Annotated in this window: 54 protein-coding genes (1 of these 54 cut by a window edge); 11 read left to right on the top strand and 43 right to left on the bottom strand. The window is 50.4% G+C overall.

The features are described from left to right. The 16 genes from B9Z32_RS10050 to B9Z32_RS09975 form a co-directional block, all read right to left on the bottom strand. Positions 1–373: the beginning of a Tex family protein gene (locus B9Z32_RS10050; RefSeq protein WP_108421292.1), read on the bottom strand. It extends 2,039 nt beyond the left edge of the window; 373 of the gene's 2,412 nt are visible here — the first part of the coding sequence; it begins with the start codon at positions 371–373; its stop codon lies beyond the left edge, outside the window. 68 nt (positions 374–441) lie between these two features. Continuing rightward, positions 442–1,344 carry an SDR family oxidoreductase gene (locus B9Z32_RS10045; protein ID WP_108421291.1) on the bottom strand — a complete coding sequence of 301 codons (903 nt, stop codon included), beginning with the start codon at positions 1,342–1,344 and terminating at the stop codon, positions 442–444. Next, positions 1,341–2,276, bottom strand: a complete 936-nt coding sequence (locus B9Z32_RS10040; protein WP_108421290.1) for a glutathione S-transferase family protein — start codon at positions 2,274–2,276, stop codon at positions 1,341–1,343. Before B9Z32_RS10040 ends, B9Z32_RS10045 begins: the two co-directional genes overlap by 4 nt. Positions 2,277–2,303: 27 nt before the next feature. Beyond that, positions 2,304–3,320 (bottom strand): NADP-dependent oxidoreductase, encoded by a 1,017-nt coding sequence (locus tag B9Z32_RS10035; RefSeq protein WP_108421289.1) that lies wholly within the window; start codon positions 3,318–3,320, stop codon positions 2,304–2,306. Between the two features lie 23 nt (positions 3,321–3,343). Continuing rightward, positions 3,344–3,772, bottom strand: coding sequence for a PaaI family thioesterase (locus B9Z32_RS10030; RefSeq protein ID WP_108421288.1), 429 nt, complete (start codon positions 3,770–3,772; stop codon positions 3,344–3,346). 8 nt (positions 3,773–3,780) lie between these two features. Next, positions 3,781–4,572 carry an SDR family oxidoreductase gene (locus B9Z32_RS10025; RefSeq protein ID WP_108421287.1) on the bottom strand — a complete coding sequence of 264 codons (792 nt, stop codon included), beginning with the start codon at positions 4,570–4,572 and terminating at the stop codon, positions 3,781–3,783. Positions 4,573–4,593: 21 nt separating this feature from the next. Next, complete coding sequence (locus tag B9Z32_RS10020; RefSeq protein ID WP_233248240.1) at positions 4,594–4,923, bottom strand: Dabb family protein; 330 nt, start codon at positions 4,921–4,923, stop codon at positions 4,594–4,596. Then, positions 4,923–6,773 (bottom strand): acyl-CoA dehydrogenase, encoded by a 1,851-nt coding sequence (locus B9Z32_RS10015; protein WP_108421286.1) that lies wholly within the window; start codon positions 6,771–6,773, stop codon positions 4,923–4,925. The genes B9Z32_RS10020 and B9Z32_RS10015 overlap by 1 nt, the downstream gene beginning before the upstream one ends. Before the next feature lie 79 nt (positions 6,774–6,852). Next, positions 6,853–8,028 carry an acetyl-CoA C-acyltransferase gene (locus B9Z32_RS10010; RefSeq protein ID WP_108421285.1) on the bottom strand — a complete coding sequence of 392 codons (1,176 nt, stop codon included), beginning with the start codon at positions 8,026–8,028 and terminating at the stop codon, positions 6,853–6,855. A 15-nt stretch (positions 8,029–8,043) separates the two neighbouring features. Beyond that, positions 8,044–10,155: a 3-hydroxyacyl-CoA dehydrogenase NAD-binding domain-containing protein gene (locus B9Z32_RS10005; protein ID WP_108421284.1), complete on the bottom strand. Its 2,112-nt coding sequence runs from the start codon at positions 10,153–10,155 to the stop codon at positions 8,044–8,046. A gap of 146 nt (positions 10,156–10,301) precedes the next feature. After that, positions 10,302–10,997, bottom strand: a complete 696-nt coding sequence (locus B9Z32_RS10000; protein ID WP_108421283.1) for an ABC transporter ATP-binding protein — start codon at positions 10,995–10,997, stop codon at positions 10,302–10,304. Position 10,998: 1 nt separating this feature from the next. Then, a complete protein-coding gene (locus B9Z32_RS09995; protein ID WP_108421282.1) occupies positions 10,999–11,769 on the bottom strand; it encodes an ABC transporter ATP-binding protein in 771 nt (256 codons plus the stop codon). Then, positions 11,769–13,055, bottom strand: a complete 1,287-nt coding sequence (locus B9Z32_RS09990) for a branched-chain amino acid ABC transporter permease (RefSeq protein WP_199219981.1) — start codon at positions 13,053–13,055, stop codon at positions 11,769–11,771. Before B9Z32_RS09990 ends, B9Z32_RS09995 begins: the two co-directional genes overlap by 1 nt. A 4-nt stretch (positions 13,056–13,059) precedes the next feature. Next, on the bottom strand, positions 13,060–14,094 hold the full coding sequence (locus B9Z32_RS09985) for a branched-chain amino acid ABC transporter permease (RefSeq protein ID WP_108421280.1): 1,035 nt from the start codon (positions 14,092–14,094) through the stop codon (positions 13,060–13,062). An 89-nt stretch (positions 14,095–14,183) separates the two neighbouring features. Then, positions 14,184–15,419 (bottom strand): branched-chain amino acid ABC transporter substrate-binding protein, encoded by a 1,236-nt coding sequence (locus B9Z32_RS09980; protein ID WP_108421279.1) that lies wholly within the window; start codon positions 15,417–15,419, stop codon positions 14,184–14,186. Between the two features lie 149 nt (positions 15,420–15,568). After that, positions 15,569–17,197, bottom strand: coding sequence for a 3-(methylthio)propionyl-CoA ligase (locus B9Z32_RS09975; RefSeq protein ID WP_108421278.1), 1,629 nt, complete (start codon positions 17,195–17,197; stop codon positions 15,569–15,571). Positions 17,198–17,309: 112 nt separating this feature from the next. Between B9Z32_RS09975 and B9Z32_RS09970 the strand changes: the two genes are divergently transcribed. The 5 genes from B9Z32_RS09970 to B9Z32_RS09950 are packed head-to-tail and all read left to right on the top strand — an operon-like array spanning position 17,310 to position 20,917. After that, a complete protein-coding gene (locus tag B9Z32_RS09970) occupies positions 17,310–18,788 on the top strand; it encodes a YdiU family protein (RefSeq protein ID WP_233248238.1) in 1,479 nt (492 codons plus the stop codon). Positions 18,789–18,842: 54 nt separating this feature from the next. Further along, on the top strand, positions 18,843–19,256 hold the full coding sequence (msrB, locus tag B9Z32_RS09965; protein ID WP_108421276.1) for a peptide-methionine (R)-S-oxide reductase MsrB: 414 nt from the start codon (positions 18,843–18,845) through the stop codon (positions 19,254–19,256). Position 19,257: 1 nt separating this feature from the next. Then, entirely contained in the window at positions 19,258–19,815 is a 558-nt protein-coding gene (locus B9Z32_RS09960) for a septation protein A (protein WP_108421275.1), read from the top strand. A 9-nt stretch (positions 19,816–19,824) separates the two neighbouring features. Next, positions 19,825–20,118: a BolA family protein gene (locus B9Z32_RS09955; RefSeq protein WP_369909914.1), complete on the top strand. Its 294-nt coding sequence runs from the start codon at positions 19,825–19,827 to the stop codon at positions 20,116–20,118. 25 nt (positions 20,119–20,143) lie between these two features. After that, positions 20,144–20,917, top strand: coding sequence for a peptidylprolyl isomerase (locus B9Z32_RS09950; RefSeq protein ID WP_108421274.1), 774 nt, complete (start codon positions 20,144–20,146; stop codon positions 20,915–20,917). Positions 20,918–20,931: 14 nt separating this feature from the next. Here the strand turns inward: B9Z32_RS09950 and purL are convergent, their stop codons facing one another. After that, positions 20,932–24,924 (bottom strand): phosphoribosylformylglycinamidine synthase, encoded by a 3,993-nt coding sequence (gene purL, locus B9Z32_RS09945; protein WP_108421273.1) that lies wholly within the window; start codon positions 24,922–24,924, stop codon positions 20,932–20,934. Between the two features lie 131 nt (positions 24,925–25,055). Between purL and map the strand changes: the two genes are divergently transcribed. Both map and B9Z32_RS09935 read left to right on the top strand, forming a co-directional pair. Then, a complete protein-coding gene (map, locus tag B9Z32_RS09940) occupies positions 25,056–25,859 on the top strand; it encodes a type I methionyl aminopeptidase (protein WP_108421272.1) in 804 nt (267 codons plus the stop codon). Positions 25,860–25,863: 4 nt separating this feature from the next. Continuing rightward, positions 25,864–28,497, top strand: a complete 2,634-nt coding sequence (locus B9Z32_RS09935; RefSeq protein WP_108421271.1) for a [protein-PII] uridylyltransferase — start codon at positions 25,864–25,866, stop codon at positions 28,495–28,497. A 46-nt stretch (positions 28,498–28,543) separates the two neighbouring features. Here the strand turns inward: B9Z32_RS09935 and B9Z32_RS09930 are convergent, their stop codons facing one another. Next, the gene (locus B9Z32_RS09930) at positions 28,544–30,820 is read right to left on the bottom strand and encodes a YgiQ family radical SAM protein (protein ID WP_108421270.1); all 2,277 of its coding nucleotides are present in this window, start codon (positions 30,818–30,820) and stop codon (positions 28,544–28,546) included. An 85-nt stretch (positions 30,821–30,905) separates the two neighbouring features. On the opposite strand from B9Z32_RS09930, the gene B9Z32_RS09925 reads away from it, so the two are divergent. Both B9Z32_RS09925 and B9Z32_RS09920 read left to right on the top strand, forming a co-directional pair. After that, entirely contained in the window at positions 30,906–31,550 is a 645-nt protein-coding gene (locus B9Z32_RS09925) for a chromate transporter (RefSeq protein WP_108421269.1), read from the top strand. Next, positions 31,547–32,143, top strand: a complete 597-nt coding sequence (locus tag B9Z32_RS09920; protein WP_108421268.1) for a chromate transporter — start codon at positions 31,547–31,549, stop codon at positions 32,141–32,143. The genes B9Z32_RS09925 and B9Z32_RS09920 overlap by 4 nt, the downstream gene beginning before the upstream one ends. A gap of 46 nt (positions 32,144–32,189) precedes the next feature. On the opposite strand, the gene rlmB is transcribed toward B9Z32_RS09920, so the two are convergent. Next, positions 32,190–32,933 (bottom strand): 23S rRNA (guanosine(2251)-2'-O)-methyltransferase RlmB, encoded by a 744-nt coding sequence (gene rlmB / locus B9Z32_RS09915; protein ID WP_108421267.1) that lies wholly within the window; start codon positions 32,931–32,933, stop codon positions 32,190–32,192. A gap of 7 nt (positions 32,934–32,940) precedes the next feature. Beyond that, on the bottom strand, positions 32,941–33,618 hold the full coding sequence (locus B9Z32_RS09910; protein ID WP_108421266.1) for an ABC transporter ATP-binding protein: 678 nt from the start codon (positions 33,616–33,618) through the stop codon (positions 32,941–32,943). On the opposite strand from B9Z32_RS09910, the gene B9Z32_RS09905 reads away from it, so the two are divergent. Then, positions 33,617–34,315: an arylesterase gene (locus B9Z32_RS09905; RefSeq protein WP_108421265.1), complete on the top strand. Its 699-nt coding sequence runs from the start codon at positions 33,617–33,619 to the stop codon at positions 34,313–34,315. The genes B9Z32_RS09910 and B9Z32_RS09905 overlap by 2 nt on opposite strands. 27 nt (positions 34,316–34,342) lie before the next feature. Here B9Z32_RS09905 and B9Z32_RS09900 read toward each other — a convergent pair whose 3' ends face one another. From B9Z32_RS09900 to B9Z32_RS09800, 21 genes are all read right to left on the bottom strand, one after another. Continuing rightward, complete coding sequence (locus B9Z32_RS09900; RefSeq protein ID WP_108421264.1) at positions 34,343–34,525, bottom strand: hypothetical protein; 183 nt, start codon at positions 34,523–34,525, stop codon at positions 34,343–34,345. A 63-nt stretch (positions 34,526–34,588) separates the two neighbouring features. After that, a complete protein-coding gene (locus B9Z32_RS09895) occupies positions 34,589–35,815 on the bottom strand; it encodes a PLP-dependent transferase (protein ID WP_108421263.1) in 1,227 nt (408 codons plus the stop codon). A gap of 15 nt (positions 35,816–35,830) precedes the next feature. Next, positions 35,831–36,355: a phosphoribosyltransferase gene (locus tag B9Z32_RS09890; RefSeq protein WP_108421262.1), complete on the bottom strand. Its 525-nt coding sequence runs from the start codon at positions 36,353–36,355 to the stop codon at positions 35,831–35,833. A 58-nt stretch (positions 36,356–36,413) separates the two neighbouring features. Continuing rightward, complete coding sequence (locus B9Z32_RS09885) at positions 36,414–37,793, bottom strand: adenylosuccinate synthase (protein WP_108421261.1); 1,380 nt, start codon at positions 37,791–37,793, stop codon at positions 36,414–36,416. Further along, entirely contained in the window at positions 37,790–38,965 is a 1,176-nt protein-coding gene (locus B9Z32_RS09880) for an ATP phosphoribosyltransferase regulatory subunit (RefSeq protein ID WP_108421260.1), read from the bottom strand. Before B9Z32_RS09880 ends, B9Z32_RS09885 begins: the two co-directional genes overlap by 4 nt. Positions 38,966–39,015: 50 nt before the next feature. After that, positions 39,016–39,207: a DUF2065 domain-containing protein gene (locus B9Z32_RS09875; RefSeq protein WP_108421259.1), complete on the bottom strand. Its 192-nt coding sequence runs from the start codon at positions 39,205–39,207 to the stop codon at positions 39,016–39,018. Beyond that, positions 39,208–40,134 (bottom strand): protease modulator HflC, encoded by a 927-nt coding sequence (gene hflC / locus B9Z32_RS09870; protein ID WP_108421258.1) that lies wholly within the window; start codon positions 40,132–40,134, stop codon positions 39,208–39,210. 12 nt (positions 40,135–40,146) lie between these two features. Beyond that, the gene (hflK, locus tag B9Z32_RS09865; RefSeq protein WP_108421257.1) at positions 40,147–41,562 is read right to left on the bottom strand and encodes an FtsH protease activity modulator HflK; all 1,416 of its coding nucleotides are present in this window, start codon (positions 41,560–41,562) and stop codon (positions 40,147–40,149) included. Between the two features lie 54 nt (positions 41,563–41,616). Then, a complete protein-coding gene (hflX, locus tag B9Z32_RS09860; RefSeq protein ID WP_108421256.1) occupies positions 41,617–42,786 on the bottom strand; it encodes a GTPase HflX in 1,170 nt (389 codons plus the stop codon). A gap of 29 nt (positions 42,787–42,815) precedes the next feature. Then, positions 42,816–43,067: an RNA chaperone Hfq gene (gene hfq / locus B9Z32_RS09855; RefSeq protein ID WP_108421255.1), complete on the bottom strand. Its 252-nt coding sequence runs from the start codon at positions 43,065–43,067 to the stop codon at positions 42,816–42,818. Between the two features lie 93 nt (positions 43,068–43,160). Continuing rightward, complete coding sequence (der, locus tag B9Z32_RS09850; protein WP_108421254.1) at positions 43,161–44,501, bottom strand: ribosome biogenesis GTPase Der; 1,341 nt, start codon at positions 44,499–44,501, stop codon at positions 43,161–43,163. Between the two features lie 20 nt (positions 44,502–44,521). Further along, the gene (locus tag B9Z32_RS09845) at positions 44,522–45,682 is read right to left on the bottom strand and encodes a PQQ-binding-like beta-propeller repeat protein (RefSeq protein ID WP_108421253.1); all 1,161 of its coding nucleotides are present in this window, start codon (positions 45,680–45,682) and stop codon (positions 44,522–44,524) included. Next, a complete protein-coding gene (locus B9Z32_RS09840) occupies positions 45,679–46,344 on the bottom strand; it encodes a tetratricopeptide repeat protein (protein WP_108421252.1) in 666 nt (221 codons plus the stop codon). Before B9Z32_RS09840 ends, B9Z32_RS09845 begins: the two co-directional genes overlap by 4 nt. A gap of 13 nt (positions 46,345–46,357) precedes the next feature. Continuing rightward, positions 46,358–47,686, bottom strand: coding sequence for a histidine--tRNA ligase (hisS, locus tag B9Z32_RS09835; RefSeq protein ID WP_108421251.1), 1,329 nt, complete (start codon positions 47,684–47,686; stop codon positions 46,358–46,360). A gap of 5 nt (positions 47,687–47,691) precedes the next feature. Further along, positions 47,692–48,972 (bottom strand): flavodoxin-dependent (E)-4-hydroxy-3-methylbut-2-enyl-diphosphate synthase, encoded by a 1,281-nt coding sequence (ispG, locus tag B9Z32_RS09830; protein WP_108421250.1) that lies wholly within the window; start codon positions 48,970–48,972, stop codon positions 47,692–47,694. 14 nt (positions 48,973–48,986) lie between these two features. Next, positions 48,987–49,604 carry a RodZ family helix-turn-helix domain-containing protein gene (locus B9Z32_RS09825; RefSeq protein ID WP_158268204.1) on the bottom strand — a complete coding sequence of 206 codons (618 nt, stop codon included), beginning with the start codon at positions 49,602–49,604 and terminating at the stop codon, positions 48,987–48,989. A gap of 298 nt (positions 49,605–49,902) precedes the next feature. After that, a complete protein-coding gene (gene rlmN / locus B9Z32_RS09820) occupies positions 49,903–51,048 on the bottom strand; it encodes a 23S rRNA (adenine(2503)-C(2))-methyltransferase RlmN (protein ID WP_108421248.1) in 1,146 nt (381 codons plus the stop codon). A gap of 57 nt (positions 51,049–51,105) precedes the next feature. Further along, positions 51,106–51,531, bottom strand: coding sequence for a nucleoside-diphosphate kinase (gene ndk / locus B9Z32_RS09815; protein WP_108421247.1), 426 nt, complete (start codon positions 51,529–51,531; stop codon positions 51,106–51,108). 116 nt (positions 51,532–51,647) lie between these two features. Next, entirely contained in the window at positions 51,648–52,805 is a 1,158-nt protein-coding gene (locus B9Z32_RS09810) for a pseudouridine synthase (protein ID WP_233248236.1), read from the bottom strand. Next, the gene (gene scpB, locus B9Z32_RS09805; RefSeq protein WP_108421245.1) at positions 52,798–53,436 is read right to left on the bottom strand and encodes an SMC-Scp complex subunit ScpB; all 639 of its coding nucleotides are present in this window, start codon (positions 53,434–53,436) and stop codon (positions 52,798–52,800) included. The genes B9Z32_RS09810 and scpB overlap by 8 nt, the downstream gene beginning before the upstream one ends. Before the next feature lie 148 nt (positions 53,437–53,584). Beyond that, positions 53,585–54,601 carry an RluA family pseudouridine synthase gene (locus tag B9Z32_RS09800; protein ID WP_369909937.1) on the bottom strand — a complete coding sequence of 339 codons (1,017 nt, stop codon included), beginning with the start codon at positions 54,599–54,601 and terminating at the stop codon, positions 53,585–53,587. A 32-nt stretch (positions 54,602–54,633) separates the two neighbouring features. Between B9Z32_RS09800 and B9Z32_RS09795 the strand changes: the two genes are divergently transcribed. Then, on the top strand, positions 54,634–55,431 hold the full coding sequence (locus tag B9Z32_RS09795; RefSeq protein ID WP_108421243.1) for an outer membrane protein assembly factor BamD: 798 nt from the start codon (positions 54,634–54,636) through the stop codon (positions 55,429–55,431). On the opposite strand, the gene B9Z32_RS09790 is transcribed toward B9Z32_RS09795, so the two are convergent. Together B9Z32_RS09790 and B9Z32_RS14140 are read right to left on the bottom strand one after the other, a co-directional pair. After that, positions 55,406–57,421: an ATP-dependent DNA helicase gene (locus B9Z32_RS09790; protein ID WP_108421242.1), complete on the bottom strand. Its 2,016-nt coding sequence runs from the start codon at positions 57,419–57,421 to the stop codon at positions 55,406–55,408. The two genes, B9Z32_RS09795 and B9Z32_RS09790, sit on opposite strands and share 26 nt — an antisense overlap. Beyond that, a complete protein-coding gene (locus B9Z32_RS14140; protein WP_158268203.1) occupies positions 57,418–57,588 on the bottom strand; it encodes a hypothetical protein in 171 nt (56 codons plus the stop codon). The genes B9Z32_RS09790 and B9Z32_RS14140 overlap by 4 nt, the downstream gene beginning before the upstream one ends. Positions 57,589–57,671: the final 83 nt, after the last annotated feature.

Raw genomic sequence — 57,671 nt, 5'->3', positions numbered from 1 at the left:
CCAAAGGCTCTATGCCGGCCTCTTTGGCAATCATGCCCTTGGTGCGGCGCTTGGGCTTAAATGGCAGGTACAAATCTTCCAAGTCTTGCTTGGTGGCGGCTTGGTCTATGGCCATTTGAAGCTCGGGGGTGAGCTTGCCCTGATCGGCAATGTTTTTGAGGATGGTGGCACGGCGATCTTCCATCTCACGCAAGTAGCCCAAACGATATTCAAGTTCACGCAACTGAATATCGTCCAAGCCGCCGGTCACTTCTTTGCGGTAACGGGCAATGAATGGCACCGTGGCGCCGCCATCTAACAAACTCACAGCCGCCTGAACTTGCTCAGGACGGATTTTGATTTCAACGGCCAATTGGCCCAATATTTTCTGCATCTCGTTGGCTAACTTTTATAGATTTCTATACCAAAGCCAATGAGTTTGCCACACTCTGGTGGCCACTTTTAAGTGCGCAGTTCGGCTTTGAGTTTTTCGCCAATATCAGGTCTTGCAGCAAATGGATTGGGTGGATTTTGCTGTTGAACAATGGCTTCCATGCGGGTTTGGACATTGCCCAATGCCTGCGGATGGCTGTAGATGTAGAACTGGTCGTTGGCAATGGACTCAAACACCATTTCAGCCATTTGTGCAGCCGACACCTTGCCGCTGCTTACCGCCTTGTCGCTCATGGCTTGGCCAATCAATTGGCTCTTGGTGGCTTTTTGGTGGGGCAAGTTGGCTGGACGATTGCGATGACTTTGGCTAATGCCAGTGGGCACAAAGTAAGGGCACAAAACGCTTGCACTGACTTGGTCAGTTACCAATTTCAAATCTTGGTACAAGGTTTCTGTAAGCGCTACCACCGCATGTTTGCTGACGTTGTACACGCCCATATTGGGGGCGGTGAGCAAACCGGCCATGCTGGCGGTGTTCACAATATGACCTTCATAGCCAGGGTCTTTTTTGGCAGCATCCAACATCATGGGCGTGAACAAGCGAACGCCGTGCACCACACCCCATACATTGACGCCCATGACCCATTGCCAATCGGCCACGGTGTTTTCCCAGATCAAACCCCCAGACCCAACGCCAGCGTTGTTAAAGACAAAGTGAGGTGCACCAAAGTTTGTTTGGACATCTTTAGCCAATGCTTCCATTTGGTCTGCATTGGAAACGTCTACGCGTTTGGCAAATACCTTGACACCTGTGGCCTTGATTTCAGCTTCTGCTTTGTCGAGCGCATCCTGCTGCACATCGACCAGCACCACATTCATTTTCAGTCTAGCTGCAATGCGAGCGCACTCTAATCCGAAGCCAGAGCCACCGCCAGTTAAGACAGCTGTTTTGTTTTCAAAATTGCGAATCATGATTTGACCTTCTTCAAAATAAATCCGTTACGGGGAAAGTGAACATGAACCGTACCTGCTCGTTCATCCTCGCGGCGCAATGTGAGTCGTGTTTTGGTAGCCGCCACCAAAATGCCTGGCGTGGGTTCTAAGCCAAAATTATCGGCAGTGATTGTGACTTCAGACCCCAGGGGAATGCCATGGTCGTCTACAAATGCAAGTTGAGAAACATCTGCGGGTGTTGCGTTATTGGCCACTTCAAGGGCTTGTTCCGATTTCATCTTTTCTGGATGGCCATGCCCGATGGCTTTCATGCGCAGCATCCAATCTTTCAGCAAAGGCGTGGCGTCTAAAATACCTGCCACACTGGGTGTTTTTTCTAGCGTGAACCACATGGGGTGATAGGCTGAAAAATCGGCAATGCTGGGAAAATCTCCCATCAAGTAGGGGTGCTCTGTGAGCATGTCTGACAAGCGGCGAAGTTGGCTTTTGTAGGTGCTCGTGCCCTCGCCCAATGACATTCTTGAAGCACCGCCGCGCATGGCAGCTCGGTCGGCCACAAACGCTTGCATAACTGCTTCGGGTGCCCCTGCAAACACATCCGCTGAACCTGATGGCTGGAAGTTATAAGTCATGGCTGCCGGAAAAACTTGGCTGTCGGCCCATTGCGCCACAATTCTGGAGGCGCCATTGACCGGTGATGGATAGAGACTGGGCGCAGGTGCCTGTTTTTCCAAAATATCAGCGATCAAAGCGGTGTCGCAATAAATATCAGCACCTATTTGTAAAACAGGCGTGCGTCGGTAACCCCCTGTCAAAGCCGTGAGGTCTGGTTTAGGCATGATCAAGGGAATGATCACACTTTGCCAAGCCAACTTCTTGTAACCCAAAATTAACCTAATTTTTTCAGCAAACGGAGAGGATGGGTAATGATGAAGAATCAATTGGCTCATGGCTTTGCTTTCTTGATGGCTAAGGGCTTAAATTAACTTCACAAGTTGCTTGCCAAAGTTTTGACCCTTTAGCAAACCAAGGAATGCTTCGGGTGCAGCCGCCAAGCCTTGCGCAATGGTTTGACGTGGGTTGAATTTGCCACTGGCAATCAATTCAGCCAGCTCGGCCAAAGCTTCTGGCCAAACTTCCATGTGCTCGCTCACGATAAAGCCTTCGATGGTCATGCGGCTCTTCAAGATCAAGGTGGGATTGGTCATAGGCAAAGGCTCACCGTTGTAGCCCGCAATCATGCCGCACACTGCAATGCGAGAGAAATCATTGGCGCGCAACATCACGGCATCTAGCACCATGCCGCCTACATTTTCAAAATGGCCGTCTATGCCATTGGGGCAAGCCTCTCTGAGGGCTTTAGACAAGGAGATGTAGTCGGTATGTTCTTTGTAATCAACGCACGCATCAAAGCCCAGTTCATTGACTACGTAATCGCATTTGGCTTTGCCGCCAGCAATCCCCACCACGCGGAAACCTCGTGCTTTGGCCAAAGCGCCAAACGCACTGCCCACTGCGCCACTGGCTGCACTGACTGTGACTGTTGCGCCAGGTTTGGCTTGAATGATTTTGACCAAGCCATACCAAGCTGTCACCCCAGGCATGCCCACTGCACCCAAGTAATGGCTGATAGAAATTTTTTCGGCATTCACATGCTTCAAAGCGCCCGCGACACCGGCGTTGATCACACTGTATTCTTGCCAGCCCCCCATGCACAGCACCGTTTGACCTACTGTGAACTTGGCGTGCTTGCTATCGACTACTTCGCCCACGGTACCGCCAATCATGGCTTCACCCAAGGGCTGAGGTTGTGCGTAATTTTTCCCTGCGTTCATGCGACCCCGCATGTAGGGGTCCAAGCTCAGGTAATGGTGTTTCACCAAAACTTGACCTTCTTGAAGCGCTGGTGTTTCGGCCGTGATCAATTTGAAGTTAGAGGCGCTGGCCTCCCCTTCGGGGCGATTGTCTAAAACGACGATGTGATTGGTAGGCATAGATGTCTCTTGGTTAGATAGATTTAATCGGTTGAAATGGGAGATGTCACAGAGGGTGTTCGTTTCACATATTTGAAAGTGCCGGTAGCGTGTGCACACAACTGACCGGCAGCGTCATAGACCTTGCCATCAGTGAAAGCCATGGTTTTGGTGCGATGAAGCAACAAGCCTTTGGCGACCAAATGCTCATGCCCAGTGGTTTTAGCAGGCCGCATGAAACTTGTTTTCATTTCTATGGTGACCACACCCATGTCTTGTTCCACACTTCGAGCGGCTGTGGCCATTACCACGTCAAGCAAAGTCATCACAGCACCGCCATGGGTGATGTCAAATGAATTGTGGTGTTCAGGGCGGGGGCTGTAATGCAACTCAGATGTGCCATTCTCAAACTTCTCCAAAGTGAAGCCAAGGTTGGCCACAAATGGAATGTGAACGCCAAATGGAATGCTCATGAAAATGCTTATCCGCCAATGATGGCACTCACGCCACCGTCTACAGCCAACCATTGGCCAGTAATGTGTTTACCGGCTTCGCTGGCGTACAACAAGGTCAAGCCTTTCAAATCTTCGTCATCGCCCAGGCGGCGCAAGGGTGCATGGCTGGCCATGCGGTCTACGCCCATTTTCTCGAGCAAGCCGTAAGTCATTTTGCTGGGGAAGAAGCCAGGGCAAATGGCATTCACAGTAATGCCATGCTGCCCCCACTCACCTGCCAGCGCTTTGGTGAAATTGACCACTGCGCCTTTAGAGGTGTTGTAAGCGATGGTTTGCATCTCGGGCGGGTTTCCAGCCAAACCAGCAATAGAAGCCACATTCAAGATGCGTCCACGGCCATTGGGAATCATGGACAAGTTAGCTACTTCTTGAGCCAAGATGAAATAGCCACGCACATTGAGGTTCATCACTTTGTCCCAAGCCGATACTGGATGAACTTCTGCAGCCGCACCCCAAGTGGCGCCGGCATTATTGATCAAGATGTCGATGCGACCCATTTTTTTGACGGTGTCTTGGGCCAAGCGTCTGATGTCTTCCTCTTTGCCGCAATCTGCTGCAATGAAGTCGGCTTCAATGCCAGCAGCCTTGAGCTCGGCAACAGCTTCTTGCAAATCATCCGCCTTGCGCGAGCTCAACATCAAGCGCGCACCAGCTTCGCCGAGGGCATGCGCCATTTGCAATCCAAGACCTCGCGAGCCACCGGTGATCAATGCAGTTTGGCCCGTTAAATCGAAAAGTTGTTTGACCGTACGTGTCATGTTCAATCCTTTGTAAAAAAATTAGTTCCAAAAATCCATGCACTGTCGCTGAGCAACAATGGCTTTAATGAAGGGCTTGATGGCCATATGGTCGGGGTGATTTTGATAAGCACTCAAGGCCGCTTCATCTTTGAAAACAGAATTCAAGATGACATCGCAGGTGCAATCGAGGCCATCGGTCTTGAGGCCCACCTCAAAATGTTCAATGCCTGGCACCAAGCTTGAACAACTCATTAGCACATCACGCGCTTTCTGCATGTTTTGTTCTTTGGTCTGACCTTCAGCTTCGTCCTTCAAAGTCCACATCACGATGTGACGCAAACCTTTAGGCTCGCTCTTCATGTTAATCATCAGAAGGCCTCTTCAGACAAGTTGGCACACGTCATGTCACGATTGCCAACAACATTGAGCCAAGCATCAATCTTGGGCAATTCATAACGATAGAAATATTGAGCCGCAGCTTGTCGGCCTGTTTGTTTTGGGTTAGCTTCACCACGGCATGATGCGCTCACATCCAACCAAATCCAAGCCAAGACCAAATGACCGAAGGCTTGCAAATAAGGTACTGCATTGGCCAAGGCTTCTTGAGGTTGTCCGGTAGACCAGGCCATTTGAGTGGCTTGTGTTACTTTTTGAAGTGCAGCAGTCAATGCTTTTGCGTCATTGACCAAATCGGGAGAAGCTTGTGCTTTTTGCGCAGTCGCCAACATGCGGGCTGCCAACAGTTTCACGCCCCTACCCTCCTCCATCAACACTTTGCGACCCAGCAAGTCCATGCCTTGGATGCCATGGGTTCCTTCGTGAATCATGTTCAAGCGGTTGTCACGCCAATACTGCTCAACAGGGAAATCGCGGGTGTAGCCATAACCACCATGGATCTGAATGGCCAAACTGTTGGCTTCAAGGCACCATTCGCTGGGCCAGCTCTTTGCAATGGGAGTTAAGACCTCCAACAACAGGCGAGCTTCATCTGCGCTCTCAGCAGACCCTGTGTGTTGTTCGTCAACCAATTTGGCGCAATACAGTTCCAGGGCTAAGGCACCTTCGCAATAAGACTTTTGGGCCAGCAACATGCGTTTGATGTCGGCATGTTCAATGATGCGAACTTGGGATTGCGCAGCGTCTTTCACCACCTTCTGCGTGCCACCTGCTACAGGTCGACCTTGTGGACGGTTTTTGGCGTACTCCAAGCTGGCTTCATAACCTGCCATGCCCAACATGGTGGCTGCCAAGCCCACGCCAATGCGAGCTTCGTTCATCATATGAAACATATAACCCAAACCGCGACCAGGTTCGCCCACCAAGTAAGCAACTGCTCCCGAGCCATCAGAATCTGAGTTGTCAGTTGAAACTCTGAACTTGCCCTCACCGAAGTTCAGCAGCGTGTTGGTAGTGCCACGCCATCCGCACTTGTGGTTGAGACCTGCTGAAGCCACATCGTTGCGAACGCCCGTTAGTTGGCCTTCAGTATTAACCATTTTCTTTGGCACGATAAACAAGGAGATACCTTTAACGCCAGGTATCAATTTGCCATCAGCCCCTGGGATTTTGGCCAAGACCAAATGGATGATGTTTTCAGTGAGTTCGTGTTCCCCGGCCGAGATCCACATTTTGTTGCCTTTGAGGCGATAGCGCATTCCCAAAGGGTCTTGCTGATACGCAGCACCATCCGGTGTGGCGCGGGTCATGACGTCACTCAAAGACGAGCCCGCTTGGGGCTCAGACAAGCACATGGTGCCTGACCAACGACCCGAAAACTCATTGAGCGCGAACACCTTCTTTTGTAATTCCGACCCGTGCGCCATGAGCAAATTGGCATTGCCCACGGTCAACAAGCCTGAGCCCATGCTGACCGAAGCCATGGCAAAGAATGTGTTGGCAGCCGCCTCAACGGTGTAAGGCAATTGCATGCCACCAATTTCATAATCTTGCGCCGCGCTCAACATACCGGATTCGGCATAGGCTTTTTGTGCGTCATGTGTTGCTTGAGGCAAGATCACTTTTTCACCATCAAAGCGGGGCTCTTCGATATCTACCAAGCGATTGAACGGCGCGTACTTTTCGCGGGCAATGCGCTCGCAAGTATCTAGCACGGCATCAAATGTTTCTTGGCTGTGATCTGCAAAACGCGCGCGTTGTTGCAACTGGTTAACGTCTAACCATTCGTACAACAAAAAATTCAGAGTAGTCCGAAGGCTCATGGCAAATAGATCTCAATGAAAATGAAAACGGGCGGCCTGCATGGGTAGCGGGTCGCCCGTGGATGCTTAGCGCAAACGCTTAGAGCACTTCAAAAATGCCGCAAGCACCCATGCCACCGCCAATGCACATGGTGACTGCCACCCGCTTGGCACCGCGGCGTTTGCCTTCGATCAAAGCGTGCCCTGTGAGGCGCTGACCGCTTACACCGTAAGGGTGACCCACGGCAATGGCACCGCCATTGACATTCAGGCGATCGGGAGGAATGCCCAAGGTATCGCGGCAGTACAAAACTTGAACAGCGAAGGCTTCGTTCAACTCCCACAAATCGATGTCGGAAACCTTCAAGCCTAAACGTGCCAATGCTTTGGGTACAGCGTAAACAGGTCCAATGCCCATTTCGTCAGGCTCACAACCTGCAACGGCAAAGCCCAGGAAGCGGCCCAGTGGCTTCAGACCGCGTTGCTCAGCTAATTTCTCGTCCATCAAAACGCAAGCACCTGCGCCGTCTGAAAACTGGCTGGCATTGCCAGCCGAAATCAAGCCACCAGGTAAAGCAGAGCGCAAACCGGAGATGGCTTCGACAGTGGTGCCTTCACGCAAACCTTCGTCGACGCTGACCGTCACTTGCTTGGTCATCATGCCCATGACTTTGTCAATCACGCCAGCAGACACGGTGATGGGTGCAATTTCGTCATTGAACAAACCAGCGGCTTGGGCGGCACATGCCTTTTGTTGGCTGGCAGCGCCATACTCGTCCATGCGATCGCGCCCAATCTTGTAACGCTTGGCCACTTGTTCGGCAGTTTGCAACATATTCCAGTAAATCTCTGGCTTCATCTTGGCCAAGGCCAAATCTTGCAACATGTGCTGGTTGGCTTCTTGTTGAACACAAGAAATGCTTTCGACACCACCAGCCACATAAACCTGACCTTCGCCAGCAATAATGCGTTGCGCTGCCAAAGCAATGGTCTGCAAACCAGATGAGCAGAAACGATTCACGGTCATGCCAGACACAGAAATGGGCAAGCCAGCCTTCAATGCAATTTGGCGAGCAATGTTGGCGCCGGTAGCGCCTTCTGGTGTAGCGCAACCCATGATGACGTCTTCAACTTCGGCGGCGTCGATGCCCGCACGTTGAACCGCGTGCTGAACGGCATGGCCACCCAAGGTAGCGCCATGGGTCATGTTGAAGGCACCCTTCCAGCTCTTGGCCAGAGGTGTGCGTGCGGTGGAAACAATGACGGCGTTGGTCATATGGAATACCTCTGATCAGTTGAATGTTTTGCCATCTGCCACCAAACGGGCAAGCAGCGGTGCGGGTTGCCAAAAAGCGGCATCGTCGCGTGGGTTTTTAGCGAAGCGCTTCATGGCTTCGGCCACGTTGAACAAACCAACTTGGTCGGCGTACAACATGGGGCCGCCACGGAAGATGGGGAAGCCATAACCGGTGAGGTAGACCATGTCGATGTCGGAGGCCTTGCTGGCAATGCCCTCTTCCAAAATGTGCGCAGCTTCATTGACCAATGAGAAAACCAAACGCTGAACAATTTCTTCGTCAGAAATTTTGCGAGGTGTGATGCCTTCTGCGGCACGGTGCTTTTCAATCATCTCAACCACCAAAGCACTTGGGATGGCATCGCGTTTGCCAGCTTGATAGTCGTACCAGCCAGCGTTTGTCTTCTGACCAAAGCGGCCCATCTCGCACAAGAGGTCGGCTGTTTTGCTGTACTTCATGCCAGGGCGCTCAACGTTGCGACGCTTGCGAATAGCCCAACCAATGTCGTTGCCAGCCAAATCGCCCATGCGGAACGGGCCCATGGCAAAACCAAATTTCTCAACGGCTTTATCAACTTGTGCTGGGGTGCAACCTTCCTCAATGAGGAAGCCTGCTTGACGGCTGTATTGTTCAATCATGCGATTGCCAATAAAGCCATCGCAAACACCAGAGACCACAGATGTTTTCTTGATCTTTTTACCCAATGCCATGACAGTGGCCAAAACTTCTTTGCTGGTTTTGGCGCCACGAATCACTTCCAACAGTTTCATCACGTTGGCAGGGCTGAAGAAGTGCATGCCCACCACGTCTTCTGGACGCTTGGTGAAGGATGCAATTTGGTTGACGTCCAAAGTGGATGTGTTGGAGGCCAAGATGGCACCAGGCTTCATCACTTCGTCGAGTTTCTTGAAGACGGCTTCTTTCACACCCATCTCTTCGAACACGGCTTCAATGACCAAGTCGGCGCTGCCAATGTCGTCATAGCTCAAAGTGGTGGTGAGCAAAGCCATACGCTGTTCGTATTTGTCTTGCTTCAACTTACCCTTCTTCACTTGGGCTTCGTAGTTCTTGCGAATGGTGGCTACGCCACGATCCAGGGCTTCTTGCTTCATTTCCAACATCTTGACGGGAATCCCGGCGTTCAAGAAGTTCATGGAAATGCCGCCACCCATGGTGCCAGCACCAATGACGGCCACAGACGCAATGTTGCGCTTGGGTGTGTCGCTTGGCACATCAGGAATTTTGGAAGCCGCACGATCGGCCATGAAAATATGACGCAAGGCACGGCACTCAGGTGTCCACATAAGGTTGGTGAAAATCTCGCGCTCAAAGACCATGCCGTCTTCAAATTTTTTCTTGGTCGCAGCTTCAACTGCATCGACACACTTTGGAGGTGCCGGGTAGTTTTTTGCCATGCCTTTGACCATGTTGCGAGCAAACTGGAAGTAAGCGTCGCCTTGAGGATGCTTGCAGGGCAAATTGCGAACCAAGGGCAATGCAGAACCGTCTGCGTGCTGAGCAGCCAATTCTTTGGCGTATGCCATGGCTTCAGCAGCCAAAGATTCAGCCGATGTGGCCATTCGATCGAACAACTTTTGACCTGGCAACATGGCCAGCATTTCGCTGTTGATGGGTTCGCCGCTGACAATCATGTTGAGGGCTGGCTCAACGCCCAACACACGCGGCAAACGCTGTGTACCACCAGCACCGGGAATTAAGCCAAGCTTGACTTCGGGCAAAGCCACTTTGCAACCTGGCGCAGCCATGCGATAGTGACAACCCAATGCCAATTCCAAACCACCGCCCATGGCGACTGAGTGAACAGCTGCCAAAACTGGTTTAGCTGAATTTTCGCAAGCGCGAATAACACTTAAAAGATTGGGTTCTTGGATGGCTTTGGGTGATCCAAATTCATTGATGTCGGCACCGCCCGAAAAGGCATTGCCGGCACCTGTGATGATGATCGATTTGACAGCTGCGTCGCTGTTGGCTTGGGTCAAGCCGTTGGTGATGCCAACGCGGGTTGCAAGCCCGAGCCCATTGACAGGCGGGTTGCTCATGGTGATCACGGCCACATCGCCAATGACTTTGTATTCAGCGGTCATGCTGCTTTCCTCTCAGGTGGTAGCTGTCTCTAAAAAAGAACGGGCGTTCTATTTTTCACGATTCTAGGGGGTTTCAAACTGGGTGGAAAGAGATTATGTCGCTCAAGAGACCCTTGTAGAAGGCCTCAGAAGGCCTCAAAAGGACTCTAAACCTCTAACCACTCCTTGCGAATGTAGGTATTCTCGGTCAACTCTGTGGGTGTTCCTTCGAACACGATACTTCCGTGCCCCATCACTAGGGCTCGATCGGAAATCTTCATGGCGATGGTGAGTTTTTGTTCAATGAGCAAGACCGATACGCCGCGTTCTTTCAGCTTCTGGAGGTATTGCCCCACTAGCACCACAATCTTGGGCGCCAAACCCTCTGTTGGCTCATCAATGATGATGAGATCGGGATCGCCCATGAGAGTTCTGCAAAGGGTGAGCATTTGTTGCTCGCCACCAGACAAAACCCCAGCCTCTGTGTGCTGCCTTTCCAAAAGTCTTGGGAACATTTGATACATGTCTTCAAAAGTCCAGCGAGCACCCTTGCCCTTGCCTTTTTGACCCAAGAGTAAATTTTGATGAACCGTTAATTTGGGAAAAATATCCCGGTTTTCGGGGACATAGCCCAAACCAAGGTGAGCAATTTCGAAGGCTTTTTTACCCACAATTTGCTTGTCTTTCCATTTGATATCGCCCTGGCAATCAACCAAACCCATAATGGCTTTGGCCGTGGTCGATCTGCCTGAACCATTGCGACCAAGCAAGGCCACAATTTCGCCAGCTTTGACATTGAAACTCACGCCATGAAGCACATGACTTTTGCCATAAAAAGCATGCAGGTTGTCGATGGTTAACATGTCAATGGGCTCCCGCTTGATCTTCATCCGAGTGTGCGCCCAAGTAGGCCTCTTGAACTCTGGCGTTCGATCGAACTGCCTCTGGTGTGTCGTAAGCAATGACTTCGCCATAAACAACCACAGCAATTTTGTCTGCCAAGCCAAACACAACACCCATGTCGTGCTCCACTGTGAGCAAGGTTTTGCCAACCGTCACTTCTTTGATCAGATTGATAAAACGTGAGGTTTCGCTTTTGCTCATACCCGCTGTAGGTTCATCCAACAGAATCACATTGGCGCCACCAGCAATCGTGATGCCAATTTCAAGTGCGCGTTGCTCAGCATAGGTCAAATTCATGGCCAGCAAATCACGTTTTTTATCAAGGCGAATCATGGCCATGTATTTCTCGGCCAACTCATTGGCGTCCTTGAGCCCCGATAAAAATTTGAGAAATGTGTACTTGTAGCCAAGGCTCCAGAGCACTGCACACCGGAGATTTTCAAAAACACTGAGCTTGGGGAAAATGTTGGTAATTTGAAAACTGCGAGACAAGCCCATCCGATTGATTTCGTAGGGGGCTTTGTGATCAATGCGTTGGCCATTCAGAAGGATTTCACCACTGGTGGGTCCAAAGCGACCGCTGATGAGGTTGAACAAGGTGGACTTGCCGGCACCATTGGGGCCAATGATGGCAACACGCTCACCAGCGTTCACTGCTAAATTGGCACCGCGAATGATTTCAGTTTTACCGAAATTTTTTCGGAGATCTTTGAGTTCTAGCGCATATGACATCACGCTGTCTCCCGACGTTTAATTTCTTTTTCAATTTCGACTTGGATGTCACCCCACTCAATGAGGAAATGACGCCGAACCACTTCAAACAAACCCAATCCAGTGAGCATGATGAAGATAGATCCAACCCAGCTGTCTACGCCCTTGGCATTCAGGGTGGTGCCCATGAACTTCAAGGTATCGCCCAAGGCAGAATTGAGTTGCAAGTGGTAAACCATTTCAATCATGGCACCTGCACCAATGAGTGCAACGAAGCCCGTGACAAACAAAGCCAAATAACTAACCCAAATTTGTTTGAGTTTGCCAAACGCAGCCACACGCAAGTTCATCATGATGAGGCTGGCAATGCCGCCAGGTGCATACATGACCATGAACAAGAACAACAAGCCCAAGTAAAGTAGCCAAGCTTTGGTGAGTTCAGACAAAAGCACAAAGGCTAAAACCATCAGGATGCCACCAATGATGGGTCCAAAGAAGAACGTTGCGCCGCCTAAGAACGTGAACAACAAATAGCCGCCAGAGCGCCCTGCTCCAACCACTTCTGAAGTCACAATTTCAAAGTTGAGTGCGCCTAAGCCGCCAGAAATGCCTGCAAAAAAACCGGCAATGATGAAGGCAAAGTAGCGCACACGCTGCGTGTTGTAACCAATGAATTCAACCCTTTCCGGGTTGTCGCGCACCGCGTTCAAAATTCTGCCCAAGGGAGTTTGGGTGAATGCATACATGAGTGCCACACAAATGAAGGTGTAGATGGCAATCAAATAATAGACTTGGATTTGAGGGCCAAAAGTGATACCCCAAACCGTTTGCCCTGCAACTCGATTGCCCGAGATGCCTGCTTCGCCACCAAAAAATTCGGAGAACATGAGTGACATGGCAAACACCAACTCAGCTACCCCCAGCGTGATCATGGCAAAAGGCGTACCCGATTTTTTGGTGGTCACGTAGCCCAACAAAACTGCAAAGCCAATTCCTGCAAAGCCGCCAACCAATGGCAATAAACTCACTGGAATGCTGGATGTGCCAGCTGTGATTGCGTTCAGAGCATGGATGGCCACAAAAGAACCTAAGCCCGTATAAACAGCATGACCAAAGCTCAGCATGCCGCCTTGCCCCAACAGAATGTTGTAGGACAAACAGGCAATGATGGCAATGCCCATTTGGGCCAGCATGGTGCCCGACAAATTGCTGGTGAAAATGAGCGGTGCAAAAATCAAGACGATGGCAAACAGGCTCCAAATAACCCATCGGCCAACGTTGTATGGTTTAAATTGATAAGTTTTCATGATTTCAACCTTCCCTTGTTCCTAAAAGCCCTTTAGGACGGAAAATCAGAATCAAGACCAAAAACAAGTACGGCAGGATGGGCGCCACTTGTGAAACTGTCAATTTCAAAACTGAATTGTTGGCAAGTGCATCTGAAAGTTGGAAACCGAGGTCTTTGGCGACACTTACAAAAGAGTAATCAAAGGCGATAGCAAATGTTTGAATGACGCCTATGAGAACAGACGCCAAAAATGCGCCAGACAAAGAACCCATACCGCCAACCACCACCACCACAAAAATAACAGAACCCACAGTGGCTGCCATGGCAGGTTCTGTGACGAAAGTACTGCCGCCAATAACGCCCGCCAAACCAGCCAAGCCAGTGCCTGCACCAAACACCATCATGAAAACACGAGGCACGTTGTGCCCCAATGCTTCTACTGTTTCTGGGTGCGTCAAGGCAGCCTGAATGACCAAGCCAATGCGTGTTTTGGTGAGCAAGAGCCACAAAGACAACAACATCAACAAAGCCACAAACATCATGAATGCTCGTGTAGCAGGAAACGGTGAACAAACAATTCGAATGGCATCGTCAACAGACTTGCACATTTCAGCGGGTGCTGCTCCCCAAACCATGTTCAAGCCTTGGGTCGTGTGGTTGATGAGTGTGAATGCAGAGCCTTTGAGCAATTCTGGCGGCACAAATTCCACCGCGGTACGGCCCCAAACGAGTTGGACCAATTCATAAACAATATAGGACAAACCAAAGGTGACCAAGAGCTCGGGGACATGGCCAAACTTGTGTACTTTACGCAGCGTAAGCCGCTCAAAAATAACTCCGCAAGCACCCACCAAAATGGGAGCAATGATCAATGCGGGCCAAAAACCAATTATTTTGGTTAGCGTGAAACCAAAATAAGCGCCAATCATGTAAAACGACGCATGGGCAAAATTCAAGACGCCCATCATGCTGAAAATCAGCGTCAGCCCAGAACTGAGCATAAATAGCAACAACCCGTAGCTCAAACCATTGAGCATGGAGATGATGAAGAACTCCATAAAAAAACCTTCTGCCTGAAGTGACAAGTCAAAAAAACAAGAAGGGCCCGACCCCCAGAGGAGCGGGCCCTACTAAAGACTCACTCAAATTAGCCTGGACGCTTCATCTGGCAGCTTGTGGGCGTGCTAGAAATGTAGGATGGGAACTCTTTAACAGGGATCAAAGTCATGCCAGTGTTTTCAACACTGTAGTTGTACTTTTTATCAACCTTGCTCCAAACCGTGAGATACAAAGGCTGCTGCAACTGGTGGTCAGATTTGCGCATTTGCACTTCACCGTTGAAGATGCTCTTGGTGGTCAAGCCTTCCATGGCTGCTGCCACTTTGGCAGGCTCTGTTGACTTGGCCTTGGCCATGGCATCACCCAAAACGGCAAAGATGCTGTGGACAGAACCTGTGTAGAAGTCGTCATTGAATTTGGCTTTGAACTCGTCTTGCCATTTGTCCATCTGGCCGCCCATTTTGTAGTGGCCATAGGCAATTTGGAAGACACGACCTTCACCGGATTTGCCCAAAGCGGTAGGTGTACCTGTAACGCCAGTGTAGTAAGTGTAGAAATTGCCGGTGTAACCACCTTCATTGGCAGCCTTGACCAACAAGGCCAAATCGGAGCCCCAGTTGCCGGTGACCACAGAGTCTGCACCAGACGCCTTGATTTTTGCAATGTAAGGCGCGAAATCGCGAACTTGGGCCAATGGGTGCAAGTCTTCACCGACGATTTGAATGTCGGGGCGCTTGCGAGAAATGCCTTCTTTAAAGAACTTGGCAACTTGGTGGCCGTGAGAATAGTTTTGATTCAGCAAGAACACCTTTTTGGTTTCGGGGCGGTCTTTCATGAATGTGGTGAGCGCTTCCATTTTCATGGAAGTGTCTGCATCAAAACGGAAGTGCCAATAGTTGCACTTGCTGTTTGTGAAATCTGGATCAACAGCAGAGTGATTCAAGAAAATAATTTCTTTACCAGGATTGCGTTCGTTGTGTTTGCTCACAGCTTCAATCAAAGCACCCGCAACACCTGAACCGTTGCCTTGTGTGATATAGCGAATACCTTGGTCGGTAGCGGCCTTCAAAACGTTCAAGCTTTCTGCTGGGCTGAGTTTGTTGTCAAAACCAACCACTTCAAATTTGACGCCAGCTGGGTTGATCTTGCTGTACTTTTCTGCAAAAAATTGAAAACTCTTGAGTTGGTTATTGCCAACTGGGGCCATGAGACCGGATAGTGGATCGATCCAAGCAATCTTGACTGTTTCGCCCTTTTGAGCAAAAGCACCAAAAGCCGACAAGGCCAATGAGGCCACAACAATAGAACGCACTGCGAATTTCATATTTAGCTCCAACAGTTATGAAAAAATGTAACGGTGTCAGCGTAACTGTTTTGCGAGAAATGACGGTCGGGGTTTGCCCTATGACGTATCGCACAAGCGACTGATAACAAACTTTTTACTGAGTAAAAACCCCCAGAAAATACACCAGCTCAGACAATTGGGAGCTTGTATTCAGCCAACTGCTCTCGCAACTTGGTTTTGAGCATTTTCCCTGTGGCGCCTAAGGGAATAGCATCGACAAAAATAACATCGTCAGGTATTTGCCACTTGGCTGTTTTACCTTCGTAAAATTTCAACAGCTCAAGCGATGTAATTTCGGCGCCTGGTTTTTTCACCACACACACCACAGGCCGTTCATCCCACTTTGGATGTGGCATGCCAATGCAAGCCGCCATCATGACATTGGGGTGCGCCATGGCAATGTTTTCAATGTCAATCGAGCTGATCCATTCACCGCCCGACTTGATAACGTCTTTGCTGCGATCAGTGATTTGCATAAAGCCATCTTCATCGATGGTGGCCACATCGCCTGTTGGAAACCATCCATCCACCAAGGGAGATTCACCCTCTTGTTTGAAATACTCTCGAATAATCCAAGGACCTTTCACCAATAAATCGCCGTAGGTTTTGCCATCGTGGGGCAAGGCTTCGCCTGCATCGTTCACAATTTTCATGTCGACGCCAAAGATGCAACGTCCCTGCTTGAGACGCAACTTCATTTGTGCTTCGGCGGGTAAATTCAAGTGCTTGTTTTTCAAAGTGCACAAGGTGCCCAAAGGACTCATTTCAGTCATGCCCCAGGCATGCAAAACATCAACACCATAAGATTCGCGGAAAGCATCAATCATGGCGGGCGGGCAAGCTGATCCGCCAATCACTGTGCGCTTTAAGGATGAAAACTTCAAAGCATTCGGCTTCATGTGACTTAAAAGCATTTGCCAAACAGTAGGAACACCTGCCGCAAATGTCACTCCTTCCGCCTCGATCAATTCATAGACAGACTTGCCGTCTAGTGCAGGGCCAGGAAACACCAGCTTGGCGCCCGTCATGGCCGCACTGTAAGGAATGCCCCAAGCATTGACATGAAACATGGGAACGACAGGCAAAATTGCATCTTTCGCAGAGATACACATCACATCTGGCAAAGCAGCCGCGTAGGCATGCAGCATGGTAGAGCGATGGCTGTACAAAGCAGCTTTGGGGTTGCCTGTGGTGCCACTGGTGTAACACATACTAGAAGCTGTGTTTTCATCCAATTCCGGCCAAACATACTGGTTTGAATGAACTTCGATGAGCGATTCATAACTGATCAAATTGGGTATGCCAGTGTCCTTGGGCAATTTGTCTACGCCGCACATGGCCACCCAATGTTGTATGGTGGTGCATCTGGCATGAACCGCTTGCACCAAAGGCAAGAACGTCATGTCGAAAAAAAGAACTTGGTCTTCAGCGTGATTGGCAATCCAAACCACTTGGTCAGGATGCAACCTCGGATTTAAAGTGTGCAAAACACGGCCTGATCCACTCACACCAAAATAAAGCTCTAGGTGTCTGTAACCATTCCAAGCCAAGGTGGCAACGCGTTGGCCTTGCTCAAGACCAAGTGCATCTAGCGCATTGGCCATTTGACGCGATCGGCTGGCAACATCAGACCATGTGTAGCGATGAAGATCACCCTCCACACGCTTAGAAACAACCTCGCCATCACCATGGTGCCTATTGGCAAACTCAATCAAAGAAGAAATCAGCAATGAATGCTGTTGCATCAGTCCAAACATAGACACCTCAATCAATTAACTGCGACAAACCGCTTTTTAGCACGACTGGTCAGTGCCAAGCCCTTAACCTGTGTCACCACGGGTTCATCGAAACCCGTAGACAATGCAGTTTATGACATGGATTAATCGATTCACAGCATTGGGGCCAGCCTTCTCTGCCCAGGTCTTACCCACTCCTGTGCCACAGCCTAGTTGGGTGTGCCGCAACTTCCAACTTAGCCACAGCTTAGGCTTGCCCCCCGATTGGCTCGAAAATCCAGAGGGGTTGGCTGTTTTCAGTGGCAATGGCCTGTGGGAAGGCATGCAAGCCCAAGCCAGTGTTTACAGTGGGCACCAGTTTGGCCATTGGGCTGGTCAATTGGGGGACGGGCGCGCATTGTGTTTGGGTGAGTATGAAGGCCCTCAAGGCGCCGTAGAAATCCAACTCAAAGGGGCCGGAAAAACGCCGTTTTCTAGAATGGGCGATGGCCGGGCCGTTTTGCGCTCAAGCATTCGGGAATTCCTTTGCAGTGAGGCCATGGCTGGGCTTGGCATCCCCACCACCAGGGCGCTTTGCATCACAAGTTCTCCCAAGCCGGTGTTGCGAGAGGAACTAGAAACTGCATCCATCGTGACTCGAACCGCTCCAAGTTTCATTCGGTTTGGTCATTTCGAACACTTTGCCAATGAGCCAGCACCTTCAGGACCAGCGCACTTGAGGCAATTGGCAGACTTCGTCATTCAACATTATTTCAAGGACGAAAATTTTTCTACGTCCAATCCCTATGCAGGGTTACTTGCGCACGTCACTTCTCGCACTGCCAAGTTAATTGCTCAATGGCAATCGGTTGGTTTCTGCCATGGTGTGATGAATACCGACAACATGAGTATTTTGGGCTTGACGCTTGACTACGGCCCCTTCCAATTTTTGGATGGCTTCAACCCTCAGCATATCTGCAACCACTCGGACCATCAGGGGAGGTATGCCTATGGAAGGCAAGCCCAAGTGGCTTACTGGAATTTATTTTGTCTTGGCCAAGCATTGATGCCGCTCATTGACGATCAAGATCTGGCAGTCAAGGCACTTGAAACCTACAAGAAAGTTTTCTCAGAAAATTGGAGTCAGTGCTTTCTTGGGAAATTGGGTTTGCAGGTGCAAGAGGATGAAGCAGCTGCGCTAGAAGACCAGACGCTGCTCAATGATGGATTAGAAATGCTGGCCAAGGAACAAGTTGACTTTTCTATTTTCTGGCGAAAATTAAGCCATGCTGCATCCAAAACAGAGGCTTCCAGCCTTGAATGGCAAGCGGTCGCAGATATGTTCATTGATCAATCGGCCTGGGTAGGTTGGCGCGACCGTTATTTGTCTCGACTGCAAAGCAAGCCCTCCGAAGCAGCGGTGAAGAAGATGCTTTCTATCAACCCCAAATATGTGCTGCGCAATCATTTGGCAGAGGCGGCTATTCAAAAGTCAAAGTTAGGTGATCATTCGGAAGTCGAAACCTTATTCAAATTGCTGCAATCGCCCTTTGATGAACAAATGCACTTTGACCACTATGCCAACTTGCCACCCGACTGGGCTGCCCAAATTGAAATCAGCTGTTCTTCCTAAGCCAATATCTACTTTTCGTCTATTTTTCACCTTGACTAACGTTAGACTTTCAACATGTCTCAAACCAAATTACCGCAAACAGATGCCGAATGGCGTGCTTGGTTAATTGCCAAGAATGCAGAGCCACTGGCTTTTGAAGTCACCCGGCGTGCCGCCACAGAACGCCCTTATTCTGGCAAATACGAAACCCACTGGGAGCATGGCCAGTACAACTGCGTCTGCTGTGATGCAAAGCTGTTTGATTCAGCCACCAAATTCGACGCTGGTTGTGGATGGCCCTCTTTTTACCAGGCGGCTGAGCCCGATGCCATTGCCCAAAAAGTAGACCGCAGTCATGGCATGGTGCGAGTTGAAAGTGTTTGCGCTCAATGTGGTGCTCACTTGGGCCATGTGTTTGAGGATGGCCCAGCGCCAACGGGTCTGAGGTACTGTATGAATTCTGCTTCTTTGAATTTTCAGAAAAGCTAAGATGAAAATTGCGCTCGACCTTTTTCCCATACTGCTCTTTTTTGCGGCCTACAAATTCGCCAGCATTTATGAAGCCACTGCTGTGCTCATGGCCGCCACCGTGGTGCAAAGCCTTTTGATGTATCGACTTGATGGCAAATTGGCCACTCTTCAAAAGGTCACCTTGGCTTTGATATTGGTCTTTGGCACCCTCACCCTGGTTTTGCACGATGATCGTTTTATCAAATTCAAACCAACTCTTCTTTACGGTTGCATGGCCTTGGGTTTGTTTGTTGCTCAATATCTGTTCAAGAAAAACTTCTTAAAAACAATGTTGGGCAGTCAGGTCAACCTGCCAGATGCCAATTGGCAAACTTTGAGCACGGCATGGATCCTTTATTGCATTTTCATGTCAGCCTTGAATGCTTACGTGGCCCACTATTTCAGCACTGAAGACTGGGTGAATTTCAAAATATGGGGTTACATTTTCCCTTTGATCTTCATTGTCGGAACGGGTTTTTACATTGCCAAGCACGTGCCGCCTGCCGAGAATGCTGCCAATGATGAATCTGTCAAATGAGCGCACCGCATGTCTGATCAAAACACCCTCCCCCCCAATACCTCTTGGCAACCCCTCATGGTGGCAACTTTGCAAAGATGCTTTGAGCCCAGCTTTTTAGAAGTCATCGACGAAAGTGCGCAGCACGCCGGCCATGCTGGTGCCAATGATTTGGGCCTAAACAGCCATTACCGGGTGGTCATTGCCTCCGCTCATTTTGAAAAGCTCAATCGCGTCCAGCGTCACCGCCTTGTGTATGATTCGCTCCAAGAATTCTTGGACAATGGGCTTCACGCTCTGGCGATAGAATTTCGATCTAACTAAATTTAATTGCAATCTGAGGAATCTGATGAAACTTTCGAAATTGGCCTTGAGCTTGGTCGCAGCACTGAGCTTGTCTGCAATGGCACAAAATTTGGCAGTTGTGAACGGCAAGCCCGTTCCTAGCTCTCGCGTAGAAGCCCTCAAACAACAAGTTGAGCGCTCTGGCCGACCAGTCACGCCAGAAATCTTGGCACAAATCAAAGAAGAACTCATTGCCCGTGAAATCTTCATGCAAGAAGCTCGCAAGCGCGGCCTTGAAGCCAGCGAAGACTACAAAACGCAACTCGAATTGGCGCGCCAAAGCCTGTTAATTCGCGAGCTGTTTGCCAACTTCCAAAAGAAGAACCCTGTCACAGATGCAGAAATCAAAGCTGAATACGACAAATTTGTAGCTGCCAATGGTGGCAAAGAGTACCGTGCTCGCCATATCTTGGTCGAAAAAGAAGACGAAGCCAAAGCTCTCATTGCCGATCTGAAAAAAGGTGGCAAGTTTGAAGACTTGGCTAAAAAAGCATCCAAGGATCCAGGTTCAGGCGCCAATGGCGGTGATTTAGATTGGGCCAGTGCAGCCAGCTACGTACCTGAGTTTGCCAGTGCCTTGGTCAAACTTGAAAAAGGTCAATTGACCGATGTGCCGGTGAAAAGTCAATTCGGCTTTCACGTCATTCGGGTAGACGATACTCGTGAAGCACAATTGCCCAAATTGGAAGAGGTCAAGCCCCAAATTAGCCAGCAATTGACGCAAACCAAATTGGGTAAATTCCAAGAAGATTTGCGCGCCAAAGCCAAGGTGAAATAAGTCCAAGTTCTTATTTACTTGAGCCAACGGCGTGCGTTTTGCCACATTCTGAGCCATGGGCTGAAGTCAGACACATTCCCTGACGTGAAGCTCATCTGAACATTCCGAAAAACCCGCTCAGGGTGTGGCATCATGGCTGTGAAGCGGCCATCGGTGCTTGTAACTGCTGTAAGTCCACCCACACTGCCGTTGGGATTGGCCGGATAAGTTTCTGTGGCCAAGCCTGCATTGTCGACAAAGCGCATGGCACTGATCACTTTTTGCGCAGAACCCCGATACTTGAAATTGGCAAATCCTTCACCGTGTGCAACTGCAATGGGCATGCGGCTTCCAGCCATGCCTTCAAAGAAAAGGCTTGGCGATGGCAAGACCTCAACCATCGAAAGCCTGGCCTCAAACCGCTCACTTTGGTTGGTGGTAAAGCGTGGCCAATGCTGTGCGCCAGGAATGATGTCTGCCAATTCTGCAAACATCTGGCAACCATTGCAAACACCTAAACCAAAGGTGTCTGTGCGAGCAAAATAGGCTTTGAATTCATCGGCCAACAACGGGTTGAAGGTGACGCTTCTTGCCCAGCCAATACCAGCACCCAAAGTGTCGCCGTATGAGAAACCACCACAGGCGACAAGGCCTTGAAAATCTTTCAGGCTCACACGTCCCGTTTGCAAATCCGTCATGTGAACATCATGTGACTCAAAGCCTGCCTGACTGAAAGCGTAAGCCATTTCAACGTGCGAATTAACACCTTGTTCACGCAGAATGGCCACTCGTGGTTGGGCCAAATTTAGATAAGGCGCAGCCACGTTGTCTTCGGGGTTGAAAGACAAGGCAAGGTGCAGGCCAGGATTGTCGTAGCGACCAACACCAGCATGCTCCATGTCTGCACAGCTTGAGTTATCGCGCTGTTGGCAAATTTTCCAACTGACGCTGTCCCAAACTTGGTGCAAGTCTTCCAACTTGGCTGTGAAAATTTCTTGGGTGTCGCGCCAAATGCTCAATGACCCCACGCCTTTGTCAATGGCGGAATGAGCAGGTCGAGTTTTACCCACCACATGGCTGTGCTTTGAAAGACCATGAGCACGCAAGAGTTGCATTACTTCTGCACGATCTTCGGTGGCGATTTGAATCACAACGCCAAGCTCTTCATTGAAAAGCGCTTTGAGCGTTAACTCTTCACGCCGGGCGCTAATTTGCTGGGCCCAATTTTTGGCATCGCCATATTCAGCACGGCTGTCTGAAATGCCATCGCCTTCAGTGACCAAAAGGTCGAGGTTTAGAGCAACCCCCACTTGGCCCGCAAAACACATCTCAGCCACAGTGCTTAACAAGCCGCCATCACTTCGATCGTGGTAAGCCAAAATTTTGCATTGTTGGCGGAGTAAGTTAATAACCTTGACCAAATTGACCAAGTTTTCAGGCTTCTCCAAATCAGGCACCTGATCGCCTGATTGGTTCAAAACCTGACTCAAAATACTGGCACCCATGCGGTTTTGACCATTGCTCAAATCGATCAAAATCAAGGAGGAATCGGTCACACTGGCATTCAACTGAGGTGTCAAAGTACCGCGCACATCTGGCAAGCTGGCAAATGCACTCACCACCAAACTCACTGGTGAAGTTATCTTGTGTGACTCACCGTTTTCGGTCCACTGTGTTTTCATCGACAGGCTGTCTTTGCCCACGGGAATAGAAATACCCAAGGCAGGACACAACTCAAGCCCCACTGCCTTGACGGTTTCATAGAGCGCGGCGTCTTCGCCTGGTTCGCCGCAAGCAGCCATCCAGTTAGCACTGAGTTTGACGCGGTCTAGCTCAATGGGCGCAGCCAATAAATTGGTAATGGCCTCAGCCACCGCCATACGGCCTGACGCTGCGGCATCGATGCTGGCCAAAGGCGTACGCTCTCCCATGCTCATGGCCTCGCCTTGAAAGCCCTTATAGTCGGCCAAAGTAACGGCACAATCGGCCACCGGAACTTGCCATGGGCCCACCATTTGATCGCGATGCGTCAAGCCACCTACCGAGCGATCACCGATGGTGATCAAAAATCGTTTAGAGGCCACCGTGGGATGACTGAGAACGTTTACAACAGCATCTTGCAGATTGACACCCGTCAGATTGATGGGCTGGGTGGTGCGCCTTACTGAAGTAACCTGGCGATGCATTTTGGGTGGCTTCCCCAACAACACATTCATCGGCATATCGACCGGACTTTTCAACTTTTCATCGAGCGCTTGTTCGTCAGTTAAGACCAGTTGACGTTCTTCTGTGGCTACTCCCACCACGGCAAATGGGCAGCGCTCACGGTTGCAAAAAGACTTGAACAAATCAAGCGACTCTGGCGCAATGGCCAAGACATATCGCTCTTGGCTTTCGTTGGACCAAATTTCTTTAGGTGACAAGCCAGAAGCCTCAAGCGGCACGGCGCGCAAATCAAAGCGCGCACCCCGTCCTGCATCGTTGGTGAGTTCGGGGAAAGCATTGGACAAACCACCCGCGCCCACATCGTGAATAGCCAAAATGGGATTGGCCTGCCCCATGACCCAACAATGGTTGATCACCTCTTGAGCGCGCCGCTCAATTTCAGGGTTGCCCCGCTGCACAGAATCAAAGTCCAAATTGGCCGCGTTGGTTCCTGAAGCCATTGAACTGGCAGCGCTGCCTCCCATGCCAATGAGCATGCCTGGCCCGCCCAACTGAACCAAAAGCGTGCCAGCAGGAAATTGAATTTTTTGGGTTTGAGTGTCGTCAATCACACCTAAACCACCCGCGATCATGATGGGCTTGTGATAGCCGCGCACTACACCGTCAACCACCTGCTCGTATTCCCGAAAGTAGCCCAATAAATTAGGACGGCCGAATTCGTTGTTGAATGCCGCACCTCCCAAAGGCCCTTCTGTCATGATTTGCAAAGGACTGGCAATGTGCTCTGGTTTTCCATGTGGGCTATCCCACAATTTTGAAACCGAGAAGCCTGTCAATCCAGCCTTGGGCTTAGAGCCTCGGCCTGTGGCGCCCTCGTCCCGAATCTCACCACCTGCGCCTGTGGAGGCGCCAGGATAAGGCGAGATGGCCGTGGGATGATTGTGAGTTTCGACCTTCATCAAAACATGGTGCAGGGCGTTTTCTTTTTGGTAAGCGCCCCCTTGCTTGGCCGCAAAACGTTCAACTTGGTGACCCACCATGATGGAAGCGTTGTCGGAGTAAGCCACCACGGTATGTTGCGGGTTTTGCTGATGTGTGTGTCGAATCATGCCAAACAAGCTGTGGGCTTGGGCCTCACCATCAATGGTGAATTGGGCATTGAAAATTTTGTGTCGGCAGTGCTCGCTGTTGGCCTGTGCAAACATCATCAGCTCAACGTCGCTGGGGTTTCTGCCAAGCTGTTGAAAAGAACTTAAAAGATAATCAATTTCATCCTCTGCCAATGCCAAACCAAACTCTTGATTGGCTTTGACCAGTGCGCCCCTGCCTCCCTGCAACACATCAACATGCAAAAGTGCTTGGGCTTGCAATTCAGTGAAGAGGGCCAATGCATCATCGCGTTGGGCGAGAACCGACTCGGTCATCCTGTCATGCAGCAAGTCTGACAATTTCAGTCGTGTGTCTACTGACACAGACTTTGCTACCTTGGCATTTTTAAACTGCAGTGAATAGACCAGCAAACGCTCGATGCGCTTAACTTTCAAACCACAGTTGTGCGCAATGTCAGTGGCCTTGGATGCCCAAGGCGATACGGTACCTAACCGGGGAGACACATAAATGGGAATGCAAGCTTGCACCTCTATTGACGAATCTATTTCAAATGGCTCACCATAAGTGAGTAGCTGTTTTAAGACATTTTGATGAGTCAGGTCCAGCGTTTCTGGGCTTGCGACCAAGTGCAAATACTGCCCAGTGAGACCCTTGATATCAGGGCAATGAGCCTGCAACCTCGGAAGCAATTGCTGAATGCGAAATTCACTGAGGGCGTTACCGCCTTCCAAGATAAGAGTATGCAGGGTCACTGGCTGGCCTTGAGGGCAATGTGAAAAGTGTCTCAAATGCCGCTGACTGGGGCACTGAACGAGCCTTTATTTTACCCGCTGCAGGCGCCCTATTCTGCAAAATTGTCTTCAAGATGGGATAATCCCATTCCATGACAATCACCCTCAAAGACGCCGACGGCGCCAACGGCATGCGTGTGGCAGGACGCCTTGCATCCGAAGTACTCGATTATCTAACACCCTTTGTCAAACCGGGTGTCAGTACCAATGAGCTTGACAAACTGGCCCACGACTTCATGGTCCAAGTCCAGGGCACCATTCCTGCACCCTTGAACTATCAGCCACCAGGCTACGCGCCCTATCCCAAGTCTATTTGCACCTCTGTCAATCACCAGGTCTGCCATGGCATTCCGAATGAAAAACTGCTTAAAAAGGGCGATATCGTCAACATCGACATCACCGTGATCAAAGACGGTTGGCATGGCGATACCAGTCGCATGTTCATCGTGGGAGACGCCTCCATCGCTGCAAAGCGGCTTTGTGCCGTCACCTACGAAGCCATGTGGCATGGCATTGAACAGGTTAAGCCCGGCGCGCGACTTGGCGATATAGGTTGGGCCATTCAAAAGTTTGCTGAAAACTTAGGCTTTTCCATTGTTCGCGAGTTTTGTGGCCATGGCATTGGTCGTGTTTTCCATGAAGAGCCTCAGGTTTTACATTATGGAAAGCCAGGCACCTTGGACGAACTCAAGGCAGGCATGACCTTCACCATTGAGCCCATGATCAACGCTGGCAAACGCGATATCAAGGAAATGGGCGATGGGTGGACCATTGTGACCAAAGACAGAAGTCTTTCGGCCCAGTGGGAACACACCATTTTGGTCACTGAGACAGGCTATGAGGTACTCACCTTGTCTGCAGGAAGCCCTCCCACCCCTGAGTTTGTCAAAGGCTAATGGCATGACTGACGTGTCGGTATTGAGAGACAAATACCGCCAGGAAAAGCAGGCTCTGTGGGCGAGTATTTCGGACAGCGCGGCCAACGGTCGACGACTCAAGCCCACCTTGGTCCGACTTGCCAAATTGGCTGACAAACTTCTAATTGATCTTTGGTACAAAGCAGGTTTTGAGCAAGGTGAAGCGCTAATAGCAGTGGGAGGCTACGGCCGCGGTGAATTGTTTCCGTCCTCGGATGTCGATGTTTTGGTCATGCTGCCCGATAGTGTCATTGCAGAAGATTCTCCAGAGCTCAAAACCAAATTGGAAATTTTCATAGGCAGTTGCTGGGACAGTGGCCTTGAAATTGGCTCGAGTGTCAGAACACTCAGCGATTGCATTGAAGAGTCAGAAAAAGACATCACAGTCAAAACATCCTTGCTCGAAAGCAGGCTCATCACAGGCAATCAAAAACTGTACAAGCAGTTTCAAAAGCGATATCAGGATGCCATGGATCCCCATGCGTTCTTCGTTGCAAAAACGCTTGAATTGAACCAGCGACACAATAAGTTTGAAAACACACCCTACTCACTGGAGCCCAATTGCAAAGAGTCTCCGGGTGGCTTGCGAGATCTTCAAATCATTTTGTGGGTTTCAAGAGCTGCAGGGCTTGGTAGAACTTGGGATGATTTGGCCGCCAAGGGCTTGGCAACACCCCTTGAGATCAAACAAATCAAACGCAATGAAGCTGTTCTAAGCCTCATTCGCGCTCGACTTCATTTGCTCGCCAAGCGACGGGAAGACCGGCTGGTTTTCGATTTACAGCACGCATTGGCAGAAACATTTGGCTACAAAGCCAAAAGCACGCCTGACGGCAAACACAAGCAAAGGGCCAGTGAAGTTTTAATGCGGCAGTATTACTGGGCCGCTAAAGCTGTGACCCAGTTGAACCAAATTTTATTGCTGAACATTGAAGAGTATTTGCAGGCTCAAAGAGGCGATCTTCAAATTGAGTTGCGCAAACTCAATGCAAATTTTTATGAAAAAAATGGTCTTTTAGAGCTGGCCCAAGACGACCTGTATCAAAAACACCCTCACGCCATTTTGGAAACCTTTTTGCTGTACCAGCAGACGCAAGGTGTGAAGGGGCTCTCAGCCAAAACACTTCGAGCCCTTTACAACGTTAGAGGGGTGATGGATGCCAAATTCAGACGAGATCCTGTCAATAGAGCCACTTTTCTGAAGATTCTTCAAGAGAGTCAGGGCATCACGCATTCATTGCGTTTGATGAATCAAACCTCTGTGTTGGGCCGATACCTGTGGGTGTTTCGAAACATTGTGGGCCAAATGCAGCACGATCTGTTTCACGTCTACACCGTCGATCAACACATCCTGATGGTTTTGCGAAACGTCCGTCGATTCTTCATTGCAGATCATGCACATGAATATCCTTTTTGTTCACAACTGGCGGCGGGCTGGGACAAGCCCTACATCCTTTTCACCGCCGCTTTGTTTCATGACATTGCCAAAGGCCGCGGTGGTGATCACTCCCAACTAGGGGTTCTTGAAGTCAAGCGGTTTTGCAGACAACACTGCATCGAAACCAAGGATGCGCAACTCATCGCATTTTTAGTGCGTGAGCATTTGACCATGAGTCATGTTGCGCAAAAAGAAGACCTATCGGACCCCGATGTCATTGCCGCATTTGCCAAGCGGGTTGGCAATGAGCGTCAACTCACTGCATTGTATTTGCTCACGGTTGCCGACATTCGAGGCACGAGTCCCAAGGTTTGGAATGCTTGGAAAGGCAAACTCCTTGAAGACCTGTACAAGTTCACTTTGCGCATGCTGGGTGGCCGGGCACCCGATGCCAATGCAGAGGTTGAATCTAGAAAACGCGATGCCTTGGTTGAACTGGCAAGACACTCAGAACCACACGACGGTCAAAAAGCATTGTGGGACACCTTGGACATTGGCTATTTCATGCGACACGACGCCAGCGAAATTGCATGGCATGCCAGACAGCTTTCTAGATACGTTTCCAAAGCAGATCGGCCTTCTGTGGCCACAATGACGCGAAAAAGCATTGTGAGAGCCCGCATTTCACCCATCGGTGAAGGACTGCAGGTATTGGTCTATGCTGAAGATCAAACCGATTTGTTTGCTCGAATTTGCGGCTATTTTGATCAAGCCGGTTTCAGTATTTTGGACGCCAAAATTCACACCGCCAAGAACGGTTATGCCTTAGACACTTTTCAAGTGGTGACCTCACTGCTACCAGAACACTATCGGGAACTCATGACCATGGTGGAGTCAGGTTTGAGTGTGACCATCGATCAAAAAGGTGAATTGCCGCCACCCACAAAAGGACGGGTTTCTCGGCGCGTCAAAAACTTTCCCATTGCACCTCGCATCAGTTTGCATCCCGATGAAAAAGCCCAAAGCTGGTTGCTGGCCATTTCGGCCAGCGACAAAATGGGATTGCTCTACAGCGTGGCCACAGTGCTGGCCAAACACAGCATCAGCCTCAAGTTAGCCAAGATCAGTACGCTTGGGGAAAGGGTTGAAGACAGCTTCTTGATTGAGGGCTCAGCGCTGCAACACAACCGTGAGCAAATCGAAATTGAGACCGAGTTGTTGCAGGTCTTGCAATCCTAAATGCAACTGAGCGGATGCGTTGATGCGCTGATCTGCTGCTCAGCCTTTAGCTTTTTTTGCGCGGTGGCAGGCCTGTGTGTTGAGTGAGAACGGTGCCTCTTTTGGGCGTTGAACTCGGCGTGCTATTTTTGCGGCGCGCGCTCTGATAATCGTCTGACAAAGGCTGCCAAGTAGGAATCAAGTGGTGCTTGCCATTGCCAATGAGGTCGGCTCGGCCCATGGCTTTCAGCGCATCGCGAAGCAGCGGCCAATGCTTGGCATCGTGATAGCGCAGAAAAGCTTTGTGCAATCTGCGGCGTTTTTCACCCTTGACCACATCGACCTTTTCACTCTCGCGGGTAATTTTGCGCAATGGGTTTTTGGTGGTGTGGTACATGGCCGTGGCCGTGGCCATCGGACTGGGATAAAAGGTTTGAACCTGATCGGCGCGAAATCCATTTTTCTTCAGCCAAATGGCCAAGTTCATCATGTCTTCGTCGCTGGTACCAGGATGGGCTGCAATGAAATAAGGCACCAAAAACTGCTTCTTGCCAGCTTCGGCGCTGAACTTATCGAACATGCTCTTGAACTTGTCGTAGCTGCCAATGCCAGGCTTCATCATTTTTGTGAGAGGACCAGATTCCGTGTGCTCTGGCGCTATTTTCAAATAGCCCCCCACATGGTGCGTGACCAACTCTTTCACATACTCTGGGCTTTGAACCGCCAAGTCATATCGGAGGCCAGAGCCAATCAAAATCTTTTTGATGCCCTTCAAACTTCGCGCTTTGCGGTACATCTGAATGAGTGGGCCGTGGTCAGTGGTGAGGTTGCTGCAAATGCCAGGAAACACGCAGCTTGGTTTGCGGCAGGCAGCTTCAATTTCGGGTGTTTTGCAACCCAGGCGGTACATGTTGGCTGTGGGCCCGCCTAAATCTGAAATGACCCCTGTGAAACCCTTTACCTTGTCGCGGATGTCTTCAATTTCACGCAACACAGAAGCTTCGCTGCGGCTTTGAATAATTCGCCCTTCGTGCTCAGTGATAGAGCAGAACGTGCACCCGCCAAAACAACCCCTCATGATATTGACTGAAAAGCGAATCATCTCCCAGGCAGGAATTTTGGTGGCGCCATCGTGCGAGCCATTTTCGTCGGCATACGTGGGATGAGGACTGCGCGCATAAGGCAAGTCAAAAACAGCATCCATTTCGGCTGTGGTGAGCGGAATGGGGGGCGGCGTGATCCAAACATCTCTGGCCGTATGACCTTCGCCGTGCGCTTGAACCAAACTACGCGCGTTGCCAGGGTTGGTTTCTAAATGCAAGACCCGGTTGGCATGCGCATACAAAACGGGGTCAGATTTGACTTGCTCATAACTGGGCAGTCGAATGACACTTTTGTCTCGGGGAGGTACTTTGTGCAAACCTTTGCCCGTCATGGCAGGCAACTGCGGATTGGGCACAAAGGTCAGCGGTTTGACGGCCGCATTTTGTTGGTCGGCAACTGACTGGGCTTCATCTTCGCGGGCACATGTGGCACCGTTCTCACGTGCCTGTTCCGAAATCATGAGGTAAGGATTGACGTGGGCTTCTACGTGCCCAGGTGTATCGACTGAAGAAGAATCGATTTCAAACCAGCCTTCAGGCGTTTGCCGTCGCACAAAAGCAGTACCGCGAACATCAATGATGTCGTGCACAGGCTCGCGAGCAGCCAATCTGTGAGCAATTTCAACCACGGCACGTTCGGCATTGCCGTAGAGCAACAAATCGCATTTGCTGTCGACCACAATGGATCGACGCACCTTGTCTGACCAATAGTCATAGTGGGCAATTCGGCGCAATGAGCCTTCAATACCACCCAACACAATGGGTACATCGGGAAAGGCCTCTCGACAGCGCTGACTGTAAACAATGGCAGCTCGATCGGGGCGCTTGCCACCCACATCGCCGGGTGTGTAGGCATCGTCAGAGCGAATTTTGCGATCAGCCGTGTAACGGTTGATCATGGAATCCATGTTGCCTGCTGTAACGCCCCAAAACAAATTGGGCTTGCCTAGAGCGCGAAAAGGATCGGCACTTTGCCAGTCGGGTTGGGCAATGATGCCCACTCGAAAACCTTGAGCCTCCAACATTCGACCAATGACAGCCATGCCAAAGCTAGGATGATCAACATAGGCATCGCCCGTGACCAATACGATGTCACAGCTGTCCCAACCCAATTGAGTCATTTCGGCACGGCTCATGGGCAAAAATGGGGCTGTGCCAAAGCGCGCCGCCCAAAACTTGCGATAGCTGTTGAGGGGCTTGGCGTTGCGCGGAAAAAAGGAGACGTCAACCAGAGCGTTCATGGGTCGGAAATAGAAAAATGCTGTAGTTTAGGGCCTCAGATCGAACATATCAGACAGAGGGTCTTTCTAATTGGATAATCTTGGCATGTCTTCTTTGACCCCTGAACTCAATCGCCCGAAATCCAAAACGGAATTGTTTGTCGTTTTCACCCTTCTAGCGCTTCAAGGCTTTGGCGGGGTGCTGGCCATCGTGCAACATGAATTTGTGGACCGTCGAAAATGGATGACCAAAGCTCAATTTGTTGAAGATTGGTCAGTGGCTCAAGTGATGCCTGGCCCCAATGTGGCCAACCTTTGCTTGATGATTGGGGGCAAATACTTTGGCCTCCCAGGCGCCATGGCAGCCTTAGCAGGCCTTTTATTGGCCCCACTCATGATTGTCCTTGCGCTGGCTATTTTGTTTGGAGGAATAGCTGACAGCCCTTCGGCTCAAGGCGCTCTCAAGGGTATGGGAGCTGTTTCGGCTGGCTTGATCATGGCCACTGGACTCAAGCTCAGCACCACACTGCCCCAAAACCCCATGGGAATGAAGACGGCTATCTTGTTCGCGGTTCTCTCGTTTGTATGCGTTGGAATTTTCAGATTTCCCCTAATTTGGGCATTGCTGGGCTTAGGCGTCGTGTCTTGCTTTATCACTTATCACGCTTTGAAACAATTGCAAACAAAACTTGATGCTATGTCAAACCAGTCGTCAAAGAGCGAGTCAAACAGTAAGGGCCCCGGAACATGACCATCTCGCTAAGCCCGCAAGACTGGCTTGATTTTTTTGTACATTTTGCCTCCCTATCCCTGCTTGGAATTGGCGGTGCTATCACCACCGCTCCCGACATGCATCGTTATTTGGTCGATGAAAAGAATTGGCTTACTGACGCCACTTTTTCTTCAAGCATTGCCTTGGCTCAATCTGCGCCGGGCCCGAATGTCCTCTTTGTGGCCTTGATGGGGTGGCATATCGGCCTTAATGCTGGAGGCGGCTTTGGCGCAGGAGCGAGCGCATGGGGGCTCGGACTGATGGGTGTCACACTGAGTATGTTGGGCATCTTGCTGCCCTCCTCGGTGCTGACCTACAAAGCCACCAGATGGGCACATCAGAATAGAAACCTTTTATCGGTTCGCGCCTTTAAATCTGGCATGGCCCCCATTGTGATTGGCCTTCTTGTGTCAGCTGGTTGGATTTTGTCAGTGGCGCAAAACGACTACGCCAAGAATTGGAAGCTGTGGTTGGTCACTGTCATTGCCACCCTGGTCGTGACGCGAACTTCCATTCACTTGCTGTGGTTAATTGCTGCGGGTGGTTTGGTGGGCGCTACAGGAATTTTGTAGGTAAATTAGTTGAAAAAGCGGAGCTTAAAAGGCGCTTAAACGGCAGTTAACCGGTGCCCAAGCGTTGCCTGACAGCCTCAAACAAGCAGACACCGCTTGCAACAGAAACGTTCAAGCTTTCGACAGCGCCTTGCATGGGAATGCTGACCAACTCATCACAGGTTTTGCGAGTGAGCTGCCTCATGCCCGGACCTTCTGCACCCAAAACCAGTGCAACTGGTCCTTTTAAATCAGCTTGGTAAATATGACGAGGTGCATCGCCACTGGTTCCAATGGTCCAAATAGATCGTTCCTTCAACTCGCCTAAGGTTCGAGCCAAATTTGTCACCATGAAATAGGGCACCGTTTCAGCGGCACCACTGGCCACTTTGGCCACTGTGGCATTGATGCCCGCAGCATGATCTTTGGGTGCTATCACGGCATGTGCCCCTGCCCCATCGGCTACTCGCAGGCAAGCACCCAAATTGTGCGGATCGGTAACGCCATCCAACACCAACAACAAGGGCGGCCCTTGAACTTGATCTAACAAATCATCCAAAGAGTGAGCCTGCGGCAAAGCTTCAACACGAGCAGCAACGCCTTGATGGCCATGGCTACCCGCCAGCTTGGCAAGACGCATGCTATCGGCCTCGATGAGCCTTACACCCGCCTCTTGAGCTCGTTCTATGAACTGTCTCATTCGGGCATCGCGCCGGGTGGTTTCAAAGTAGATTTCAACGATGGATTGAGGCGCTGTTTTTAAGCGAACGCCGACCGCATGAAAACCGAAAAGAATTTTGGGAGAAGACATGCTCCCATTATCCTTTGCTTATGAGCTGTCCAGCTTGTAGTGTGAGTGTTCTGTCGCAGCGTGCTGCCAATTTTTGATCATGGGTGACCAAAATAAGGGTGGTGCCGCGTGCATGGTTCATAGACAGCATCAAATCCATGATGCTTTCTCCCGTTTGAGCATCCAAACTTCCCGTAGGTTCATCCGCAAGAAGCAACTGGGGCTGCACCACAAAAGCACGCGCAAGGGCCACGCGTTGTTGCTCTCCACCACTGAGCACCTTGGGGAAATGCTTTAAACGCTCTGCCAAGCCAACTTGCAACAAGATTTCCTTCGCCAATTTGGCAGCATCTTTGATGCCAGACAATTCCAAAGGCAACATGACGTTTTCAAGCGCTGTCAAATGGCCCATCAGCTGAAAATTTTGAAATACAAAACCCAGCTTTTGTCCACGCCAGGCAGCCCTTTGGTCTTCTGTCATCTCAAAAATCTGTTGGCCCGCTAAGCTCACATGCCCTTCCGATGGCGTGTCTAAACCCGCCATGATGGACAACAAGGTGCTCTTGCCTGAGCCTGATGCGCCCAAAATAGCGACAGATTCCCCAGCATTCACGGTGAAATCAATATCACGCAAAATAGCCAATGGCGAACCTACATCACCGACCACCTTACTCACGTGACTGACTGAAATCATAGTTTCTGACATGTACCAACTTTCTTTGCTTCGTCAACACTTTAACTCCCTTGTGGTGGGCTTGTTCTGTGCGGGTTTTTGTTCTATTTTGTTTGCCTCTGAAAACCAGCCAACTGTCAGAGCATCTCAAGGCGTCAATTCTGGAAAAGTGGTGCTTATTGTGGGCGACTCACTGAGTGCTGAATATGGTCTCGCAAGAGGAACAGGCTGGGTCAATCTCATGAGCCAGCAAGCTGCCAAAGAATCGGTCAAGGTCAAAATTGTCAATGCCAGCATCAGCGGCGATACCAGCTCGGGTGGCCTTAGCAGATTGCCTCAATTGCTCAGCGTACACAAACCCCAATTGTTGGTGGTTGAGCTGGGTGGCAACGATGCGCTGCGCGGACTGAGCATGAACATGACCCAGCAAAACCTGATTGCCATGGCCCGGGAAGGCAAGAAGTCGGGCGCGAAAGTTCTCGTTGTTGGCATGCAAGTTCCACCCAATTACGGTGCTAACTACACCCAACAAATGGCACAAACGTATCAAAAGGTGTCTCAGGAAACAGGCGCTGAGCTGAACAACCAATTTTTAAAAGGCGTTGCAGACGATCCAGATCCCTTGAGGTGGTTTCAGTCTGATCGGATTCACCCCAATGAGGGCGCTCAAAGCCTCATGATGAAAAACATTTGGCCGCAAGTGAAGAAAATGTTGGCATCACCAAAGTAAAACAGCTTGATGGTTCAAGCCTGAATTTCAATTGGCGGGTGGAGTTTCTGAAGCTGGGGCAGATTCATTGTCGGGCAGGTCTGAATCATCTGCAAAGCCTTCGGGCGAATCCGTTTTTCTTTCAGCCTTGGCTTTTAACTTATCTTCTTTTTTACGTTTCTTCGCCAATTCTTTTTGACGTTTTTCGTAGCCGTAATTAGGTGTAGCCAAGGTATTTCTTTCTATGCAATGTCATCCACTGTATCAGCTTGCCAATCAATCAGACAAAGACCCTCAAAAATTCAAGCACTGCTTGGCTCCTTGGCTCAAATCCAAGATGAGATCTTGAGGATCTTCAAAGCCAGTCGAAAACCGCACCAAATGGCCCTGATGCAAATGTGAGGGCCAGTGCGAGCGCATGTTTTCAATCTTGTAGGGAACCACTAAACTGAAGGGCCCACCCCAGCTGTAACCCAATTTAAAAAGTTTCAAGCTGTCACAAAAGGCATCTACCTGTGTTTGTGTGAAGGACGGGTGAAGCATCACACTGAACAACCCTGCTGCATGTCCTTGGTCTCCATTTGGTGCGCACAAGGCTTGCCAATGTGAGTGGCCCGGTGAGCCTTCAATGGCCGGATGAAGAACCTGCACACAGGCTTTTTGATCTTTCCACCAGCTGGCAAGTTGTCTGGCACAACGGTCTTGTGAGGCATACCTCAAGGCAATAGTTGGCAAAGATCGCAAAATGCTTTCGACATCATTGGGCCCTACACAGATGCCCAAACGCATCATGGTCATTTTGAGTTTCAAGGCCAATGCATCGTCGCAAGTCATGACGCTGCCCATGAGCACATCGCCGCCGCCACTGGGGTACTTTGTTAAGGCGTGGGCTGTGAGGCCAACAGACAAGCTGCCATTTCCCAACAAGTCAAAAGGCTTGAAGGCCAAGCCAGCGCCCCATGTGTTGTCCAAAGCTGTCAATATCTGGCGAGACTGGCAGATCTTCACCAGCTCTATCAAGTCAGGGAACTCCATACTGACTGAGCCCGGAGCCTCTAGCCATACAAGTTGGGTGTTGGATTGAATTTTGGACGCGAGATCTTGTGGATCCATGGCATCGTAGTAAGTGTGCGAAATACCAAATGAAGTTAGCTCGCCTTCTGCCAAAGTTTTGTTGGGACCGTAGGAGTTGTCTGGCAACAAGACGTGATCACCCGTTTTCAAAACCGCAAAGGAGGCCACTGCCAAAGCCGACAAACCACTGGGCGTTAGAACGCAGTGTTTGCCGCCTTCAAGGGTGCAAAGTCGCTCTTCAAGCGTGAAGCTGGTGGGGGTTCCATGTGTGCCATAGGTGTAGGCCGACTTGTCTTTCCACTCCCGCTGGCGCATGGCGGCCACATTGGGAAAGAAAACCGTAGAGGCTTTGAAGGTACCCGGCTGAGGCGAGTCAAACTCAGCCGGAGGCGTATAGCCGTGGTGTATCAGATCGGTAGAAATGTGGGAATTTTTCTTGGAAGTCATCCCACAATACTACCTTCAGACCTTCCACTTTTCCATCAATTTTTCAGGATTTAAGCTGTCATACCCTTCGAAGGGTTGGTGAATCCAGGGATTGGTGGGCAAGTAATCAACGGAGTAATCGGGCTGAAATCCTGACAAACCTTTTGTCCAAATGACAGCCGTTCGAAGTTCAGTGATGGGTTTGTAATTGGTTTTCAACATGTTAACGACGGCATTCAAGGTATGACCCGAATCAGCCAAATCGTCTACCAACAACACACGGCCGGCAATTTCGCCTTTGGGCGTCGTAATGAAACGCGCAATGTCCAAGTGACCTTGAACCGTTCCGGCATCGGCGCGGTAAGAGCTGGTGGACATGATGGCCAAAGGCTTGTCAAAGATGCGTGACAGGATATCACCAGGGCGCATACCACCTCGTGCCAAACACAGAATGGTGTCGAATTCCCAGCCAGATTGATGAACCTTGATGGCCAACTTTTCAATCAAATTGTGGTACTCGTCGTAACTCACATACAGGTGTTTGCCGTCTTCTGTCAGCATGCATTTTCTCCAAAGGTTAAGTCAGTTCACAAAAATTGTTCTGGCGTTGTTGAATCAGTCAAAGGGGCGCCAAGAAAGGATGGTGCATCAAAATGGTGTGGTCGCGATCGGGGCTGGTTGAGACCATGTGAATGGGTACGCCGGTAACATGTTCAATGCGTTGCAAATACAAACGCGCATTGACAGGCAATTTGTCAAATTGCGTCACACCAACGGTGCTGTCCGTCCAGCCCTCAATGCTTTCATAAATGGGTTTGCAGCGCGAAATGTCATCGGCTCCCATGGGCAGAATGTCGACCACTTCGCCGTCCAACTCATAGCCTGTGCAAAGCTTCAATTCATGAAGTCCATCTAGCACGTCGAGCTTGGTAATGCACAAGCCAGACAAGCCATTCACCTGGGCGCTGCGTTTGAGCAAGGCGGCATCAAACCAACCACAGCGTCGGCTGCGACCAGTGGTGACACCCTTCTCAGCCCCCACGGTGCTCATGTGCCAACCGGGAGTACCTTCTTTTTCCCATTCCAACTCTGTAGGAAAAGGGCCGCCGCCAACACGGGTGCAATAGGCCTTGGTAATGCCCAGCACATAGTGCAGCATGCCAGGACCAACGCCCGAACCTGCAGCAGCATTGCCCGCCACACAGTTGCTTGAAGTGACATAAGGATAGGTGCCGTGATCCACGTCCAACAAGGTTCCTTGAGCGCCTTCAAACAACAAGTTGGCGCCCAAGCGGTGCGCATCATTCAATTCGCGCGACACGTCGGCCATCATGGGCTTCAAGAGCGCGGCATGAACCATGGCTTCTTCGTAAACCACATCAAACTGCACTTCGCCGTTTTTGACATAAGGCTTGAGGGCATCGCCAAAGGTGAACTTTTCAGAACCCAAATAAGTTTTCAAGACATGGTTGTGCAAATCCAAAAGCTCTTTGAGTTTGTGTGCAAAGCGCTCAGGGTATTTCAGGTCTTGCACCCGCAAAGCGCGGCGGGCAATTTTGTCTTCATAGGCAGGACCAATGCCCCTGCCAGTGGTGCCAATTTTTTCTGTTCCCCCTTGCTCACGGGCGGCCTCTCGCGCCACGTCGAGTACAGCATGAAAAGGCAAGATCAAGGGGCAAGCTTCACTGATGCGCAGGCGCGAACGCACCTCAACACCCGCTTTTTCAAGACCCGCAATTTCTTCAAAGAGTTTGCCAGGCGACAACACCACGCCATTGCCGATGTAGCACTTGACTCCCGGGCGCATGATGCCGCTGGGGATGAGGTGAAGCGCTGTTTTGACGCCATTGATAACCAAGGTATGACCCGCATTGTGCCCCCCTTGGAATCGCACAACGCCTTGTGCGCTCTCGGTTAGCCAATCGACCAGTTTGCCTTTGCCCTCGTCACCCCACTGGGTTCCAACAACGACAACGTTACGTCCTTTGATCATGTTCATTTTGTTTTGTTTTCAATGGCTTTTACAACCCACTGCCCCGCGACCTCTAACAGTTCGCGATCACATTGGAATTCATCAATTTCACTTTCATGTCCGGGCAAGCTGCACACAACGGTTTCGCCGTGTACACGCAATTGTGCTATGGCTGAGCGCAGATCAACTCGCGTTCCCCAAGGAGCACGAATGGCCAGCTTCAGGCTCAGTTGTGGCACAACGCCTACCCACTGCTTCAGGTCAAGGCTAAAGCCCACAGCAGGCCGATCTCGGCCAATTTCATGCCCAAACACAGCGCCAACACCGTCGTAGCGTCCACCTCGAACCACTGCGTCACTGGCACCTTTGGCGTAGATGGCAAAGCGCAAACCGCTGTAATAAGCATAGCCACGGGCATCTGCCAAATCAAATTGGAAATTGACTTGAGGCAATTGCTCGCTTAACCATTTCAATTGCTCAATAGCAAGTTTGATTTGAGGTTTAGGGGGTAGTTTTTGCAGCGCAAGGTCTAAAACAGAATTGTCACCGTACAGGTCAATCAGATGGAACAGGCCCGCTTTGATATCTGCGGGAAAGTTGTGAGTTAGATCAGCCAAAGAATAAGCGTTTTTGCTGGCCAATGCCGCATAAACATCGCCACGCATCTCATCAGTCAGGGCGATACCCTCCAACAAGCTGCTCACAATTCTGGCATCTGCAAGGTCAACCAAAACTTCACCCATCTGAGCTGCCTGCAAACAATCAAGCGCCAGTTGCAAAACTTCAAGATCTGCCTCAAGGCCCGCATGACCAAAAATTTCAGCACCCAGTTGCAAAGGCTCGCGTGTGGCGTGAGGCCTGTCTGGTTGCGTATGGAGAACGGGCCCACAATAACAAAGGCGAGTCACGCCCTTGCGGTTTAACAAGTGGGCATCGATTCGGGCCACTTGGGGGGTTGTATCGGCCCTTAAGCCCATCAATCGGCCAGATATTTGATCGACCAATTTGAAGGTTTGAAGATCAAGGGCTTTGCCTGTCCCTGTTAACAAGGACTCGATGTGCTCGAGCAGAGGGGGCGACACCAACTCAAAGCCATAGCTGCGAGAAGTGTCTAAAAGCAATCTTCGGAGTTCTTCGATGTGCCTGGCTTCGGAGGGCAAGACATCAGCGATGTGATCCGGCAGGACCCAAGCGGACATGGCAATCAGGGAGGCTGTTAAAACAGGGATTTTACCGGCTCAAACAGGCTCTAAATGAACCACATCAAAAGAAAGACGCCCAACAAAACGATTGAAAGTCCAAAAAATCGAATTTGTCCATCTTCCAACTGCAAAAGCTGGGTGAACATTTCGCGCCATTTAGGTGGGGAAATGAGGGGCAAAAGCCCCTCCAGAATCAGAACCAGCGCAATGGCAACCAGAACAGCAGACCAAAAAGTCACTTACTTCTTGACAGATTGGGCTGGTTGAACAGGCTGAGCAGCCGAAGGCGCTGCGTTACCACGCATCGTTCGGAAGAAATCAGAGCCGCTTGGATCTAACACCATGACGTCGCTCTTCTTGGCAAAGCTGGCTTTGTAAGCGTCGAGGCTTCGGTAAAACTGAGCAAACTGGGGGTCACGGCCAAAAGACTCGTTGTAAATTTTGGCAGCTTGAGAATCGCCCTGCCCTTTGATTTTTTGGGCGTCGCGGTAAGCGTTGGCAATGGTGACCTCCCGCTGACGATCGGCATCGGCCCTGATTTTTTCACCCTCAGCAGCACCTGTAGAGCGAAGTTCATTGGCAACGCGCTTGCGCTCAGCTTCCATTCGGCGATAAACCGATTCGGTGATGGCATCTACGTAGTCTGCACGGGTAATGCGAACATCGACCACATCGACACCCCAAGGCTTGTCACCACGAACCTTCTCAAGAACTTCGCGCTTGACGTCGTTCATCAGCACATCACGGCTCAAGGAAAGCAAATCTTTCACTGTGCGTTTGTTGATTTCTTCTTGAAAAGCGTTTCGGACCACTCGGTTCAATTGGTTAGCACCCGATTTTTCATCCAAGCCCACATTGCGGATGTAGGCCAATGGGTCGGTGATGCGCCAACGAACATACCAATCAATCACAACCCGTTGCTTTTCTGCAGTGAGCATTGGCTCGGTGTCTGGGCTGTCGAGAGTCAATAAACGCTTGTCAATGTAAGTAACGTTTTGTAAGGGTGGTGGCAGCTTGATGTTCAAGCCTGGCTCGGTGATCACTTCTTTGATCTGACCCAAAGCATAGACCACACCAAATTGCCGTTGATCGACAACGAACAACATAGAGCTGGCCAATGCCAAAACCAGCAGCAGGGATGAAACCCATATTCCAATACGATTCATTTTGCTGCTTCCTTAACGAATTTCACGGTCACGAGTGCGCTGGCTTTCGCGCGATCGAAGATCCTGTGGGGTACTGCTGGGGGCTGCAGCCGGGGGGGTGGTGCTAGGAGCACCTGCTTGATCAGTGGGCGCTGTACCAGCCAGAGGCGCACCTGTCATCTGCATCAATTTGTCGAGTGGCAAATACATGAGGTTAGAGCCTTGTTTGCTGTCGACCACCACCTTGGTCACGTTGGTGTAGATTTGCTGCATAGCATCCAAGTACATGCGATCACGTGTGACTTGGGGTGCCTTTTGGTACTCGGGCAAGATGGCCTTGAATCGCTGTGAATCACCTTCTGCCTGAGCCACAATTCGCTCGCGATAAGCTTGTGATTCTTCTTTCAAACGCGAGGCCGCACCCACCGCACGGGGGATCACATCGTTGGCGTAAGCTTGTGCTTCATTCTTGGCACGTTCGCGCTCTTGGCCTGCTTTGAGAACATCGTCAAAAGCTGCCTGAACTTGCTCTGGTGGGCGAACTCCGCCTTGTTGCAGGTTGATGCCCACCACTTCGATACCCACTTTGTAGCGGTCCAAAATGTTTTGCATCAGCGCACGAACACGTGGTGCAATTTGATCACGCTCCTCTGCCAGAGCGGAATCCATTTTCATTTTGCCAACAACTTCCCGAACAGCAGTTTCAGCCGCTTGGACAACAGCCTCTGTGGGGTTTTTGCTTTCAAACAAATAAGCGCGTGCATCGTTCAGGCGGTACTGAACGGCAAACTTAATTTCTACAATGTTCTCGTCTTCCGTCAACATGGCGGACTCACGCAGCCCAGTGGCTTTGATGACGTTGTCACGACCAATGTCGACTGATCGAATTTGAGTGACAAAAACCAACTCATGCTTTTGGATGGGATAAGGCAAACGCCAGTTGAAACCAGCACCCACAGTTGACTTGTATTTGCCAAACTGGGTGATCACAGCTTGTTGTCCCTCTTGGACAATAAAGAAACCTGTACCCAGCCAAATCAAAACAAAAGCACCCAAAATGACGCCAACACCCAAGTTTCGAAATACGGGAGGCAAGCCACTGGGCGGTGTGCCATTGGGTTGGCCTCTGTTTGGAGGGCCACCATTTTTACCACCCAAGAACTGGGCAAGTTTGCGATTCAGATCACGCCACAATTCGTCGAGGTCGGGCGGACCAGAAGATTGGTTGGGACGATTCGATCCATTTCCCGAATTGGGTTGTTGAGAATTTGAGGGGTTATTCTGATAGCCATTCGAACCCGGCGTGTTGCCAGGGGAGTTTGCGCCATCTTGGCCATCAGAAGTTGGCTTGTCATCGCCTCGGCCCCAGCGCGGATCGTTCAAATTGAACATGCCGCGAAGGCGCTGTGGCAAAACTGACCAACCAAATACACGGTGTTTGAAGTTCATTCGTTTTTCTACGTTTTATCTGATCAATGCGATTGTGCACAAACAGAGGACTGGTTATGCGAAATCATCTGAATTTTCCCCGAAATTATCAAGGGCAAAGCGCGGATCTGCCGGTGTTTCGGGTTCAGAATGAATTTGACTGACTTCGTCGGCCAACATCTTGCGCAAAACTGACAAACCTTCTCCTGATTGTGCGCTGACAAACAAGCGTTTTAAGGCCTGCCCATCAACTTCGTACAAGTCGAGACGTTCCAAGGGCTGACGTTCTAAAGGCAAATTGTCAATTTTGTTGAAAATGAGCCATTGGGGCACCTCAGAAGCACCAATTTCGTGGAGCACGCGCTTGACTTCAGCCATTTGCTCAGGAAAGTTGGGATTGGATGCATCCACCACATGCAATAACAAATCCGCGTCAACGGCTTCCTGCAAGGTAGCTTGGAAAGCATCAATCAAGCCATGCGGTAAATCCCGAATGAAGCCAACAGTGTCTGAGACCGAGGCGCTGCGTCCAGATTCGCCCAGATAAAGTTGTCGGGTGGTGGTATCCAGAGTTGCAAACAACTGATCGGCCGCATACGCACGGGCCTTGACCAAGGCATTGAACAAGGTTGACTTGCCGGCATTGGTGTACCCCACCAGTGACACATTGAATGAATTTCGGCGGTCTCTTTGCCGTCTTTGAGTCGAGCGCTGTTTTTTGACTTTGGTCAAGCGTTCTTTGGTTCGCTTGATGGCATCGCTGATCATGCGACGGTCAAGCTCAATTTGGGTTTCTCCAGGGCCGCCCCGCGTACCAATGCCACCTCTTTGACGCTCAAGGTGAGACCATCTTCGAACCAACCGTGTGCTGAGGTATTGCAAGCGTGCCAGCTCAACTTGTAATTTGCCATCGTGGCTTCTAGCGCGCTGCGCAAAGATTTCAAGAATAAGCAGGGTCCTGTCGTTGACTGGCAAACCGAGATGACGCTCGAGATTACGCTGTTGAGCGGGGCTCAGTGACTGGTCAAATAAGACTTCCTTGGCGCCTGTTTGCTCGGCCATGAATTTAATTTCATCGGCTTTGCCAGAGCCCACAAATAAAGCGGCATCTGGGGCTTTTCTTTTGCAGGTCATTTTGGCAACAGGTTTCAGTCCCGCTGTCAGAGCCAATTGACTTAACTCATCCAGATCAGCATCAAAATGAGGCAATCCAAAGTCAACACCCACCAGCAAGGCGGGGGTCATGTCAACTAAATCGCTGTTCAAAAGAAAGTTTAAGTCGAAGAATCATCTGCCTCGGCGTCTAAACCAGGCAGGTTGACAGCGCGTCCGGGCACGATCGTAGAAATGGCGTGTTTGTATACCATTTGGGTGACTGTGTTACGCAGCAACACCACATATTGGTCGAAGGATTCTATTTGGCCTTGGAGTTTGATGCCGTTGACCAAGTAAATGGAAACTGGCACATGCTCTCGGCGCAATGCGTTGAGGAAGGGATCTTGCAAAAGTTGCCCTTTGTTGTTCACGATATTCTCCGTGTTCTGAATTGTTTTAAGGGTTTTACCTTAACACATCGGGTGGCCCAAAATGTGTAATCCCCTTTTTAAAACCCTGACAAATCAGTCTGAATCTTTGTCAGCGTAAGGATTTTGTGAGGTTTTCATTTCAATGCGAAGCGGTGTTCCAGACAAATCAAAGGCTTTGCGGAACCGGCCCTCCAAGTATCTTTTGTAGGTTTCGGTCACATGCTCAAGCGAGTTGCCATGGATCACAATGACAGGCGGGTTCATGCCGCCCTGGTGTGCATAACGCAACTTCGGTCTGAACATGCCACCCCGTTGAGGGCTTTGAAATTGAACCGACTCGAGCAGTAAGCGGGTTAAAACGGGGGTGGTCATTTTGACCATGGCCGATTTGTGCGCTTGGGTGATGGAGTTCCAGACAGGGCCTAAGCCTTGTCGTTTTTTGGCTGAGATAGTGTGCAAATTGGCAAACTTCAAGAACGGCAAACGATTTTCAATTGATCGGTGCACCAATTCGCGTTGGTATTCGTCAACTGCATCCCACTTATTAACAGCCAACACCACAGCCCGCCCGCTGTCCAAGATGAAACCCGCAATGTGGGCATCTTGTTCGGTCACGCCCTGAGTGGCATCCAACAACAGCAAAACGACATTGGCAGACTCAATGGCCTGCAATGTTTTAACCACCGAAAATTTTTCAATGGCTTCAAACACTTTGCCCTTACGGCGCAAACCCGCGGTGTCGATCAGTTCAAACTTTTGACCACCTCGTTCAAATGGAACCGTAATCGCATCGCGTGTGGTGCCAGGCATGTCAAAGGCCACCAAGCGTTCCTCGCCCAACCAAGTGTTAATCAAGGTTGACTTGCCCACGTTGGGCCGCCCGGCCACTGCCAACTTGACGACGCTTAAATCTTCTTCGATGTCTGTGTCGTCTTCCGGCAACATGAGAGGGTCTAGGGCCAACTCAACAAGACTGCGCACACCTTGTCCATGTGCTGCCGACACAGGAATGACATCGCCTAAACCGAGTTCGTAAAACTCACTGATTTGAACGCCTTCTCGCATGCCCTCGGCTTTGTTGGCCACCAGCAAGCAAGGTTTGCCAATGCGCCGGAGGTACTTGGCTATATCGTGGTCTTGCGCCGATACGCCCGCCCTGGCATCCACCACAAACACAACCACATCGGCTTCAGCCACTGCTTGTTGGGTTTGTTTGGCCATTTCTTTGTAAATACCGGCACTGGCATCTGGCTCAAAACCACCCGTGTCAATGACGATGTATTCGTATCTTCCCTGGCGACCTTGGCCATAATGGCGGTCGCGCGTAAGCCCCGCAAAGTCAGCAACGATGGCATCGCGAGTTTTGGTGAGTCTATTGAATAAAGTGGACTTGCCCACATTGGGGCGTCCGACCAAGGCCAGTACGGGTTTCAAATCTATCTTTCAGCAGTGCTTTATTCAGCACGCAAGGCTTGAACCAAGCCGCTACGGGTGACAACAACCCAGTTTTGTCCAACACGAACAGGTGTCATTGCGACGCCAGAGGCGTCAACTTGTATGCGGCCCACGATTTGACCGTTGTTGGCATCGAGCCAATGAACCCAGCCCAGCGCGTCGCCAACAATCAACTGACCAGATTGCCAGTTGAGAGCAGTTGGCCCCCGAAATCTCAATACTTCTGATTGCCATGCGACTTGACCACTGCCAGCTTGCCAAGCCACCAGTTTGCCGTCAGATTCTGAACCGAAAACGGCGACTTCATTGGCACTTAAACCAACATGGCCTTGGGCCGCACGTGACCAGAGATTGCTCCCCTTCATTGCGTCGATGCAAGTGACTGATGTCTGGAAAGAACGAGCGCAAACTACATTGTTGACACGCGAAACACCAGACACCAAATCGGTCAAACGTTCAATTTCATTCGTGCCACGAGAGGCTCCCATGTTGACCTCCCATCTCGCAACACCATTGCCAGGATTCATGGCAAGCAATCGGCCTGCGAAACCAACCAAAAGATTGTCTTGAAACGAAGTCAAAATACCCGATTGGTTTAAAACCAAGGGGTCGCCAGACCTCTGCTGACTCCACAACCTCTGACCGCTTGCGCCATCAAATGCCATCACAGTTCGGTTGGCCGTTAAAACAAACACACGTCCACCGGCAACCAATGGAGATGTGAATGAAGCAGCTGGTAGTTTGACTCGCCAAATCACTTTGGCTTGCGACATGGCAATCAATTCATTGGCTTGACTGATCACGGCAAAACGCTCACCGTCACCGCCAATGCCTGCGGCAATGGGTGTGTTCAAGGCGATTCGCCAAGTCTCGGCGCCATTGGCAGGATTGAGCAAACTGACCAAGCCAGAACTTGTGACCAAGGCCAACTGACCTGCGCTGAGGTTGTGACTCAGGTTGGCGCCAAAGGGACTGAGTTGGACAGACCAAACCTTTTGAGCTGTTACCTTCGCATTGAAATCAGCCAGAGCAGTCGGTTTGGGTTTATTGGGTGTGCTTGAACAAGCCACCAAGCCCAAAAGCAAAAAACCAAAGCATGCCTGAATTAAGCGCTTGGTCCATTTGCTACTGAACCCTGCTTGGCTGCTCACTGAATTCATGGCGATGTGCCTTTCTGTGGCTCTGGGTTGACACCCAGCGCATTCAATTTGGCGGTCACCAATCGTCTGTACTCTGGATTGTCTTCAAGCTGTCGCCATGCATCGCTGTAGGCTTTGATGGCATCTTGAGGTTTGTTTTGCACGGCATGAATATCGCCCTGTATGTCGGCGGCCAAACCAGCAAAAGCGGGGTCAAAAGGCTTGCTGAGCGTTTTGAGCGCCTGATCGTAAGACTTGTTTTGGGATTGCAAGTTGGCCAATCGCAAACGCGCCAGCTGTGCGCTTCCAGGATCAGAGGCCTTTTCACTCGCCCACTCAAGGGCGGCAGTGGCTGCCTCGGATTTATCACTCATCTGGAATGACTTGGCAGCCAACAAAGCAGATTGGGCGGCAAATGCGGTGCCAGGAAAACGATCTTTCATGTCATTCCATGCACGTTCGAGCTTGGCGACGTCACCTGACTGTGCTGACTTTTCGACTTCATCAAAAAGTGCAGAGGCCTTGGATGACTGTTGTCTCTGCCAGTATTGATAGCCGTTCCAAGCTGCATAGGAGCCCATCACCGCAATTAAAAGCCAGGTAATGACGTTGCCGTACTTCTTCCAAAAGTGCTTGAGTTCGTCAATTTGCTCTTGTTCTTCGAGGTTGAGTTGTGTTGCCATATTCAATTTTGATTCAATGTGGGAATTGTAGGCTGTGAGCCCATGTTTCCAAGTTGTCTAGAGATTCTGATCTTTGCGCGCCATTGCCATCTCGCAAAGACTTCACTGAAACTTTGTTTTGTGAGAGCTCATCGGCGCCAAAAATGAGGGCGTAGGCTGCGCCGCTGCCATCGGCTTTTTTGAATTGGCTCTTCATGCTGCCCACCCCTTCTCCAGAGCCAGCATGCATCTGAACCTTGATGCCTAAGCCACGCAAAGATCGGAGGTATTTCAAAACCAGGGGCAGAGTGCTTGCGTCCGGCACAATGGCGTAGGCATCGGGCACCGCATCGGGCGGCAGTGCGCCCTGCTCTTCTAGCAAAGCCAGAACTCGCTCGAGTCCTAATGCCCAACCCACGGCGGGCGCGGGCTTGCCGCCCACTTGCTCAATCAAATAATCGTAACGACCGCCGCCGCAGACAGTGCCTTGAGAACCCAATTGATCGGTGATGAACTCAAACACAGTGAGGTTGTAATAATCCATTCCGCGTACCAAACGAGGATTCAGGGTGTAGTGAACACCATTGATGTCCAGAATTTGTCTCAAGGCGTTGAAGTGAGCCAAGGAAACTTCGCCTAAAAAATCCATCAGCTTGGGCGCTGACTCAACCACGTCTTTCATGGCTGGATTTTTGGTGTCTAAAATTCGAAGCGGGTTGGTATACAAACGACGCTTGGCATCTTCATCGAGCAAATCTTGGTGCTTTTCGAAGTGTTGAATCAAGGCTGAACGGTGCGCCAATCTCTCTGGGGGTTGGCCTAGGCTGTTGAGTTCTAAGCGAACATCTTTCAGTCCAATGGCCTGCCATAAATCGTGCGCCAACAAAATGACTTCTGCATCAATTTCAGGCCCTTGAAAACCGAGAACCTCTGCGCCAATTTGATGAAATTGTCGATAGCGGCCCCGCTGAGGACGTTCGTGTCTGAACATGGGACCCATGTAATACAAACGCTTGCCGCCTTCGTAAAGCATGTTGTGCTCAACCACTGCTCGCACAACGCCTGCTGTGCTTTCGGGACGCAGGGTTAGGGCTTCACCATTCAATCGGTCTTCAAAAGAGTACATCTCTTTTTCAACGATGTCGGTTACCTCCCCCAAACCACGCACAAACAAAGCGGTAGGCTCAACGATAGGTGTTCGAATATTTCGATAGGCGTATTGAGCCATCAAGGTGCGGACCTTGCTCTCAAGCCACTCCCATTTGGCAGATTCGCCTGGCAGCACATCGTTCATACCCTTGACAGCAGTTAACTTTTTAAACGCGCTCAATTTAGAAGAATCTTTGGATTGAATGTCGGACATACGAATTAGGTAGTGGCTTTTGAAGTCGCGCCAAAACGATTGTCGATGTATTGCTCGACCAAAACTTGAAACTCTTGGGCAATGTTGTCGCCACGCAAAGTGAGTTTTTTCTCGCCATCAATAAAAACCGGCGCTGCTGGCGCTTCGCCTGTTCCTGGCAAACTGATGCCAATATCGGCATGCTTGCTTTCACCAGGTCCATTGACGATGCATCCCATCACGGCCAATTTTAAATTTTCAACGCCTGGGTAACGGCTGCGCCAGACCGGCATTTGGGCGCGCAGGAAATCATCGATTTGTTTGGCCAGTTCTTGGAAAGTGCTGCTGGTGGTGCGACCACAGCCTGGGCATGCCGTGACGCTGGGCACAAAGATTCGAAGACCCAAGGACTGAAGAATTTCAGAAGCGATCACAACCTCCTGAGTACGAGATTCGCCGGGTTGAGGTGTGAGCGAAACGCGAATGGTGTCTCCTATGCCCTCTTGCAGCAAGATAGACAAGGCAGTGCTGGAGGCCACAGTTCCTTTGGTTCCCATGCCCGCCTCTGTGAGGCCTAAATGCAATGAATAGTCTGTTCGTTTGCTCAATTCGCGGTAAACGGCGATCAAATCTTGAACGCCTGAAACTTTGCAAGACAAGGTAATTTGTTCACGCACCATGCCCATCTCGTGGGCTTTGTTGGCAGAAGTGATGGCAGAAGTAATGAGCGCCTCGTACATAACTTGACGCGACTCCCACGGCGTTGGGCGTTGGCTATTTTGGTCCATGAGTTCGGCCAACAACTCTTGGTCAAGACTACCCCAATTCACGCCAATTCGAATGGGCTTGTCCCAGCGCATGGCCGCTTCAATCATTTGGCCAAATTGAATATCGTGCTTTTCACCTTTGCCCACATTGCCAGGATTGATTCGGTATTTGGATAGCGCTTCAGCACATGCGGGATGGTCGCTCAGCAAGCGGTGACCGTTGTAGTGGAAATCACCAATGAGGGGAACGTCGATGCCCATCTTGTCGAGCTGATCTCGAATGTGGGGGACGGCCTCGGCCGCCTCAGGGGTATTGACTGTGATGCGAACCATTTCCGAGCCTGCCAAGGCCAGTTCTTTGACTTGAATTGCGGTGCCGATGACATCGACTGTGTCGGTGTTGGTCATGGACTGAACCCGAACCGGAGCTTGTCCGCCTACCGTGACAACTCGACTGCCCCAAACCACTCTGGATTGGAGGCTTTTTCGCGCCATCGGCGCTGCTGAAGGAATAGCTTGAGTGATGAGATTAGACGGCATGTGTGGGGATCCTCTCAATTCGAAGAATTTGAAACTGCGCTTGTATTGTTAGTGGAGCTGTTTGGGGCTGGGCTTTCAAAAACCATGGCTTTGGGAGGATCTGCTTGCTGATTCTCGGTGGCCACAGGTTCTTGGGCTGGGGGCATGGTGGGGATGACCTCTGTCACGGCAGCTTTTGGATTTGTTTGCAGGACCTTGAAATGCCATTCAGACGTATAGCCAAAAAGCAAAATGCCAGTAGCCAAAATGAGAAACCACCATTTAGGCCCACCAAAGGCAAGCCCCTTGGAAGAAAGACGGCTTCGATTGGATTGAGGGCCTGATTCGTTGTTCGGGTCGATCAAATGCAATGGCTTTAAACCATTGTTCATTTGAGGCATCAAAGACAAGACAGGTTCGGTGTCAATTTTTAAAATTCGACAAATTTTGGCAGCCAAAGCGCGCGCAAAAACGGGTTCATTCAGTTGATCGTATTGATCAGCTTCGAGTGCTTCAAGCTGCTTGATGCTGACTTTGAGGTTGACAGAAAGGACTGCCAAATGCAGCCCAGACTTTTCTCGAGCGGCTCTCAAAATGCCGCCAGCTGTAGCAGGCATGACTTGCATGGTTGGTACTTGAGGTGTTTGGGACATTGCCGATTCCTGGACAGGCTCAGTCATGACAAGCCTTGTCGGATAAGGCATGGCATTGAGCCAAATTTGAAAATCGAAGTACTAACATCTTGCCCCAAATTTTGTTTTTATAACAGCTTGATTTCGTCGTTCAGCTTGCTGAAATACGACACTATCCGATTGTGCACTCACAGAGGGAAAATCATTCAAATATTCGGCTATTTTCTCAGCTTCTGACGACTTTCCAACTGAATTTTGAAGGCTACAAGGACCAACCCTTAGAAAAACAGCTTGAACGGTGCAAAAAAACACCTAGGGTTCAATTTTGAGTGGACTTGGGATTAGACGGGTGCCAATGAAGTGGAACGGTCCGTTGCTGGGCAATACGACTAGCAACGTCTGTGCGGTCTTTGACGTCACCCGCCAACTGGCCACAGGCCGCATCAATGTCATCACCTCTGGTTTTGCGAACCGTGGTGACAAAACCAGCATCCAATAGAACAGATGCAAATTGCTGCACCGTTGCATCGTCTGACCGCAAGAGGCCAGACTCTTTGAATGGATTAAAGGGAATTAAATTGAATTTGCAACGCAAGCCGTTGGCAGCATGACGGCGTATGAGTTGAACCAACTCTTGAGCATGGGCAACTTGATCGTTCACACCCTTGAGCATGCAATACTCAAAGGTGATGAAGTCTCGCGGTGCTTTGCTCAGGTATAGCGTGCACTCTGCCAACAATTCAGCCAAGGGGTACTTGCGGTTGAGAGGTACCAAATTGTCACGCAAAGGATTGGTTGGCGCATGCAAGGATACTGCCAAAGCAACTGCGCAATCGGCAGAAAGCCTTCTCATCATGGGCACCACACCCGATGTTGAAACTGTAACGCGCCTTCGCGAAAGACCATAGCCATGATCGTCGAGCATGGTTTTCAATGCAGGTACAAGTGCACTGTAGTTTTGGAGTGGCTCACCCATTCCCATCATGACCACATTGGAGATGACACGGTCTGCTTGCTTGAGGTGCTGACGCAGAAAATGCTCAGCAAACCAGAGTTGTGCCAGTATTTCAGCGGTACTTAGGTTGCGGCTAAAGCCTTGGTGCCCAGTGGAACAAAAACGACATCCAACCGCGCATCCAGCTTGCGATGAAACGCACAAAGTACCGCGATCGTCCTCGGGAATGAAGACGGTTTCAACGGCATCTCCGCCGCCTACATCAAACAACCATTTGATGGTGCCATCTTTTGAAAATTGCTGCGAGAGAATTGGCAGTGCAGCAACGTGCGCATGAACCTTTAACTTCTCACGAAGTGATTTGGCGAGGTCTGACATGTCGTCAAAGCTAGACATGCCGCGCTGATGGACCCAACGGAAAAGCTGGGTAGCCCGAAAACGTTTTTCACCCAGACCTTCACAAAAAATGGCCAAACCTTCCTGGTCAAAATCGAGAAGGTTGGCCGTCATGGCGAAAGATTAAAAAGTTTAAGTTGCAAGCTCAGGGCAGGTGCAACTTAAATGAAATTAACGGGCGTAAACGTTCATGCCTGGAAAGAAGAAGCTGATTTCAACGGCAGCAGTTTCTGCGGCGTCTGAGCCATGCACAGCATTGGCATCGATGCTGTCAGCAAAGTCAGCACGGATGGTTCCAGGTGCTGCTTTCTTCGGATCGGTTGCACCCATGAGGTCACGGTTTTTGAGGATCGCGCCTTCGCCTTGCAAGGCTTGAATCATGACAGGGCCAGAAATCATGAACTCGACCAAGTCTTTGAAGAAGGGACGCTCTTTGTGAACAGCATAGAAGGCTTCTGCTTCACCGCGTGAGAGGTGCACCATTTTGGCAGCAACCACTTTGAGACCAGCGGCTTCAAAACGAGCGTAAATTTGTCCGATGACGTTTTTAGCAACGGCGTCAGGCTTGATGATGGAAAGAGTGCGTTCGATGGCCATGGAGAAATTCCTCAGATTTATTTTTAAAAGCCAACTATTCTAACCCGATCTAAGGGTTTCCCCATAGACGAAAAGGAATTGAAATCACCTGCGAAGGTAAGCGAAGGTCAGCGAACTTAGCGGCTACGGCCGCCATTTCTTCGGGGTCCACCAGACCTGCCGCCCGGGCCCTGCTCTTTGCGCTGTCGGCTAAAACTGTCGGCACCAATGTAACCCACAGAAGTTTTCATGGGGTCGGGTTGGGCATTCGAAGCCTTTGGTCCACGAGGCGCAGCCTTGTTGGCGCCAGATTTTTTTGCACCAAAGGCGCGGTTTCTCGGATTTCGAGGGTTTTGATTGCGTCGGTCTTGAGGGCGCTGATCGTGGGGATAACCGGCATCTTCACGAACTTGAGAGGCCTCGGCTTTGTTGGCGGCATGAGTCAAGGCCCGAATATCTGCTTCATCCAATTCCATAAATGTGCTGCGGCGAAGACCATGCGGCAAAACCATTGCACCATAACGAATTCTGATCAGACGGCTGACGGCGTGCCCCACAGCCTCCATCATTCGACGCACCTCTCGATTGCGACCTTCAGAGATGGTCACGCGGTACCAACAATTAGAGCCTTCACCGCCACCATTTTCAATGGAGCCGAATTGCGCCATGCCATCGTCCAGCATGACACCGTCCAATAACTTTTGCTTTTCTTCGTTGCTGAGCGCACCCAAGACCCGCACGGCATATTCACGCTCTAGGCCGAAACGAGGGTGCATTAAGCGATTGGCCAATTCGCCTGAGCTTGTAAAAAGCAACAGGCCTTCTGTATTCAAATCCAAGCGACCCACAGATTGCCATTTGCCATGTTGCAAGCGGGGAAGTTTCCGAAAAACCGTGGGTCTATTTTTGGGGTCGTCATGGGTCACAATTTCGCCAGCAGGCTTGTGATATGCAATGACTCGAGGTGGTGGTGGGTCGATGCGGATTCGAAGCGGTTTGCCATTGATTTTGACTTGATCACCATACTGAATTCGTTGACCAATGTGGGCGGGCTCGTTGTTGACCGAAATGCGACCTTCCAAGATGAGCTGTTCCATTTCCAAGCGAGATCCTAGCCCAGCTTGCGCAAGTACTTTGTGAAGTTTGGGAGACTCTGCCTGCGGGGGTAACACTCTTTTGGTTATCAGGGGAGAGATGACGCCTTCAGCTTCTTGGTCAAAATCTCCAGAAACCACATCCTCAATGGCAATGGGACGCAAAGGATCTTGAGACGGCGTCTCGGATGACTCATTCATGGGTCTTGCCTTCCGACGAATCGGGAGTTTCGGAAATATCGTTTTCATCCAAGGACAATGAAACCTGAGGACTGTCTTCTTGAGGAGAATTTAAGCTAGCCAAGATGGCTGCCTGACCATCGGCGTGGTTTAGCAATGGCAATTGATCGAGTGAGGACAAACCAAGGTCGTCCAAAAAATGGCGCGTGGTGGCATACAAACCTGGACGCCCCACAGATTCACGATGACCAATGACCTCCACCCAGCCTCGGTCTTCAAGTTGCTTCAAGATTTGAGTGTTAATAGTAACGCCGCGAATGTCTTCCATGTCGCCCCGTGTGACGGGTTGGCGGTAAGCAATGATGGCCAAGGTTTCCATCACAGCGCGGGTGTACTTGGGAGGTTTTTCTGGATTGAGCTTATCTAAATAAATTCGCAACTCGGGCCTGCTTTGAAAACGCCAACCCGTGGCCACAGAGACAAGTTCCAAGCCGCGTTCGGCCCATTCAAATTGGAGTTCTTCAAGCAGAACTTTAAGTGTGTCAGCGCCTAAGGCGTCATCGAACAAAACACGCATGTCACGCACAGTGACAGGCTGAGTTGAGCATAACAACGCTGTTTCAAGGACACGCTTGGCTAGCGCCGTATTCATGGTGTCTAACTTCCGGGAAAAATACGCCTGAAGCGCGAACTGAGACGCTGGCACCACTTAAATAATAAGCATGCGGGGGAAAGAACCCACCAATGCGTCCCATCAAATTGGGTTTTAGCCACTCTTTCGAGGAGCAAGGCCTGAGTTTTCAAGCTTTTTCATTGTAACTTAGGGACCAAGCTTGGCGCAAACTCTCAAAATCAGCCGGTAAAGGCGATAGAAAATCCATGGCTTGACCCGTGATGGGGTGATCGAAGGACAAACGTTCTGCATGCAGTGCTTGTCTTGGCATGAGGTTATGAATTGCCCCGCCATACAGCGTGTCGCCAACCAAGGGGAGTTTGAGCCAAGCCATGTGAACCCTTATTTGGTGGGTTCGTCCCGTTTCTAAGATGCAACGCACCAAGCTACCCTGCTCATTTTGGGACAGCACATGAAATTGGGTTTTTGCTACTTTGCCCGAGTGTCTGGTCAAATCAACAACTGCCATCCGAAGTCGGTTGGCAGGGTCACGACCAATGGGCAAATCAACAGTTTTCTGTTTGCTGCTCGTCCAAGGCCTGTCACTCATGGCCACATATTGGCGATGGATGTCTCTGGCCGCAATCTTTTGAACCAACGCATCCATGGCCAAGCGGTTCCTGGCCACAACCATCAATCCGCTGGTGTCTTTGTCAAGTCGGTGAACAATGCCAGCCCTGGGTAAATCTGTAAGCTGAGAATCTAAGCCCAAAAGGCCATTCATCAGTGTTCCAGACCAATTTCCCGGCGCTGGATGGACGACCAAGCCCGCTGGCTTGTCAATCACCCTCAGGTGAGCGTCTTCATAAACCACATGAAGGGGCATCTGTTCGGGCTTGAAGGCTTGGGATTGAGGCGTAGCCCTAAGTTCAATGGTCCAAACTTCTCCTGCTTTCACCTTCTGGGAAGATTTAGCCTGCTTGAGCCCAATATGAGAAACCGCACCATCCTCCAATAGTTGCTGCAAATAACTGCGAGAAAATTCTGGCACACCAGCCACCAACATCCGGTCAAGCCTTTGTCCATGAAGCTCGGGCGGCACAATCAGCTCCCTGACCTCAGCGCTTTTGGCTGACGAAGTTGCATTGAAAGAAGTTTCATCTTGAAACTCGTCTGTCTCGTCTAACTCAGAGTGGCTCGATATAATCAATTTGGTCTTTTTTCCAAGGTTGCCAGATGTTGAACATCAGATTATCGGTGCTTGCGCTAACTCTTTTCAGTTTAGCGGCCACTTTGCTGTCCGGATGCTCTAGCACCCCAACAGATCCTACAGAAGCTTGGACAACAGAGAAGCTTTACAAAGAAGCTCGCGACGAATCGGTTTCTGGCGCGTGGGATCGCGCGTCTAGCCTGTTTGAAAAACTGGAAGGCCGTGCTGCAGGAACGCCATTGGCTCAACAAGCACAAATTGAAAAAGCCTATGCTCAGTACCGATCCAATGAAAAAGTTCAAGCGCTTGCCACCCTGGATCGATTTTTAAAGCTCCATCCGGCCAGTCCAGCCGTTGACTACGCGCTGTACTTAAAAGGCTTGGTCAATTTCAATGAAGACTTGGGCTTGTTTTCCTTCGTGACCAAACAAGATTTGTCTGAGCGCGATCAGAAAGCAGCCAAAGATTCTTATGAATCTTTCAGAGAACTGGTGTCTCGATTTCCTGAATCTAAATATGCTTCCGATGCACGCCAACGCATGACCTATATCGTCAATTCATTGGCAGCTTATGAAGTTCATGTGGCTCGTTACTACCTCAGCCGTGGTGCTCATGTTGCGGCCATCAACCGAGCACAAGTTGCTATCACCGATTATCCAGGTGTACCGGCCAACAAAGAGGCATTGCAAATTTTGGTGAAGTCCTACGAGGCTTTGGGCATGAAGGAGTTGAAAGCAGACTCGCAGCGCGTACTAGAAAAGAACTATCCAGAAACCACAATCACACCCAGCAAAAAACCTAGCGCGTGGTGGAAGTTTTGGTAAGCAATTCAAGGGCAGCTGCAAACTCAATTTCGGTGTTGATTCGTCTCATGGGGGGCAAGCACGCCATGAGACGGCGGCCATAAGCCATACCAGTGAGGCGCGGATCACAGACCACCAAAAAGCCCTGGTCTTTTTCACTTCGAATTAAACGCCCTGCTCCCTGCTTCAAGGCCACGGCTGCTTCCGGAATGCTGTAATCAGAAAAAGAACTCTGGCCGGACAACTCTAGTCTTTGTGAACGAGCTTCAACCAAGGGGTCATTTGGTGGCGGAAACGGCAGCTTGTCAATCACAACCATTTGCAACGCTTCGCCTGGAACATCAAAGCCTTCCCAAAAGGATGCGGATGCAACCAAAACACATCCCAAGCCGCCCTGACTGGTGCCTTCCCTGAATCTTTCCATCAAACGACGTTTGGGTCCTTGCCCTTGCACCAAAATCTCCAATTCACCGCTATGCCCTAAAGAAGCGGTTAAGGATTCGCCTATTTGCCGCATGGCGTTCAAGGTGGTGGTAAGCACCAAGGTTCTGCCACCCAAGGTTCTTGCATGTTTTTCAACCCACTCGGCAACACGGCGTATGTGGCTTGCATCGTTGGGCTTGGGCATGGTTGGCGGCACATAAATAGCCGCCATGTTGGCGTAATCAAAGGGGCTTGCAACTCTGAGTTTGCGTGCATCACCCAATCCACAAGGCTGTGTAAACCAGCGCATTTCATCGTCTTCTCCCAGCGTGGCAGAAGTAAAGACCCAGGACTTTTGAACAGCGGAATCTTGCTCATTTTGAGCTGGTCGGTGCAGCATGTGTGTTTGTACGGCTTTAGAGATATCGAGTGGCGATTCAACCATGCGCATTTGCGCCCCAAGCTCGACCCAACGCACTGACCCATCTGCACAGGGATCTTGAAAATCTTGCAACAAGCGCAATTGCATCGTGACCCGTTCATGCAAACGCACAAAATCAGGGGCCATTTCGCTAACCGTATCAAGTGCAGCCAATGCCGCTTGCAGCGCAATTTGAAGCTGTGCCATGGCAGTCAACCAATCGGCAGTTTCAATGTCATCGGGTACTGGATCGACCCAACGCAAACGGGACCCGGCGCGAACATGCTGCGCAGTAAGACGCAAATCGCGTGCGGCTTTTTCAAGCACATTGCAAATCAAATTCCAATCAACAAGACCCCTAGCCAATTGAATACCCGCGCCCAAAATGTCGCGGGTCAGTTCTAGCAATTGGCTGATACTGAGATGGCGCCCTAAAAAATTGATTCCAATTTCATTCAACTGATGGGCTTCATCAAAGACTACTGTTTGAACCGATGGCAGCAACTCTGCCATACCCGTGTCGCGAACATTCAAATCTGCAAAAAACAAATGGTGATTGATGACCACCACATCGGCTGACATGGCTTCTTTGCGAGCTAAATTGACATGACAAGATTTGAAATTGGGACAGGGCGAGCCCAAGCAGTTGTCACGGGTTGATGTCACAAGCGGGATCACGGGTGAACGGTCGTCCAACCCAGACAACTCCGACAAATCGCCGGTGCGAGTGGATTGTGCCCATGTTTCAATTTTGCTCAGCGCATGCATGTGTATGCGCAATGAAGCATCGTGACTTTGTCTGGCTTGTGACAAGCGCAAGGTACACAAATAACTGCCTCGACCTTTTAACAAGGCAATCCGAATGGGTAACTTCAAGGCATCAATTAACTTTGGAATATCGCGCGAGAAGAGTTGATCCTGAAGAGCTTTGGTAGCGGTAGAGACCAATGCCCTTTGGCCGCTTAACAGAACGGGCACGAGATAAGCATAGGTTTTTCCGACGCCTGTGCCGGCTTCAACCACCAACTCTCCGCCACTTTGGAGAGTTTCGGCTACAGCCATGGCCATTTGCGTTTGACCTGCACGGGCTTTGAATTGGGGGGTTGCTTGCGCAATCACGCCCTCATCAGAAAAAGTAGCAGCGACTGCCTCAAGGAATTGTGTCAAGGAGGCGCCTTGTCATTGCTGCTATCAATGGTCTTGTCAGACAAGCGCTGACGGCGCTCAATCTCTTTGAGTGCTCTTTGCCGTGTATTGAGTTCAATTTCTCGTTGGTCTAAAGGTCTCAAACTTTGGTACTTTTGCTGGCGAACATTGGACAAACAATCATTCACGGCAAACTTCTGCCAACAAGCCTTGGAATTGGTTTGAAATTGATCAAAAACTTTCTTTTTTTCTTCAGCCAGAACCAATCGTT

The organism is Limnohabitans sp. MMS-10A-178 (assembly GCF_003063375.1).
Taxonomy (GTDB): domain Bacteria; phylum Pseudomonadota; class Gammaproteobacteria; order Burkholderiales; family Burkholderiaceae_C; genus Limnohabitans_A.
This window is presented reverse-complemented; position numbering and strand designations above follow the sequence as displayed.

Coding starts and splice junctions, on each gene's coding strand:
- B9Z32_RS10045 (WP_108421291.1), bottom strand. CDS start 1,344: ATGATTCGCAATTTTGAAAACAAAACAGCTGTCTTAACTGGCGGTGGC.
- B9Z32_RS10040 (WP_108421290.1), bottom strand. CDS start 2,276: ATGAGCCAATTGATTCTTCATCATTACCCATCCTCTCCGTTTGCTGAA.
- B9Z32_RS10035 (WP_108421289.1), bottom strand. CDS start 3,320: ATGCCTACCAATCACATCGTCGTTTTAGACAATCGCCCCGAAGGGGAG.
- B9Z32_RS10030 (WP_108421288.1), bottom strand. CDS start 3,772: ATGAGCATTCCATTTGGCGTTCACATTCCATTTGTGGCCAACCTTGGC.
- B9Z32_RS10025 (WP_108421287.1), bottom strand. CDS start 4,572: ATGACACGTACGGTCAAACAACTTTTCGATTTAACGGGCCAAACTGCA.
- B9Z32_RS10020 (WP_233248240.1), bottom strand. CDS start 4,923: ATGATTAACATGAAGAGCGAGCCTAAAGGTTTGCGTCACATCGTGATG.
- B9Z32_RS10015 (WP_108421286.1), bottom strand. CDS start 6,773: ATGAGCCTTCGGACTACTCTGAATTTTTTGTTGTACGAATGGTTAGAC.
- B9Z32_RS10010 (WP_108421285.1), bottom strand. CDS start 8,028: ATGACCAACGCCGTCATTGTTTCCACCGCACGCACACCTCTGGCCAAG.
- B9Z32_RS10005 (WP_108421284.1), bottom strand. CDS start 10,155: ATGACCGCTGAATACAAAGTCATTGGCGATGTGGCCGTGATCACCATG.
- B9Z32_RS10000 (WP_108421283.1), bottom strand. CDS start 10,997: ATGTTAACCATCGACAACCTGCATGCTTTTTATGGCAAAAGTCATGTG.
- B9Z32_RS09995 (WP_108421282.1), bottom strand. CDS start 11,769: ATGTCATATGCGCTAGAACTCAAAGATCTCCGAAAAAATTTCGGTAAA.
- B9Z32_RS09990 (WP_199219981.1), bottom strand. CDS start 13,055: ATGAAAACTTATCAATTTAAACCATACAACGTTGGCCGATGGGTTATT.
- B9Z32_RS09985 (WP_108421280.1), bottom strand. CDS start 14,094: ATGGAGTTCTTCATCATCTCCATGCTCAATGGTTTGAGCTACGGGTTG.
- B9Z32_RS09980 (WP_108421279.1), bottom strand. CDS start 15,419: ATGAAATTCGCAGTGCGTTCTATTGTTGTGGCCTCATTGGCCTTGTCG.
- B9Z32_RS09975 (WP_108421278.1), bottom strand. CDS start 17,197: ATGTTTGGACTGATGCAACAGCATTCATTGCTGATTTCTTCTTTGATT.
- B9Z32_RS09970 (WP_233248238.1), top strand. CDS start 17,310: ATGACATGGATTAATCGATTCACAGCATTGGGGCCAGCCTTCTCTGCC.
- msrB (WP_108421276.1), top strand. CDS start 18,843: ATGTCTCAAACCAAATTACCGCAAACAGATGCCGAATGGCGTGCTTGG.
- B9Z32_RS09960 (WP_108421275.1), top strand. CDS start 19,258: ATGAAAATTGCGCTCGACCTTTTTCCCATACTGCTCTTTTTTGCGGCC.
- B9Z32_RS09955 (WP_369909914.1), top strand. CDS start 19,825: ATGTCTGATCAAAACACCCTCCCCCCCAATACCTCTTGGCAACCCCTC.
- B9Z32_RS09950 (WP_108421274.1), top strand. CDS start 20,144: ATGAAACTTTCGAAATTGGCCTTGAGCTTGGTCGCAGCACTGAGCTTG.
- map (WP_108421272.1), top strand. CDS start 25,056: ATGACAATCACCCTCAAAGACGCCGACGGCGCCAACGGCATGCGTGTG.
- B9Z32_RS09935 (WP_108421271.1), top strand. CDS start 25,864: ATGACTGACGTGTCGGTATTGAGAGACAAATACCGCCAGGAAAAGCAG.
- B9Z32_RS09930 (WP_108421270.1), bottom strand. CDS start 30,820: ATGAACGCTCTGGTTGACGTCTCCTTTTTTCCGCGCAACGCCAAGCCC.
- B9Z32_RS09925 (WP_108421269.1), top strand. CDS start 30,906: ATGTCTTCTTTGACCCCTGAACTCAATCGCCCGAAATCCAAAACGGAA.
- B9Z32_RS09920 (WP_108421268.1), top strand. CDS start 31,547: ATGACCATCTCGCTAAGCCCGCAAGACTGGCTTGATTTTTTTGTACAT.
- rlmB (WP_108421267.1), bottom strand. CDS start 32,933: ATGTCTTCTCCCAAAATTCTTTTCGGTTTTCATGCGGTCGGCGTTCGC.
- B9Z32_RS09905 (WP_108421265.1), top strand. CDS start 33,617: ATGTACCAACTTTCTTTGCTTCGTCAACACTTTAACTCCCTTGTGGTG.
- B9Z32_RS09910 (WP_108421266.1), bottom strand. CDS start 33,618: ATGTCAGAAACTATGATTTCAGTCAGTCACGTGAGTAAGGTGGTCGGT.
- B9Z32_RS09895 (WP_108421263.1), bottom strand. CDS start 35,815: ATGACTTCCAAGAAAAATTCCCACATTTCTACCGATCTGATACACCAC.
- B9Z32_RS09890 (WP_108421262.1), bottom strand. CDS start 36,355: ATGCTGACAGAAGACGGCAAACACCTGTATGTGAGTTACGACGAGTAC.
- B9Z32_RS09885 (WP_108421261.1), bottom strand. CDS start 37,793: ATGAACATGATCAAAGGACGTAACGTTGTCGTTGTTGGAACCCAGTGG.
- B9Z32_RS09880 (WP_108421260.1), bottom strand. CDS start 38,965: ATGTCCGCTTGGGTCCTGCCGGATCACATCGCTGATGTCTTGCCCTCC.
- hflC (WP_108421258.1), bottom strand. CDS start 40,134: ATGAATCGTATTGGAATATGGGTTTCATCCCTGCTGCTGGTTTTGGCA.
- hflK (WP_108421257.1), bottom strand. CDS start 41,562: ATGAACTTCAAACACCGTGTATTTGGTTGGTCAGTTTTGCCACAGCGC.
- hflX (WP_108421256.1), bottom strand. CDS start 42,786: ATGACCCCCGCCTTGCTGGTGGGTGTTGACTTTGGATTGCCTCATTTT.
- B9Z32_RS09845 (WP_108421253.1), bottom strand. CDS start 45,682: ATGAATTCAGTGAGCAGCCAAGCAGGGTTCAGTAGCAAATGGACCAAG.
- B9Z32_RS09840 (WP_108421252.1), bottom strand. CDS start 46,344: ATGGCAACACAACTCAACCTCGAAGAACAAGAGCAAATTGACGAACTC.
- hisS (WP_108421251.1), bottom strand. CDS start 47,686: ATGTCCGACATTCAATCCAAAGATTCTTCTAAATTGAGCGCGTTTAAA.
- ispG (WP_108421250.1), bottom strand. CDS start 48,972: ATGCCGTCTAATCTCATCACTCAAGCTATTCCTTCAGCAGCGCCGATG.
- B9Z32_RS09825 (WP_158268204.1), bottom strand. CDS start 49,604: ATGTCCCAAACACCTCAAGTACCAACCATGCAAGTCATGCCTGCTACA.
- rlmN (WP_108421248.1), bottom strand. CDS start 51,048: ATGACGGCCAACCTTCTCGATTTTGACCAGGAAGGTTTGGCCATTTTT.
- ndk (WP_108421247.1), bottom strand. CDS start 51,531: ATGGCCATCGAACGCACTCTTTCCATCATCAAGCCTGACGCCGTTGCT.
- B9Z32_RS09810 (WP_233248236.1), bottom strand. CDS start 52,805: ATGAATGAGTCATCCGAGACGCCGTCTCAAGATCCTTTGCGTCCCATT.
- scpB (WP_108421245.1), bottom strand. CDS start 53,436: ATGAATACGGCGCTAGCCAAGCGTGTCCTTGAAACAGCGTTGTTATGC.
- B9Z32_RS09795 (WP_108421243.1), top strand. CDS start 54,634: ATGTTGAACATCAGATTATCGGTGCTTGCGCTAACTCTTTTCAGTTTA.